Source organism: Streptomyces sp. NPDC033174 (assembly GCF_055577795.1).
Genome location: NZ_JBVIPQ010000005.1, coordinates 229,728 through 287,398 on the forward strand (window position 1 = coordinate 229,728; position 57,671 = coordinate 287,398).

Here is a 57,671-nt window from a genome sequence, read left to right on the forward strand (position 1 = left end):
CGTACGCCATTGATCCAAAGTGCTGTCGAGCTGGGCAAGCTCCCGCGCGATACGGTCCGAACCGGTCTCCTTCGCAATGCTCAGGGCTTGCAGCCCCACGGTGGCCGCCTGCTCCGGCTCCCCGGCTCGCGCCAGAGATAGCGTCTCCCGCCGTCCCGGTGGTAGCCCGCGGGAAGTCGCGTGATGGCGTCCCGGAATCCTTCCGCAGCCCCGCGGTGGTCTCCCAGCGCTGAGAGGCTGTGCGCGCGCTGTAAATCGATGTACGCAGCGTCCAGCCAGACGCCCCACGGGGAGTTGGGGTCCGGGTCCATGACGGCGTGCAGCTCCCGGGGGTACTCGTAGGCCCTCTGAGCCATCACGTGGTCCTGGCGCAGGGCGTGCCCATGTGCCCACATCGAGCGGCTGTTCACCGCCGCACAGGCGAAGGGCGAATACCTGCGGATGCGAGGACGCCTGGGCGCCCCGACGCCCGACCAGCCGGATCCGGGGGGGGGAGAGAGAGAGACACCGGCGACGGCCCACAGGCGGCCCAGGAGGGCGGGAAAGCGTCCTGACCTGCGGCGTACTTAAATGTCCCGGAAGATCTCGATCTGCGCGCCGACCGAGTTCAGCCGCTCCGCCAGATCCTCGTACCCCCGGTTGATGACGTACACGTTCCGCAGCACCGACGTGCCCTCCGCCGCCATCATCGCGAGGAGCACCACCACCGCCGGCCGCAGCGCGGGCGGGCACATCATCTCCGCCGCGCGCCAGCGGGTCGGGCCCTCCACCAGGACGCGGTGCGGGTCCAGGAGCTGCAGGCGGCCGCCCAGCCGGTTGAGATCGGTGAGGTAGATCGCACGGTTGTCGTAGACCCAGTCGTGGATCAGGGTCTTGCCCTGGGCCGCCGCCGCGATCGCGGCGAAGAAGGGCACGTTGTCGATGTTCAGGCCCGGGAACGGCATCGGGTGGATCTTGTCGATCGGCGCCTCCAGCTTGGAGGGCCGGACCGTCAGATCCACCAGCCGGGTGCGGCCGTTGTCCGCCGGGTACTCCGCGGTGCGGTCGTGGTCGAGCCCCATCTCCTCCAGGACGGCGAGCTCGATCTCGAGGAACTCGATCGGCACCCGCCGGATCGTCAGCCGGGACTCGGTCACCACGGCCGCCGCCAGCAGGCTCATCGCCTCGACCGGGTCCTCGGAGGGCGAGTAGTCGACGTCCACGTCGATGTTCGGGACGCCGTGCACGGTCAGCGTCGTCGAGCCGATGCCGTCGACCCGTACGCCCAGCGCCTCGAGGAAGAAGCACAGGTCCTGGACCATGTAGTTGGAGGACGCGTTGCGGATGACCGTCACCCCGTGGTGGCGGGCCGCGGCGAGGAGGGCGTTCTCGGTCACGGTGTCGCCGCGCTCGGTGAGGACGATCGGGCGGTCCGGCGCGACGGACGCCTCGACCTGGGCGTGGTAGAGCCCCTCGGTCGCGGTGATGTCCAGGCCGAACCGGCGCAGCGCGATCATGTGCGGCTCGATGGTCCGTGTGCCGAGGTCGCAGCCGCCGGCGTACGGCAGCTTGAAGTGGTCGAGCCGGTGCAGCAGCGGACCCAGGAACATGATGATCGAGCGGGTGCGGCGCGCCGCCTCGGCGTCGATCGCCTCCATGTCGAGCTGTGCGGGCGGGACGATTTCGAGGTCCACGCCGTCGTTGATCCAGCGGGTGCGTACGCCGATGGAGTTGAGGACCTCCAGGAGCCGGAAGACCTCCTCGATGCGGGCCACCCGGCGCAGGACCGTCCGGCCCTTGTTGAGCAGGGAGGCGCAGAGCAGCGCCACGCAGGCGTTCTTACTGGTCTTTACGTCGATGGAGCCGGAGAGCCGGCGTCCGCCGACCACGCGCAGATGCATGGGTCCTGCGTAACCCAGAGACACGATTTCACTGTCGAGCGCCTCGCCGATACGGGCGATCATCTCAAGGCTGATGTTCTGGTTGCCGCGCTCGATGCGGTTGACGGCGCTCTGGCTTGTGGCCAGCGCCTCGGCGAGCTGACTCTGCGTCCAGCCCCGGTGCTGCCGGGCGTCACGGATGAGCTTGCCGATGCGTACGAGGTAGTCGTCTGCCATGGCCGCAGGTTATCTCAGATATGAGATGGTGCTCGCGTTGGGCTGAGCCATTAGGGTGACGCGCTGTGGGCGGTGGGGTGACGCGGTTCGTAGAGCGGCAGTTTGCCCCGCTCGGCAGCCGTACGCCCGCGAGCAGCCCCCAGCCCTGGTCGCTGACGGGCCGTGAGATCTCGGCCCCGCGCCGAGCGAGCGTGTCCAGCACGCGCGCGATGTCGTCGCACATCAGATACAGCTCGTGCTTCGGCTCGCCCGCCGTGGGATGAACGGCGACCTCCGCCGGCGGCAGCGCGAAGATGAGCCAGCCGCGCCCGGCGTCGACGTGGTCGAAGCCCAGCACGTCCTTGAGGAAGGCCCGATCCGCGTCCGCGTCCCGCGTGTAGAGAATCACATGTGCGCCGCTGAACATGGTGTGATCCTCAGCCCGCCCGCCGGCCGCGGCAAACTCGCCGCGGCCGTCCGGGGGTCACATGTGACCGGTCAGTCCTGTCCGCAGCCGCAGGCCCGGTGCCTTCCGCCGTGGACCGCCGTGTACGAGGCCGGCCTGGGGCCCGCCTCGGCCCGGGCCAGTCCCGCGGCCGCGGCACTCCCGGTCACCGAGTGCGCGTCGTGCACGACCCGCCCGCCGACCAGCGTCAGCTCGGCCCGTGTGTCGCTGATGTCCTCCACCGGACAACGCGTCACATCGCGGTCGAGGACCACCAGATCCGCCGCGCGGCCCCGCTGGACGGTGCCGGTCAGCCGGTCCATGCGCAACTGCCACGCCGTGCCGTACGTATGCATCCGCAGCGCCGAGGCGCGCCCGAGGCCCTCCAGCTCGCGGTGGAGCTCGCCCTCGCCGTGCGCACCGCGCCGGTCGATCGCCGTGCGCACCTGGTTCCACACCTGGAGCGGGTCGACCGGCCAGTCCGAGCCGCCGGACAGCCGCGCGCCGTGCCGCTCCAGGCTCCGCGCCGGATACATCCAGCGGTGCCGCTCCGGCCCGATGTACGGCAACAGCGCCTCCATCGTCCAGGTGTCCTCGGCGGCCCACTGCAACTGCATGCACGCCACGACACCCAGCTCGGCGAAGCGCCGGAGGTCCGCGGGGTCGACCAGCTGCAGATGGGCGACGGTGTTGCGCGCGTCGCGCAGCCCGGTCGCGCGACGCGCGTGGGCGTAGCCGTCCAGCGCCGTGCGGACCGCGCGGTCACCGAGGCCATGGGCGTGCATCTGCCAGCCCGCCCGGTTGAAGGTGGCCGTCAGCCGACCGTAGTCGTGCCCTGAAACATACAGTTCACCCCGATTGTTCGTCGCTCCTCCCCGGCCGTCCAGATAGGGCTCCAGCAGCGCGGCCGTCTGCGCCGGGTACTCGATCACACCGTCCAGGAACACCTTGATCATGCCGAAGCGCAGACCGGGGACATCCTCGAACTCCCGCCGCAGCGCCCGGGCGTACGCCAGCGAGCCGGCCGGGTCCTTCGCCCGGTCCGCCTCGATCCGGATGGCCGGTACGACACGCTGCGGCAGCTTCCCCGCCGCCGCCAGCGCCCGGTACGTCACCAGCTCCCCGCGTGTGACCCAGGCATCCATCATCGTGGTGACCCCGGAGGCCGCGGCCTGGGCGAGGACCCGGGCGCACGCCGCGACCAGGTCCGCCTCACCGGGCTCCGGAATGTGACGCGTCACCAGCGGCTGGGCGTCGTCCTTGAGTACTCCGGTCGGCCTGCCGTCCGCTCCCTTGACGATCTTTCCGCCGACCGGGTCGGGCGTCGAGGAGGTGATCCCGGCGATCTCCATTGCGCGGGCGTTGACCCAGACGTTGTGTCCGTCACCGCCGACGAGGGCGACCGGGCGCCGGGTGGGCAGGGCGTCGAGCATGGTGTGGTGCGGGGCGGTGCCCTGGGGCAGCAGGCCGATCGGGTTCCAGTCCTCCACCACCAGCCAGCCGTCCGGCTCCTGGCCGGGGGAGTCCTTCAGGAAGCCGGTCAGGGTCTCCCGGAGCTCGGCCTCGGTCGTCTCCGCGCCCTCCAGCGAGGGCCGCAGTGAGCGCTTGCCCGCCGCCAGGGGGTGGACATGGCCGTCGTGGATGCCGCTCATCACGGTGCCGCCGCGCGCGTCGACCACCTCGGTGTCCCGGCCGATGAGCCGGCGCAGTTCGTTTCCGCGGCCGGTGGCGACGATCCGGCCGTCGCGGCCGACGGCGACGGCCTCGACGGGACGGGAGCCGGAGAGTCCGGTGAACACCCGGGCGTTGTGCACGATCAGCGAGGCGGACGAGCTCCGTACGGACCTCCGCGCGGCCGGGGCGGGCGCCGCGGAGCCGGGCGCCGACAGCGCGGCGGCGGGCGCCGCCGCGCTACCGACCAGGCCGGCCGCGCCCGCGGCCAGCACGGTGCGCCGGGAGAGAGAGGACGTCATGAGCACTCCTGGAGGCGAGGGTGGCTGTGGCCTGAACCCTCGGTGATTAACCCCTTAACCAGTAGCCGCCCCGGACGACGGATTCCCGCGGCCGACTCCCCGCCGGGCCATGGAATCCGTACGATGACGCGCGTGTCCGGACCCACCCTCGCCGACATCGCCCGCGCCGCCGAGGTGTCGACGGCGACCGTGTCCCATGCCCTCAACGGCACGGGCCGGCTGGGCGAGGCCACCAGGCGCCGGGTCCGGGACGTCGCCGTCGCCCTCGGCTACGGCCCGCCGCGGGCGACCCGCACCCGTACGCTCGGCGTCGCCGTCACCACCTTCGCCGGCGTCCCCTGGAACATCACCGCCGTTCCCTTCTTCTCCCGCGCCCTGACCGCCGCGACCGCCGCCGCCCATGCCCATGGCTTCGCGCTCACCACCCTGCCCACGCAGCGGGGTGCCGAGTCGCTCTGGCACACCCTCGCCGTCGACGGAATGCTGATCATGGACAGCCCGGTCGGCGACCCGGTGCTCCGTGCCCTGCGCGCCCGGGGCGTCCCCCTGGTCTTCGACGGGGTGCCGGGAGACCCGCTCCCGGGCGACCTCTGGGTCGACAACGACCACCGGGCCACCACCCGCGAGGTGCTCGACCATCTCGCGGCGGCCGGGTCCGAGCGCGTCGCGCTCCACGCGGGCTTCGGCCGCGACCACTGCACCACCACCGTGACCGAGACGTACGAAGCCTGGTGCGCGGAGCGCCGCAGGCGTCCGCTCCTCGTCACCTTCGATCCGCACGACGACGGGGGCCATGCCTTCGACGCGCTGCTGAGCCGCGACCCGACGGTCCGGCCCGACGCCGTCTACTCGATCTACGACCCCGGCGGCCGTCAGCTGCTCGCGGCCGCCGCGCGCCACCGAATCGCCGTGCCCGATGTGCTGCGCGTGGTGTGCGCCAGCGAGGATCCTGGATACGCGGAGACCGATCCACCGGTGAGCACGGTGACCCTGCGTCCCGAGGTCACAGCGGGTACCGCCGTGGCCTTGCTGACACGGCTCATCGAGCCCGGACAGGGCGAATCGCCACAACCGGTCGTCGTCCCCGCCGCTCTGCGGGTGCGCGCCTCGTCGCACGGCGCGGGGATGTACTAGTGTGTTATCTCGACATCGAGATATCTGCCCGAAGACGCACCACAGCCGCCCCGGTAAGGATTGCCTTACTAAGTCTTACCTTAGCGGACCGGCGAGGAGCCCGTGGCGGCAGGACCACGCGGCGTCAGCCGCATATCTGACGCAGCGCGGTAGATACGCGCACATTGAAGAAGGAGACTGTCGTGTCGGCGAACAGCTTCGACGCCCGCAGCACGCTGCGCGTGGGCGACGAGTCGTACGAGATCTTCAAGCTGGACAAGGTCGAGGGCTCCGCGCGCCTCCCTTACAGCCTGAAGGTGCTGCTGGAGAACCTGCTCCGCACCGAGGACGGCGCGAACATCACCGCCGACCACATCCGGGCCCTCGGCAACTGGGACTCCCAGGCACAGCCCAGCCAGGAGATCCAGTTCACGCCGGCCCGCGTGATCATGCAGGACTTCACCGGTGTGCCCTGTGTCGTCGACCTCGCCACCATGCGTGAGGCCGTCAAGGAGCTCGGCGGCGACCCGGCGAAGATCAACCCGCTCGCCCCCGCCGAGCTGGTCATCGACCACTCCGTCATCGCCGACAAGTTCGGTACGAAGGACGCCTTCGGCCAGAACGTCGAGCTGGAGTACGGCCGCAACAAGGAGCGCTACCAGTTCCTGCGCTGGGGCCAGACCGCCTTCGACGAGTTCAAGGTCGTCCCGCCCGGCACCGGCATCGTCCACCAGGTCAACATCGAGCACCTGGCCCGTACGGTCATGGTCCGGGGCGGCCAGGCGTACCCCGACACCCTCGTCGGCACCGACTCGCACACCACCATGGTCAACGGCCTCGGTGTGCTCGGCTGGGGCGTCGGCGGCATCGAGGCCGAGGCCGCGATGCTCGGCCAGCCGGTCTCCATGCTCATCCCGCGCGTCGTCGGCTTCAAGCTGACCGGCGAGCTGCCGGCCGGCACCACCGCCACCGACCTGGTCCTCACGATCACCGAGATGCTGCGCAAGCACGGCGTCGTCGGCAAGTTCGTCGAGTTCTACGGTGAGGGCGTCGCCGCCACCTCCCTCGCCAACCGCGCCACCATCGGCAACATGTCGCCGGAGTTCGGCTCCACCGCCGCGATCTTCCCGATCGACGGCGAGACGCTGAAGTACCTGAAGCTGACCGGCCGCAGCGAGCAGCAGGTCGCGCTCGTCGAGGCGTACGCCAAGGAGCAGGGCCTCTGGCTCGACCCGGCCGCCGAGCCCGACTTCTCCGAGAAGCTGGAGCTCGACCTCTCCACGGTCGTCCCCTCCATCGCCGGCCCGAAGCGCCCGCAGGACCGCATCGTCCTGGCGAACGCCGCCCAGCAGTTCGCCCAGGACGTGCGTAACTACGTCGACGACGTCGACGAGGCGGGCAAGGAGTCCTTCCCGGCCTCCGACGCCCCGGCCAACACGCCGAACGGCGCCCCGTCGAAGCCGGTCCTGGTCACCGCCGCCGACGGCTCGACCTACGAGATCGACCACGGCGCCGTCACCGTCGCCGCGATCACCTCGTGCACCAACACCTCGAACCCGTACGTCATGGTCGCCGCGGCGCTGGTGGCCAAGAAGGCGGTCGAGAAGGGCCTGACCCGCAAGCCGTGGGTCAAGACCACCCTCGCCCCGGGCTCAAAGGTCGTCACCGACTACTTCGACAAGGCGGGCCTGACCCCCTACCTCGACAAGGTCGGCTTCAACCTCGTCGGTTACGGCTGCACCACCTGCATCGGCAACTCCGGCCCGCTGCCGGAGGAGGTCTCCAAGGCCGTCAACGAGCACGACCTCGCGGTCACCTCGGTCCTCTCCGGCAACCGGAACTTCGAGGGCCGTATCAACCCCGACGTCAAGATGAACTACCTGGCCTCCCCGCCGCTGGTCGTCGCGTACGCCCTCGCGGGCTCCATGAAGGTGGACATCACCAAGGACGCGCTCGGTGTCGACACCGAGGGCAAGCCGGTCTACCTGGCCGACATCTGGCCCTCCGAGGCCGAGGTCAACGACGTCGTGGCCAACGCCATCGGCGAGGACATGTTCAACAAGTCCTACCAGGACGTCTTCGCGGGTGACGCCCAGTGGCAGGCGCTGCCGATCCCGACCGGCAACACCTTCGAGTGGGACACCGAGTCCACCTACGTCCGCAAGCCCCCGTACTTCGAGGGCATGACGATGGAGACCACCCCGGTCGAGGACATCACCGGCGCGCGCGTGCTGGCGAAGCTCGGCGACTCGGTCACCACCGACCACATCTCCCCTGCCGGTGCCATCAAGGCCGACACCCCGGCCGGCCAGTACCTCACCGAGCACGGTGTGGAGCGTCGTGACTTCAACTCCTACGGCTCGCGCCGAGGCAACCACGAGGTCATGATCCGCGGCACGTTCGCCAACATCCGCCTGCGCAACCAGATCGCGCCGGGCACCGAGGGCGGCTACACCCGCGACTTCACCCAGCCGGACGCGCCGGTGTCGTTCATCTACGACGCCTCGCGCAACTACATCGACCAGGGCATCCCGCTGGTCGTCCTGGCCGGCAAGGAGTACGGCTCCGGCTCGTCCCGCGACTGGGCCGCCAAGGGCACCGCGCTCCTCGGCGTCAAGGCCGTCATCGCCGAGTCGTACGAGCGCATCCACCGCTCGAACCTCATCGGCATGGGTGTCCTGCCGCTCCAGTTCCCGGAGGGCGCCTCGGCGGCCACCCTCGGCCTCACCGGCGAGGAGACCTTCTCCTTCACGGGCGTGACCGAGCTGAACAACGGCACCACCCCGCGCACGGTCAAGGTCACCACCGACACCGGTGTGGAGTTCGACGCGGTCGTCCGCATTGACACCCCCGGTGAGGCGGACTACTACCGCAACGGCGGCATCATGCAGTACGTGCTGCGCAACCTGATCCGCGGCTGACCCACCGGCCACAGGTCACCCATCGCACGGACCGGCCGTCACCCCGCACGGGGTGGCGGCCGGTCCGCGTCGTTTCCGAGCCCCTGTCCTGCGCGCCATGGACCTCGACAGCGACCCGGACGGGCTCGACCGCGACGCATTCGTCGCGGCGGCGCCGGCTAGGAGATCAGCTCCACCTCCGCGAGTGTCGCCGTGCCCACCGGGACCAGGCGGTACTTCGCGTACGTGCCGGGGGCGCCGACCGAGAAGACCCGGGTCTGCCGGTCCCAGGCGAACGTCTCGCCCGACCGCTTGTCCAGGTCCTTCCAGGTGGTCCCGTCCCGCGAGCCCTGGAGCACCCAGCCCCCCGGCGCCTTGGCCCGGTCGGACGAGGTCAGGGTGTACTGGACGGCTCGTACCGCGGCGGCCACCGGAAGCTCCACCGCCGCCGTCTCGCCCGCCGTGGCCGAGGTGTTGTCGAAGAGCGGGCCGGCGCCGGTGATCACGTCGTGGCGGGGCGAGGGCACCTTGTCGTCCTGGGTGAGGGAGACCGGGGCGGCCTTCGCGCCCGTGCCCCACGTGGACGGCCTGGGGCCCATGTCGAACTGCAAGGTGCCACCGCGCGCGAGCAGATCGTGCGGCAGGGCGGTGGAGTTCCACTCCTTGCCGTTGACCCTCAGCCCCTGGACGTAGAGGTTGCGGGAGCTGTTCTCCGGGGCCTTCACGACGAGCTTCTCGCCGTTGTCCATGCGCACGGTCGCCTTGGTGAACAGCGGAGAGCCGATCGCGTACTCGCCGCTGCCCATCACCAGCGGGTAGAAGCCGAGCGCCGAGAAGAGGTACCAGGCGGACTGCTCGCCGTTGTCCTCGTCGCCGTGGTAGCCCTGGCCGATCTCGCTGCCCGTGTAGAGCCGCGAGAGCACCTCACGGACCTTCTCCTGCGTCTTCCAGGGCTGGGAGGCCGCGTTGTACATGTAGGTGACGTGGTGGGCGACCTGGTTGGAGTGCCCGTACATGCCCATCCGCACGTCGCGTGCCTCTGTCATCTCATGGATGACACTGCCGTACGACCCCACGAACTCGGGGCTCGCCGTCTCCGGGGTGGAGAAGTAGGCGTCCAGTTTCTCGCCGAGAGCCGAGCGCCCGCCGTAGAGGTTGGCGAGGCCGCGCGAGTCCTGGGGCGCGGTGAAGGCGTAGCCCCAGCCGTTGGTCTCCGTGTAGTCGTAGCCCCAGATCCGGGGATCGTACTGGGCGGAGGGGACCCGCCAGTCGCCCTTGAGGTCGCGGCCCTGGAAGAAGCCGGCCTTGGAGTCGAACAGCGAGACGTAGTTGCGGGCCCGGTTGAGGAAGTACGCCGACTCGTCCCTGTAACGCGTCTTCCCGGTCTTCTTGTGGAGGGCCTCGGCCATCTTCCCCACGCCGTAGTCGTTGAGATAGCCCTCCAGGGACCACGACAGGCCCTCGTGGGTCTCGGTGGAGGCGTAGCCGAGGAAGGGGGAGGTCTCCATTCCCTTGCGTCCCACCCCCCGGCTCGGCGGCGTGACCGTCGCGTTCTTCAGCGCCGCCTCGTACGCGGCCTCCGCGTCGAAGTCCACGCCCTTGACGTACGCGTCGGCGAAGGCGACGTCCGACGAGGTTCCGGTCATCAGGTCGGCGTAGCCGGGTGAGGACCAGCGGGAGATCCAGCCGCCGTCCTTGTACTGCTGGACGAAGCCGTCCACCAGCTCGCCGGCCTTCTTCGGGGTGAGGAAGGAGTAGGCGGGCCAGGTCGTGCGGTAGGTGTCCCAGAAGCCGTTGTTGACGTAGACCTCCCCGTCGACGATCTTCGCGCCGGTGCGGGTCGGGGTGTCCGGACCGGTCATCGGGGAGAAGGGGCTGGCGTACTGGTGCTTCCCGCCGACCTTCTCGAAACCGGAGTTGGGGTAGAGGTAGAGCCGGTAGAGGCTGGAGTAGAGCGTCACCAGCTGGTCGCGGGTGGCACCCTCCACCTCGACCCGGCCGAGGACACCGTCCCAGGCGTCCCGCGCCTTGTCCCGGACCCGCTCGAAGCGCGACCCGGAGGGAATCTCGGCGGACAGGTTGGCCTTCGCCTGGTCCAGGCTGATCAGTGACGTGGCGATGCGCAACGTCACCGTACGGTCCGAGCCCGCTTCGAACCGCAGATGTCCCTTGACGCCCTGCGCGGCGGACGCGGTGACCGGAGCGTCGAAGACGCCATACACGAACATGCGTGTGGCGCCGGTGGACAGACCGCTCTTCACGTCGGAGAAGCCGCTGAAGGAACTCGTCGCCGGGTCGAGCGTGAGGCCGCCCTCGTCGGTGACGTTGTCGAAGAGAACGGACGCGTCCTCCCCGGGATAGGTGAACCGCATCATCGCCGCGTGGTCGGACGGGGTCAGCTCGGTCTTGAGGCCGTTCTCGAACGTCACACCGTAGTAGTGCGGTGTGGCGCTCTCCTTCTCATGCCGGAAGGGAAGGGCGCGCGCGGTGCGTGAGGTGTCGGGCGTGCCGGACGCCGCCGACGGCATCAGCTGGAAGGTCTGCCGGTCGCCCATCCACGGACTCGGCTCGTGGCTGGCCGCGAAAGCCTGGATGGTGGGCAGGTTGTCCGCGTTGTTCCCGCGCGCGTACTCGTACAGCCAGGTCTTGGAAGCCGCGTTGGTCACCGGCGTCCAGAAGTTGAAACCGTGCGGCACGGCCGTGGCGGGGAAGGTGTTGCCCCGGGAGAAGGAGCCACTGGAGTGGGTGCCCCGGGTCGTCGACGCGTAGTCCGACAGGTGTGCGAGGCGCTTCTCGGGGGCCTTCCCCCTGAGCGTGATGTCGTCGATCCAGCCCTGGAACTTCGCCGGACCCTTGGGAGAGTCGTACGCGACCAGGATCCGGTCGACGGTCTTGCCGGCCGCCACGGAACCGATCCCCGAGTCGACCTGGTTCCACTGGTTGACATAGAGGCGCTTGGCCGCGCCCTGGCCCTGCGGGGTCAGCGCTCCGCCGTGACGGTCGACGGCCCGCAGCTCGCTCAGATAGGTGCCGTCGGTGAAGGCCAGGTCCACCGCCACGTTCGTCGCGGGGTAGTTGAGGTCCGTCTCCGGCAGGGAGGGGAAGATCCGGTAGGACAGCTCGGTGTTCCGGCCGACGGCCGTGTTCACGTCGAAGACCTTGTTGTACGAGTAGGCCCGGCCGCCGGGCTTGTGCGTACCGGCGTAGCGCAGTGTCCGCTTGCCGGTGAAACCCGCGTTCGCCTTGGCGGTGGGGGAGCCGCCCGGGCCCCGGTCGGTCAGGGTGCGCATGTCCTCGGGGGCGGGCGAGGAGGTGTCGCCGTTCGAGAACTGGACGTCGGCGAGCTGTGTGATGCCGGAAGCGCCGTTGTTCCTGGTGATCTCCAGCCGGTAGTGGGCGTACGGCGCCGCGCCCGCCGCGCCGTCGGTGGAGAAGCTCCTGGTCTCGAAGCGCTTCCCGAAGGTCTGGTCCTGCCGGCTGTCCAGGACCTTCCAGTCCTTGCCGTCGGTGGAGCCCTTGAGCGTCCAGTCCTTCGGGTCGCGTTCGGCCGCGTCGTTCGCCGAAGTCAGCGCGTACGTGACCACCTTGGTGGGTTCGTCCAGGTCGAATTCGACCCATCCCGTCGGTTCGAACACCAGCCATTTGGTGCCCGGTTGGAGGTCGACGAGATTTTCCTTGGTCTCGCCGGAGCCCGCGTTCTCCCCGTTGGCCCGGACGTCCACCACCTTGTCGGTGACATTGCCCGGTATCCCGGTCGCGAAGCCGCCGTCGACGCCGGAGGAGCGCTTCGTTCCGTCCGGTCCCGTTTCAACGGTATTGCGCCAGGTCGGCTGAGGTTCTCCCGCTTCGAACGAGGAGCTGAACTCCCCCTCCGGCGCGTCGGGTCGGCCCGGCAGGGCCACGGCGGTCGAGGGTGCGCCGCCCACGATCAGGGCGGTGGCCACCAGCAGGGCGGCCGCGGGGAGGTGTCTGTGCATGGCGAGTGGTATCTCCTGCCCAAACGGCTGGACAACGTTGTCAATTCCATGGCGCAGGGTCCAGTAGGGAGGTAAGTACCTGGTGGTGTCAAGGGTGTTGGCGACGCCAAAAGGGTGGATTCAGTCATTCTGCAGAGCCTCCCCGGGGGCGAATGCGTGCAGAACCGTCACGGATATCCCGGAGGTCTCAACTCGGGAAAGACTGCCGCCCAAACTTGCTTTCGATCTTGCTCAGTTGGCGGGAAGTGGACTATACCTGTCGGCGTCCGGCCAGTCCTTCATGATGATGGCCCGGACAGGGGGAAACGGGGACGTGCGGGCCATCCCGTACGACCGGGCGACCCTTGCACGACCCACGCTGCACATGACATGACCAAGCTGCACACGTGCATGACCCAAGCTGCAATGGAACGCGGTGGCGGGGCCCTTCGCCTCAGGCGAGAAGGACGGGCGACCGGTACACCGCCTGAGTCCTGGAGAAGGCGAGGACTTGAGCATGGGATCCACCTCCGCCCGTAACAATGAGGGCCTTGGCCGTCGCGATCTGATCAAGCGTTCGGCCGCACTCGGCCTGATCACGGTTCCGACGATGAGCTTCCTGTCAGCCTGCGCGAGCGGCGACAGCGGCGCCGACAAGGGCAAGGCCGCGAAGGGCGAGAAGTCGGCGAAGAACCCCCTCGCCGTCAATGAGTCCGCGCCGCTCGACGTTGTCATTTTCGACGGTGGTTTCGGCACGCAGTACGCCGAGGACGCCAACAAGGTCTACGAGAAGAACTACCCCAAGGCCAAGGTCAAGTTCTCCAAGACCCAGAAGATCCAGTCGGTGCTCCAGCCGCGCTTCAACGGCGGGACCCCGCCGGACCTGATCGACAACTCCGGCGCCCAGCAGATGGACATGGGCGTCCTGGTCGGCAAGAAGCAGCTGACCGACCTCACTCCGCTGCTCGACGCCCCCTCCATCGACGACCCGAACAAGAAGGTCCGCGACACCCTGCGGCCCGGAATCGTCGAGATGGGCCAGTTCGACGGCGCACCCGTCTGGATCATGTACTACGCCTACACCGTGTACGGCGTCTGGTACTCGCAGACCGCGCTGGACAAGCTGGACGCGAAGTACCCGGAGACCTGGGACGAGATGCTCGCCCTGTGCGCGAAGGCGAAGAAGCAGGGCATCGCCGGCTGGACGTACCCGGGCAAGCACCCGTACTACCTGCCGTTCTCGCTCTACCCCTTCATCGCCAAGATCGGCGGTGTCGAGGTCCTCGACGCCATCGACAACCTGGAGCCGAAGGCCTGGGAACACCCCGCCGTCAAGGCCGCCTTCGAGGCGTACTACGAGCTCTTCGCCAAGGGCTACATCCTCCAGGGCACGCCCGGCCTCGACCACCGCGGGTCGCAGGGCGCCTGGGCCCGCGGCAAGGCGCTGTTCATCCCGAACGGCTCCTGGGTGGAGAACGAGGAGGCGAAGTTCATCCCGAAGGACTTCAAGCTCGCCGTCGGCGCGCCCTCCGGCCTGGACGCCTCCGACAAGATGCCCTTCGGCACCATCTGGGCGTCCGGCGGTGAGCCCTTCATCGTCCCGGCGAAGGCGAAGAACCCCGAGGGCGGCATGGAGCAGCTGCGCATCATGCTCAGCGAGGCCTCCTCGAAGAGCTTCACCGCCAACACCAAGTCGCTGTCCGCGTTCAACGGCGGCACGACCGGTATCGAGCTGTCCGACGGTCTCAAGTCCGGTGTCGCCGCGCTGGAGAAGGCCGGCGCGAACGTGGTGAACCCGCGCCTGCAGGACTGGTACGTCAAGCTCCAGAAGGAGCAGATCGGTGTCGCCGGTCTGGGCGAGATGATGGCGGGACGGGCGACCCCCGCGGAGACCATCAAGAAGATCCAGGGCTTCGCGGACGCCGCGGCCAAGGACTCGTCCATCAAGCACTTCAAGCACCAGAAGTGACAGCGCGTCACCAGCGGCAGCAGCACAGGAAGGTCGGAGTCGGTCGCAATGCAACACGGTAAATACCGGTTCATCGTCGGGTTCTTGGCGATTCCCCTGGCGTTGTACGCCGTTTTCGTCATCTGGCCGTTCATCCAGTCCATTTATTACTCGTTCACCGACTGGACCGGTCTGAGCCCCGACTTCACCATGGTCGGCTTCGACAACTACACGAAGATGTTCCACGACGACATCTTCTGGAAATCCCTCCGGCACAGCGTTCTGCTCGCGCTGGTGCTTCCGCTGGTGACGCTCGGCCTCGCGCTCTTCTTCGCTTTCATGATCAATGTCGGTGGGCGGCGCCGTAAGGGCGCCGCCGTCGGCGGCGTACGGGGCTCGGGCTTCTACAAGATCGCGTATTTCTTCCCGCAAGTGCTGTCGATCGCGATCGTGGCGATCCTCTTCCAGTTCGCGTACGACCCCGCCCAGGGCATGATCAACGGATTCTTCAAGGCCGTCGGCCTGGAGGATTTCCAGCCGAACTGGCTCGGCGACCCCGAACTGGCCCTGTGGTGCATCATGGCGGTGCTCGTCTGGTGCACGGTCGGCTTCTTCGTGGTGCTCTTCTCCGCCGGCATGGCGTCGATCCCCAAGGACTTCTACGAAGCGGCGCTGCTCGACGGCGCGAGCCGCGTCACCACCTTCTTCAGGATCACCCTGCCGCTGCTCAGGGACACCGTGCAGTCGGGCTGGGTCTACATGGGCATCCTGGCGCTGGGCGCCGAAGCCTTCGCCGTCGTCCACATCATGTCGGTCGGCCCCGGCGGCCCCGACTACGCGACGACGGTCCTGCCGCTCTACGTCTACCAGGCGGCATTCCGGGACGGCCAGGCGGCCTACGCGACCACGATCGGCGTCGCCCTGCTCCTTGTGACACTGGCCTTCGCGGCCATCGTGCTGCGAGTGGGCCGGCGTGAGCGGCTGGAGTTCTGATTCCGATGAAGACCACTGACACCCCTCCCGCCGGGCTCGGCGGCACCGCCGTACCCGAGCAGCGCGCGCCCCTCGCCAAGCAGGCCCCCCGGCCGGCGAAGCGGGGCAGCGACGGCGCCGTCCTCAATGTCTTCTCGCACGGCATGCTGATCCTCTGGGCGATCATGGTCGTGCTGCCCCTGCTGTGGGCGGTCATGACGTCGTTCAAGACGGACACGGCCATCTTCGAGGAGCCCTGGGGCCTGCCCGACTCGCTGCTCTTCGAGAACTGGTCGCGGGCGTGGACCGAAGCGCACATGAGCGACTACTTCGTGAACACGCTCATCGTGGTGGCCGGCTCCCTCGTCGGCACGCTCCTCTTCGGTTCGATGGCCGCCTACGTCCTGGCGCGCTTCGAGTTCCCCGGGAACCGGTTCATCTACTACCTCTTCGTCGGAGGCATGAGCTTCCCGGTGATGCTGGCGCTGGTGCCGCTCTTCTTCGTCATGGACAACACCGGACTGCTGAACACGATGCACGGCCTGATCCTGGTCTACATCGCGTACTCGCTGCCGTTCACCGTCTTCTTCCTGACCTCGTTCTTCCGGACGCTGCCGACGTCCATCGCCGAGGCGGCCATGATCGACGGGGCCTCGCACACCCGGACCTTCTTCCAGGTGATGCTGCCGCTGGCCCGGCCGGGCCTGATCAGCGTCGGGATCTTCAACTTCCTCGGCCAGTGGAACCAGTACATGCTGCCCACGGTGCTGAACACCGACCCGGACAAGCGCGTCCTCGCGCAGGGCCTGGTCGAGCTCTCCACCAGCCAGGGATACAAAGGGGACTACTCCGGTCTCTTCGCCGGTCTGGTGATCGCGATGCTGCCCGTTCTGGCGGCGTACATCGTCTTCCAGCGGCAGGTGGTGGCCGGCCTCACCGCCGGAGCCCTGAAGTAGGGGCCACGGTCGCACGAGCCGTACACGCGGTACCGGTGCAAGGCCCCGGCGGGCATCCCCGCCGGGGCCTTCGTCGTGCGCCGTCGCCCCGGTTCGGCCACGGTGGAAGGAACAGACAGGAATAAATCGGGCGTTTCCATAGCGGAACTGCTCATCGGAGTCCCGGCCCGCTCAAGGTCTTGACGGAGACCAACCCAAAAGGCTCCCCTTAGAGTTCACATGTTGGAGAAAACGGCAGGAGTGAGTGAGTCGATGGAGACTCCGGGTTCGCAGACATCTCTGCATCGGGCCAATCTCGAGCGGGTCGTACGAGCGGTGCGTATGGCCGGTTCACTCACCCAGGCGGAGATCGCGAGAGCTACCGGCCTCTCGGCGGCCACCGTCTCCAACATCGTCCGGGAGCTGAAGGACGGCGGCACCGTCGAGGTCACCCCCACCTCGGCGGGCGGGCGCAGGGCCCGCAGCGTCTCGCTCAGCGGCGACGCGGGCATCGTCATCGGGGTCGACTTCGGCCACACCCACCTGCGCGTGGCGGTGGGCAACCTGGCCCACCAGGTGCTTGCGGAGGAGTCCGAGCCCCTCGATGTCGACGCCTCGTCCGCTGAGGGCTTCGACCGGGCGGAACAGCTGGTCAAGCGGCTGATCGCGGCCACCGGTATCGGCCAGGAGAAGGTCGTCGGCGTCGGCCTCGGCGTCCCGGGCCCCATCGACGTCTCGTCCGGAACCCTCGGCTCCACCTCCATCCTCCCGGGCTGGACCGGCATCAACCCGTCCGAGGAGCTCTCCGGCCGCCTCGGTGTGCCCGTGTATGTGGACAACGACGCCAACCTCGGCGCGCTCGGCGAGCTGGTCTGGGGCAGCGGCCGGGGCGTCAAGGACCTCGCTTACATCAAGGTCGCCAGCGGTGTGGGCGCGGGACTGGTGATCGACGGGCAGATCTACCGGGGCCCCGGCGGCACCGCCGGCGAGATCGGGCACATCACCCTCGACGAGTCGGGGCCGGTCTGCCGCTGCGGCAACCGGGGCTGCCTGGAGACGTTCACGGCCGCCCGGTACGTGCTGCCGCTGCTCCAGCCCAGTCACGGACCCGACCTGACCATGGAGCGGGTCGTGCAGCTGGCGCGCGAGGGAGACCCCGGCTGCCGCCGGGTCGTCGCCGACGTCGGGCGGCACATCGGCAGCGGGGTGGCGAACCTCTGCAACCTTCTCAACCCCAGCCGGGTGGTCCTCGGCGGAGATCTCGCCGAGGCCGGTGAGCTGGTCCTCGGGCCCATCCGCGACTCCGTCTCGCGCTATGCCATCCCCAGCGCCGCCCGGCAGCTGTCGGTGGCCCCCGGGGCGCTCGGAGGCCGCGCCGAAGTTCTGGGGGCACTTGCCCTAGTACTGAGTGAAATGGGAGATTCATCCCTACTGGAAAGTGCGCTTCCGGCCTCCGCGCCAGCCTCTACGCCTGTCTTCACTTAGATAACGAATGGCACCGTTGTCATCTCGTTAAAGATTTACTCCTTGACGCTGGGGTGGTGGCCGAGTTGACTTTCAGCCACCTCGGCCGCAACGTCGCGGCCTCGTCAGGGAGGCAACCCACATGAACTCAATGACGCGCCGCGTCGTCGTAGGCACGGCCGCCGTTTCCATGGCCCTCTCCATCGCCGCCTGCGGCAAGGCGGGCGACAGCGACTCGGGCGGCAGCGGCGGCGACAACAAGACCATCGGTCTGCTGCTGCCGGAGAACAAGACCACGCGTTACGAGACCTTCGACCGCCCCATCATGGAGGCGAAGATCAAGGCTCTGTGTTCCGACTGCGAGGTCAAGTACAACAACGCCGCACAGGACACCGAGACGCAGAAGAAGCAGTTCGACGCGCTCGTCACCCAGGGCGTCAAGGTCATCATTCTCGACTCGGTCGACTACAAGGCCACGAAGTCCTGGGTCCAGCAGGCGGAGAAGAAGGGCGTCAAGGTCGTCGCGTACGACCGGCTGGCCGAGGGACCCATCTCCGCCTACGTCAGTTACGACAACGAGAAGATCGGCCGCCTGCAGGGCGAGGGCCTGGTCAAGGCGCTCGGCGACAAGTCCAAGGACGCCAACGTCGTCATGATCAACGGCTCGCCGACCGACCCGAACGCCCCGCTGTTCAAGAAGGGCGCCCACAGCGTCCTCGACAAGCAGGTCAAGAAGGTCGTCTACGAGCAGGACATCCCGGACTGGTCCCCGGACGAGGCCAACAAGAAGATGGGCGCCGCCATCGACTCCCTGGGCAAGGACGGCTTCCAGGGCGTCTACTCCGCCAACGACGGCATGGCCGGCGGCATCATCACCGCCCTCAACAAGCAGGGCATCAAGGTCCCGGTCGGCGGCCAGGACGCCGAACTGGCGGGTCTGCAGCGGATCCTGAAGGGCGACCAGGCCTTCACGATCTACAAGCAGATCAAGCCGGAGGCCGAGACCACCGCCGAGATCGCCGTGAAGCTGCTCAAGGGCGAGAAGATCGACGACCTGACCCCGGTCAAGGTCGACAGCCTCACCGGTGAGTTCAAGGGCACGCCCGCCAAGCTGTACGACGCGCAGATCGTGACCAAGGACAACATCGCCGACACGATCATCAAGGACGGCGTCTACAAGGCCGCGGACATCTGCACCGCCGAGTACAAGGCCGCCTGCGACGCGGCCGGCATCAAGTAGCCGGTCCTCCGCCGCCGACACCGGGCAACACCCCCGTCGGCAAGGCCCCGGGGCGGGACCGCATACCCGCCCCGACGCCTTCTCGAACCGGTCCGGCACCCCGCCCCGACCAACGCCCCGCAGCGGGGGCGGGGCGCCGGACTCCCCTCGACCCCTGTGCTCCAACGCACCACCATCCCCGCCGGTCAGGCGGCAAGGAGATGATTCACGTGTCCGCTACGCCCGTGCTGGCGTTGCGCGGAGTCTCCAAGCGGTTCGGCGCCGTCCAGGCGCTCACGGACGTAGAGCTGGAGATCCACGCCGGTGAGGTGGTCGCCCTTGTCGGCGACAACGGCGCCGGCAAGTCGACCCTCGTCAAGACCATCTCGGGTGTCCACCCGATCGACGAGGGCACCATCGAATGGGACGGCAGGCCGGTCCAGATCAACCGGCCGCACGACTCCCAGAACCTCGGCGTCGCCACCGTCTACCAGGACCTCGCGCTCTGCGACAACCTTGACGTCGTCGCCAACCTCTTCCTCGGCAACGAGCTGCGCAGCGCCTCCGTCCTGAACGAGATCCAGATGGAGAAGCGCGCCAAGGAGCTGCTGGACACGCTGTCCATCCGCATCCCGAGCGTCCGCATCCCGGTGGCCTCGCTCTCCGGCGGTCAGCGGCAGGTCGTCGCCATCGCCCGCGCGCTGATCGGCGACCCCAAGGTCGTCATCCTGGACGAGCCGACCGCCGCACTCGGCGTCGAGCAGACCGCCCAGGTCCTCGACCTGGTCGAGCGACTGCGCGAGCGCGGCCACGGCGTCATCCTCATCAGCCACAACATGGCGGATGTGCGAGCCGTCGCCGACCGGGTCGCCGTACTGCGCCTCGGCCGCAACAACGGTGTCTTCGACGTGAAGGACACCTCGCACGAAACGATCATCGCCGCGATCACCGGCGCCACGGACAACGCCGTGACCCGTCGGCAGGCGCGTACGGCCACGAAGGAGGACGCGAAGTGAGCGACCTCGCCAAGACCCCCAAGAGCCCCAAGAAGTCCGGGTCCTCCGAGCCCACGGCCCCCGGGTCGCCGGCGCCGGAGACCGTGGACGAGTCGGCGGCGCCCATCCCGGCCGTCGACCCCCGCCTGCTGGTCCGCGAGGAGGGACTGAAGGGCTACTGGACCGAGTTCACCCGCAAGGTCCGCGGCGGTGAACTCGGCTCGCTGCCCGTCGTCCTGGGCCTGATCGTCATCGCGATCGTCTTCCAGACGCAGAACAGCAACTTCCTCTCCGCCAGCTCCATCGCCAACATCGCGGTCTACACCTCGGGCCTCGGCATCATGGCCGTGGGCATCGTCTTCGTCCTGCTGCTGGGCGAGATCGACCTGTCGGTCGGCTCGGTCGCGGGCGTCGGCGCCGCCGTCTGGGCGGTGCTCAGCGTCACCAATGGCCTGAACGACGGGCTCTCCGTCGTCATCGCCGTCGTCTGCGGCCTGGTCATCGGCGTGCTCCAGGGCTTCTTCTTCGCGAAGATCGGCGTGCCGGCCTTCGTGGTCACCCTGGCGGGCTTCCTCGGCTGGAGCGGTCTGCAGATCTGGATGATGGGCAAGGAAGGCTCGATCAACGCGCCGACCGGCAGCATCGTCGAGAACCTGACCGGCTACTACTTCGAGGACAAGGCCGCGGCATACGGCCTGGCCGCCGCCGCCGTCCTCGCGTACGCCGCCTCCCTGCTGCTGGACAGCAAGCGCCGCAAGGCCGCGGCCCTGCCCGCCCGCCCGACCAGCGAGATCGTGCTGCGCACGGTGGTCGTCGCGGTGCTGTGCTTCGTCGTGGCGTTCGTCCTGAACGAGCCCGAGGGTGCCCGCGGCCTGCCGCTCGCCCTGGTGCTCTTCCTCGCGGTCCTGGTCGTCGCGGACTTCGCCGCCCGCCGCACCACCTTCGGCCGCCAGGTCTTCGCGGTCGGCGGCAACGCCGAGGCGGCCCGCCGTGCCGGTATCAACGTCGACCGGGTCCGCATGACCGTCTTCGGCCTGTCCGGCATGCTCGCGGCCTTCGGCGGTCTCTTCGTGGCCAGCCTCTCCGGCGGCGCCACCAAGAGCCTCGGCGGCGGCAACACCCTGATGCTCGTCATCGCGGCGGCCGTCATCGGCGGCACCAGCCTCTTCGGCGGCCGCGGCAAGGTGTGGTCGGCGCTCCTCGGAATGATCGTCATCCAGGCGATCCAGCAGGGCCTCAACATGCTCGGCATGGCGAGCGAGATCCAGTACATGATCACCGGAGCGGTCCTGCTGGCCGCCGTGGTGATCGACTCGGTCTCCCGCCGTACGCAGAAGACCGCAGGTCGCGCGTAGTACCCGCACCCAGTGCCCGGCGCCGAGAACCGGCGCCGGGCACTGTCGCGTCTCGGCCATTGGCATGACTCCGACCCGGCGCCCGATGAACGCGGACGGGAGCGGAACATTAGACTCGACAAAATCGGCAAGCTCGACCAGCTCAAAGGCAAGGAGGCACGGGTGGCTCTGCTGACCCGTATCAGGGGACCGCGCGATCTGGACCGGCTCTCCCCGGAGCAGCTGGACCAGCTGGCCGCAGAGATCCGGACCTTCCTCGTGGACGCCGTCTCCAAGACCGGCGGACACCTGGGCCCCAACCTCGGCGTGGTCGAACTGACCATCGCCCTGCACAGGGTCTTCGACTCCCCGAAGGACAAGGTCCTCTGGGACACCGGGCACCAGTCGTACGTCCACAAGCTGCTCACCGGCCGCCAGGACTTCTCCCGGCTGAAGATGAAGGGCGGCCTCTCCGGCTACCCCGCCCGTGCCGAGTCCGAGCACGACGTCATCGAGAACTCCCACGCCTCGACGGTCCTCGGCTGGGCCGACGGCCTCGCCAAGGCCAACGAGGTCCTCGGCAAGGACGACCGGGTCGTCGCGGTGATCGGCGACGGCGCGCTCACGGGCGGTATGGCCTGGGAGGCGCTGAACAACATCGCGGACGCCAAGGACCGCCCGCTCGTGATCGTGGTGAACGACAACGAGCGCTCCTACGCCCCGACCATCGGCGGCCTGGCCAACCACCTCGCCACGCTCCGTACGACCGACGGTTACGAGCGCTTCCTCGCCCGCGGCAAGGACATCCTCGAGCGCACCCCGGTCGTCGGCAAGCCGCTCTACGAGACCCTGCACGGCGCCAAGAAGGGCCTGAAGGACTTCATCGCCCCGCAGGGCATGTTCGAGGACCTCGGCCTCAAATACGTCGGGCCCATCGACGGCCATGACATCGAGGCCCTGGAGTCCGCCCTGACGCGCGCCAAGCGCTTCGGTGGCCCGGTGATCGTGCACTGCCTCACCGAGAAGGGGCGCGGCTACCAGCCCGCCCTCCAGGACGAGGCGGACCGCTTCCACGCCGTCGGGAAGATCCACCCCGACACCGGTCTGCCCATCGCCTCCTCCGGCGCCGACTGGACCTCCGTGTTCGGCGAGGAGATGGTCGAGCTCGGCAAGGAGCGCGAGGACATCGTCGCGATCACCGCGGCCATGCTCCAGCCGGTCGGCCTCGACAGGTTCGCCAAGGCCTTCCCGGACCGTGTGTACGACGTCGGCATCGCCGAGCAGCACGCAGCGGTATCCGCGGCCGGCCTCGCCACCGGCGGAGTGCACCCCGTCTTCGCCGTGTACGCCACCTTCCTCAACCGGGCCTTCGACCAGGTCCTGATGGACGTGGCCCTGCACAAGTGCGGTGTCACCTTCGTCCTGGACCGTGCCGGCGTCACCGGCACCGACGGTGCCTCGCACAACGGCATGTGGGACATGTCGATCCTCCAGGTCGTGCCCGGTCTGCGGCTCGCCGCGCCGCGCGACGCCGACCAGGTCCGCGCGCAGCTGCGCGAGGCCGTCGAGGTCGACGACGCGCCGACCGTCGTCCGCTTCTCCAAGGGCGCGGTCGGCCCGGCCGTCCCCGCCCTCGGCCGTATCGGCGGGATGGACCTGCTGCGCGAGCCCGGCACGGACCGCCCGGACGTGCTGCTGGTCTCCGTGGGCGCCCTCGCCCCGATGTGCCTGGAGATCGCCGACCTGCTCGACAAGCAGGGAATTTCCACGACCGTCGTCGACCCCCGCTGGGTCAAGCCGGTCGACGAGGCGCTGGCACCGCTCGCGGACCGCCACCGGGTCGTCGTCTCCGTCGAGGACAACATCCGCGTCGGCGGCGTCGGCACCGCGATCTCCCAGGCGCTGCGCGACGCGGGCGTCGACGTCCCGCTGCGTGACTTCGGCATCCCGCCGCGCTTCCTCGACCACGCCTCCCGCAAGGAGGTCATGGCCGAGATCGGACTGACCGCACCGGACATCGCCCGCCAGGTCACCGGCCTGGTCTCCCGGCTCGACGGCCGGATGGAGAGCAGGCTCGACGAGGAACGCTCCGGCATCGCCCAGCCCGCGCGCGACTGACGTCCGTTCGGGACCCGGCTCTCCTCCGGACACCGCGCGAGCGGTGCGTCAACGCCGTGCCCCGCGCATTGGGCCGGTCGGACCACCCCCTGGGGTTCCGACCGGCCCTTTCGTGTGAAACGGACTCCGTGCGCAGGCGCGGCCCCCCACCCCTCTCGATCATTAGCCCCTAGGCAGACGGTCACGGAGGTACGCCGGTGAGTATGGATCAGCAGTCACGCCAGAGCTCCGGGATGTTCCGGACCAAAACGGTCGAGCAATCGATCCAGGACACCGAAGAGCCGGAGCACATGCTCCGCAGATCCCTCTCCGCCTGGGATCTGACGGTCTTCGGCGTCGGCGTCATCATCGGCACCGGCATCTTCGTGCTCACCGGCAAGGTGGCCAAGGAGACCGCGGGACCGGCCACGGCCCTCGCCTTCGTCGCCGCAGGCGTCGTCTGCGCGCTGGCCGCCCTCTGCTACGCGGAGTTCGCCTCGACCGTGCCGGTGGCCGGCTCGGCGTACACCTTCTCGTACGCCTCGCTCGGGGAACTGCCGGCCTGGATCATCGGCTGGGACCTGGTCCTGGAGTTCGCGCTCGGCACCGCCGTCGTCGCCGTCGGCTGGTCGGGGTACGTGCGCTCGCTGATGGACAACGTGGACTGGTCCATGCCGGACGCGCTGTCCGGCCCGGACGTGGCCGAGGGGTTCGGTTTCGACCTCCTGGCCTTCCTCCTGGTCCTGCTGCTGACCGTGATCCTGGTCATCGGCATGAAGCTGTCCGCGCGGGTCACCGCGGTCGTCGTGGCGATCAAGGTCACGGTCGTCCTGATCGTCATCATCGCCGGCCTGTTCTTCGTCAAGGCCGCCAACTACGACCCGTTCATCCCGCCGGCCCAGAAGCAGGAGGGCGGCTCCGGCCTCGACGCCCCGCTGATCCAGCTGATCTTCGGCTACGAGCCCACCAACTTCGGCGTCCTCGGCATCTTCACCGCCGCCTCCGTCGTCTTCTTCGCCTTCATCGGCTTCGACGTGGTGGCCACCGCCGCCGAGGAGACCAAGCTTCCGCAGCGTGACATGCCACGGGGCATCCTCGGCTCCCTGCTCATCTGCACCGTGCTGTACGTCGCCGTCTCGCTCGTCGTCACCGGCATGCAGCACTACACCGAGATGTCGGTCAGCGCGCCGCTCGCCGACGCCTTCAAGGCCGCCGGCCATCCGTTCTACGCCGGCATCATCAGCTTCGGCGCGGCCGTCGGTCTGACCACGGTGTGCATGATCCTGCTGCTCGGCCAGACCCGGGTGTTCTTCGCGATGAGCCGCGACGGGCTGCTGCCCCGGTTCTTCTCCGTGACCCACCCCCGGTTCCGCACGCCGTACCGCCCGACCATCCTCCTCGGCGTGATCATCGCGATCATCGCGGGCTTCACCAGCATCGAGGAGCTGGCCACCCTGGTGAACATCGGCACGCTCTTCGCCTTCGTCGTCGTGGCCCTCGGCGTGATCATCCTGCGCCGCACCCGCCCCGACCTCCACCGCTCCTTCCGTACCCCGCTGGTCCCGCTGGTGCCGATCCTGTCGGTGGCCGCCTCCGTGTGGCTGATGCTCAACCTGCCCGCCGAGACCTGGCTGCGGTTCGGCATCTGGATGGCGATCGGCTTCGTCGTGTACTTCGCGTACGGACGCTCCCACAGCCGACTGGGGCGTGGCGCCACCAACGAGTGACCCGCGAGGACTGTGGAACGGCGGCGGGGCGGCGGAGGTACGGCCGCCCCGCCGCCGTGTGTCCGGGTCCCGTCGCGATCATCGAAGGGTCCTCCCGACCGAGGGGGAGAAGGCGCCGAATGTTATTGTCGCCAGGATTCAAGGGTGTCAGGGAAGGTGGTCAACAGACCATGGCCGTGTGGTCCGCGCGCAAATCACAGGGTCGGAAGTCCGAACCGCAACCGTCCCCGTCCCGCTCCGCGCGGCCGGAGGCCGGCGTACCGATGGAGACCCCGCTGCCGGCGACCGCCAACTGGCTGCTGCGCGGCAAGGACGGCAGGCTCACCGCGTACGCGCCCGCCGAAGGGGCGATCATCCGCTGGACGGAGACCACCCCCGGCGGCCCCGAGTGGACCCGTGAGCTGCTCCCGGCACCCGGACTGGTGCCGTACCTCTCCCTCGTGCAGAGCCCCGAGGGCTACGTTTACCTGACCGGCCTGCGCCGCCGCCCCGGGGCCGACGGCCAGCTCGACGTGAGCGTCGTCTACGGAGTCCAGTACCAGTCGGGCCGCCCCATGCGGGACTGGCACCCGCTCGGCACCCCCTACGTCCTGCCCAAGCACCGGCACTTCGCCGCCCAGATCGGTGTGCCGGCGACGGCCCTGGACCGGGGCGGCTCCCTGCACGTCCTCATCCGCAACGCGGGTGGCGGAGTGTGCGGCCGCAGCCAGGGCACCAACGGCCGCTGGCAGCCCAAGTGGGCCGACCTCAAGGGCAAGGACATCACCACCACCGTCGCCGCGGTCACCAACGAGACCGGCCTGGTGGACATTTACGGTCCCGGCGACGACACCGTCCTGCGCTGGAGCCAGGAGGCACTCGGGACGGACTTCCCGCGCGTCGACGACTTCCCGGCCGCGATCGCCGACGGCACCTTCGCCGCCACCCGCACGGGCAGCGACACCGTCACCCGGTTCTGGCGCGACGCGAAGTCCGGAGCCGTCCAGGCCTGGCGCCCCGGCGGCAGCACGCAGTCCCTCGGCGGCGAGAGGGGCACCGGTCCGGTCGCCGTGCTGCGCACCCCGGTCGACGGCACCGACTGCACGCTGCTGGCCCAGCGCGACGCTTCCGGCCGCCCCGCTCTGACCGCGTACCCGACCGAGCACGAGGAGGCGGGCGCGGACTGGTCCACGACCGGCGACCCGTGCACCGGCGTTCCGGCCCTCGCCGTCGACGCGCGCGGCCGCGTGGTCCTCGCGGCCATCGGCACGGACGGCACGCTGCGGGTCACACGCCAGAAGGAGGAGTCCGGGCTGGCCCTGGACACCTGGACCCGCGTCTGACGCACCGCACCACGCGAACGCCCCGGAACTCGACCAGAGTTCCGGGGCGTTCGCAGAAGCCGTGCCGGGTGCGATCAGCCGCCCGTCGCGGGCGACTTCTTCGCGGAGGCCGGGATCCGCTCGTCGTTGCGGATCGCCTTCCACAGCTCCGTGGCCTGCGGCTCGGCGGCCACCACGCGGTTGGGGTCCTTCTTGTCGTACGCCACCGGCAGCATGATCGTCTCCATGTTGGCCGGGTCGACCCCGTTCATGCTGCGCGCGAACTCGCTCAGCGAGGAGAGGGACGCGAGGGCGGAGTCGGTGGTCAGCGCCTTGGTCGCGGAGCTCGCGATCTTGTACGACTTGGTGGGGCTGCTGAGCAGGTCCTGCTTCTTGACCTCGCTCAACAGGGCCATCAGGAACTTCTGCTGGAGACCGATACGGCCGAGATCGCTGCCGTCACCGACGCCGTGCCGGGTGCGGACGTACGCCAGGGACTGCGTGCCGTCGAGCTTCTGCGGGCCGGCGGCCAGGTCGAGGCCGCTGGCGCCGTCCTTGATCGGCTCGTCCACGTCCACGGTGACGCCTCCTATGGCGTCGACCAGGTCCTTGAAGCCGGCGAAGTCGATCTCGAGGTAGTGGTCGATCCGTACGCCGGAGATCTTCTCGACGGTCTTGACCACACAGGCCTGACCGAACTGCGCGTAGACGGAGTTGAACATCACGCGCTGCTTGGAGGGGGCGCTCTCGCCGTTCGACTTCGTGCACTCGGGCCGGGTGACCAGGGTGTCGCGGGGGATGCTCACCGCCGTGGCCCGGGTCCGGCCCTCGGGTATGTGCACCACCAGCGCGGTGTCGGAGCGGGCACCGCTGACATTGCCTCCGGTCAGCTTGCCGTTCTCGCCGGCGCGCGAGTCGGAGCCGAGCACCAGGAGGTTCTGTCCGGCCGTGGGCAGCTTCTGGGGACGGTCGTCGCCGAGCGCCTTGTCGAGGTCAACACCCTTGATGTTGCTGTCCAGGCTGCTGTACATCCACCACGCGGTGCCGCCCGCGGCGAGCACCAGCACCAGCAGGGTCAGCAGGATGATCCGCAGCGGACGGCGCTTCCTGCCGCGTCTGCGTCCCGCGGCGCGGGAGCGCGTGCCCCCTCCGTCGCCCTGCGTTCCGGTCGGTCTCAACGCGGTGTTCTGGTCGGTCATTACTCGTCGAGCCTCTTCCGTCGGGACGCCGTGGATTCGCGTGCGAGAGGAACGGGCGGCGCGTGATACCGGCCCACCTGTCAGCTTCAGGACGCTGTGAATAATATGCAGATCTCGTACTGCCGCAGTCCGTGGGGGTGGCCGCTTCCCTGTGAACGCGCGGTGAAGCGTGTGACAAACTTCGGCGTACCGAAGGACCGAAAGGCGGAGTGTGGTCGTGATCCGTGGCAGGCGCAAAGGCCGGGGCGCGGACTTCGGCACGACCCCGTCGGGGGCCGCCACCGGGCACCGTCCGGGGATGCCCCAGCCCCCAGCGGGACGCTGGCTGTTCAGCGGTCACGACGGCCGTCTGACGGCGTACGCGGCCACCCGCGAGGGCCTGGTCCGCTGGACCGAGACCGCCCGGGGAACCTTCGCGGGACCCGAACCGATCGAGGCGCCGGACGGCTGGAGCGGTCATCTCGCCATGGCGCAGAGCCGTGAACGCTATGTGCACTTCGCGGGGGTCCGGTGGCCTTCGGACGGCGGCGCACCGCAGGTGGTCGTCAGCACCCAGTTCCAGACCGGCCGCGCGCTCATCGACTGGCACAACCTGGGCACTCCGGCCGTGCCCGGCGTGGAGGCGGCGGATCCCGTCGTCGCGGGTCCGCTCGTCGTGGTCAACCAGGTGTCCGGTTCCGTGCATGTCCTGGTGTCGCTGCGGGCCGGCGGCATCGTGCGGCGCAGCCGCAACGGCGAGGGACGCTGGGGCCGTTGGAAGAGCGTGACGAACGGTCCGTACGCCGGCGAGTTCGCGGCAGCGATGCCCGAGGGCGGGCCCCTCGAGGTGCTCGCCGTGGGGCGCGCCGGAGTGGACCGGTGGGTGGGCGCCGGCGGCGGCCGCTTCGAGCTGAGGGATCGTTTCGGCACACCGGTGGCCGACGGCACTCAGGTCGCCTGCCAGACCGGCCCGAGGCGCGCCACGTACTTCTGGCGCTACCCCGGGGACGACTCCCTCGTCGCCTGGCGCGCGCAGGGCCGGACGACCCCCGGCGGGCTGATGTCCCTGGGCGGCGCGGGCGGCGGCGGCAGGCCCGGTGTGGCCCGCGCCACCGTCGGCGGGTACGACTGCACGGTGCTCGCCCAGAAGGCCGCCGGCGGTGGCGTCGAGGTCGCCGCGTACGTCACGGAGAACGAGGGGTACGGCGCCTGGTGGGCGACCCTCGGTAACAGCCGCTCGGGCGCGGAGGCCCCGCAGGTCGCCGTGGACGTGGCGGGGCGCATCGTGGTCGCCGCGCTCGACAAGGACGGCGCCCTGCTCGTGGCCCGCCAGGACGTCACGCAGGACGGCCTCGCCTTCGGCCCGTGGAGTCGCCACGAGGCCCACGACGACTCACTGGGCGCCCGGCAGCGGTAGCCGCTCGGAGATCTCGATGGCGAGGTCCCCCTCCTCGGTGTAGAACGGCGTCGCCGCCAGTTCGTGCTGGGCGCTCGTCGCGGACGGGGCGAACACCATGGGCGCCCGGGCCACCGAGTCGACCTCGGGGGAGCGCTTGCGCCCGAGCCGCACCTCCTGGGTGACGCCCTCGAAGCTCACCGCCAGGAACACGTCCCACACTCCGGGACCGAGCGGCCAGCCGTTGGACATCTGCCTCAGGTTGATCCGGGTGGAGAACCGCCCCATCGCACGGGGCTTGCCCTTGGAGTTGACCAGCTTCTCGTCCCGGCGGGCCGTCACGGAGAAGCGCTCCTCGGCGCCGGTCAGCCGGTGGCGGAGCACCACCTTCGTGGCTCGCTCGCGCGTGGTGAGCTGCTCGAAGAAGGCGTGCCCGTCCAGCAGCAGCAGCGGGCCGTTCCACTTCAGGCTCGTCAGCTGCTGATTCACCGTCATCTTGTCGGTGATGTCGAAGAGTTCGTCCGGCAGCCCCACGTTCGGGTCGCGGAAGAACGGCAGCGTCGTGTAGACCCGGCCGTCCTCGACGGTCTTGCGCGGCGCGGCGCTGCCCTTCTCGGCCTCGTACGCGGCCATCTGCTGGGCCTCGGCGTAACGGCCCGCCGAGATCAGCGCCAGCCGTACGGCCAGCGGCCTCGGCAGCAGCGCGAGCGCGCCGGGCGTCATGTGCGTGCGCAGGACTTCGGAAGCGGCCCACAGGGTCCGCTCCCGCTCGGCGTGGTTGTCCGAGGCGAGCAGCAACGCGCCGGTGGCCTTGCCCAGTTCGGTCTCGAGGTGACGGGACAGCAGCAGATCCTGCCGGGGCCCTGCCGGGACCAGCGAGGTCACCAGCGCCATCATCCGGGCCGCCAGCGCGACCCGCTGCGTCAGCTGGACGGCGCCCGCCGACGACGGGCCCTTGATGACGCACGTCTCGTCCGCCACGACGGAGATGTTGTCGGCGTGGACGTAGGCGGCCGCGGTGAACGCCTGGTCCTCGCCGATCGGCATGTCGGAGGGGAACTCCAGGGCGCGGCGCTGCAGCATGCTGGTCCGGAACAGCTTGTCCGGCGTCAGCGACCAGTACACGCGCGAGCCGTAGAGGTCGGCCGACGCCTGCGTCCTGCGGAACATCGACGTGGCGACCGCGTGGCGGCCGGAGCTCTCCAGCTTGCCGAGCACCACGTCGGCCTCGTGCGTGTCTGCGGCGGCGACCATCAGCTCCAGGGCCTTCGGCGTGAGCCGGTCGGCGCCCGACAGGAAGATGACATACCGGCCGGACACCTGGCTCAGGCCCCAGTTGCGGGCCTCCGACGTGCTCAGACCGCGCGGCAGCTGTCCCGCGCGCAGCCAGCCGGGGTACTGCCGCACGGCGGTGGCCAGCACGGAACCGCTCTCGTCGGTGGAGCCGTCGTCGACGGCGATGACGTCGAAACGGTCCGTGCCCAGCGACTGCTGCAGCAGCGAGCCGAGGCACGCCTCCAGGCTGCGGCCGTGGTCGCTGACATGGACGACGACGGTGACGTCCCGGATCTCGCTGGGGTGCACGGGTGCTGAATTCATCATGGGCCGACGCCTATCCGTTCCGCGTGTTCGTCTCGCCCGGCCGGGGCCACGGCATCTCCCCGGTCAGGGTGGACCACTGCCAGTGCTGGAAGTCGGTGGTCCGCAGCTGCTCCGGGAACGCGCCCGGCGTCGCGTCCATCCCGCCGACGTGCACGTTCACCGGGGCGGTGATCTTCCGGCCGTCCGGTGTGCCGACCGTGTACTCGAACCGGTCGTAGCCCGCGAAGCCCTGGTGGGGGAGGTAGGTGAGCCAGCCGTCGTGCGAGACCTGCGCGGTGCCGAACCGCGGCTGGGTCAGGGAGATCGGCGTACTGCCCTCCGGCACCGCCGTGAGCATGTTCACCGAGCCCTGGGCGCCCGGGGCGGTGACGATGCGCAGCCCCGGCGCGAAGGACGAACGGATCATCAGCGCGTGGTCGCGGAGCGACCCGGTGCGGATCAGCTTGCGCCCGGCGCGCTCCGGCACGGCGACGGTGATCTGCGGCCGCAGCCGGGGCTCCTTCTTCGGCTGCTTGACGCGCAGGGACAGCAGGCCGGTGCCGGTCTGTCCCGGTTCGGCGCGGACCCGGAACCAGCGCTGCCGGGGGAAGTACTCGAGCTGCTGGATGGAGATGATCTCGGCCGTGTCGGCGAGGTACTTCTCCTGGAGGTAGGCGTAACCGAAGGGCGCCCCCTCCACCGCCACGGACAGTCCCAGCTGCACGACGTCACCGGGGACGACTCCCTGGAAGGGATCGGCGGAGCTGTACAGGGCCGCGTGGACCACACCGGGAGAGGTTTCTTCGGTACCGACGGCCCTGCCGCGGCACAGCAGGTAGTTCATGAGCCGGCCTTCTGGTCACGGACGGGGGAGACGCGCGAGCGCGTCCGGTGCAGGAACGTGGCGTCGTCCAGCCAGCCCATCTCGTCGTACGAGAAGCTGCGCCGGTCCAGGTCCTTCACCCAGTGCGCGGGGATCACCTGCTGGGTCGCCAGGGCGCGCGCCACGAACCGGGCGCACTCGATGGCCCCCTCGGCGCGCAGATGCACGTTGTCCGCGTCCTGCACGACCGGCATCAGGGGCTCACCGGGCCGCAGGTAGGTGAACACGTGCTTGGTGTCCTCGGGGCCGAGCTCCTCCCACCACTGCAGGCTCTGCCCGTACATGTCGATGAGCGGGACGTGCTCCTCGGCCGCGAGCTGCCGCATGGCCAGCGGGTAGTCGCCGAGGAACCGGCTGACATTGCCGTGCCGGTCGATGCGGCGCCGCTCGAAGGGCATCATCAGGACCGGGTGCCCCTGGGCCTCACGGGCACCCGTGACGTACGCCCGCAGGTGCTCCATGAAGTCCTCGAACGGCTCCGTGTGGATACCGGGGTCGGGCTTCCAGTCGATCTGGCCGAAGGCCATGATCAGGTAGTCGCCCGGGGCCATGTTGTCGAGGATCCACTGGAGCCGTCCGCGCTCGCGGAAGCTCTTCGTACTGGCCCGCCCACGGGAGCAGTTGACCACTTCCACGTCATCGGTGAGGAACAGGCCTAGAGCCTGCCCCCAGCCCATCATCGGAAGATGGCTCGCCGGCCGGGTCACCGTGCCCGAGCCGCCGGACAGGAAGATCCTGGCCCGGTGGCCCGAGTGCTCTGCGCTTGCGTACGTCATGTTTCTCTCTCGGCACCATGCCCCGGGACGGACCCTAGAGCTCCTGGTTTTCCTGTCGGCTGAGCACGGATGCGATCGCCTGCTCGAAGCCCGACAGCGGCGCGTTGCCCGCCGTCGGGTCCTGCTGACGCACGTCGATGACATGTCCCGTCATCCGGGAGAGCAGCACGTCGAGCGAGCTGCGGGCCACCGACTCCGAGGACAGCAGGGAGCCCTCGGGCTCCTGCCCGAACGCCTGGGTGCGCATCGGGGTCGCCGTGCGCTCGGGGTTCACGCAGTTGACGCGGATGCCGTCCTCGGCCCACTCCTCGGCGAGCGCCTGCGTCAGGTTCACCACGGCGGCCTTGGTGGAGGAGTACAGGCTGTACTCGGCGCGGCCGCGCGTGTAGCTGCTGGAGGTGAAGAGCAGCAGCTGGCCGCCGCTCTCGGCGAGGTACTTGTAGGAGGCGCGGGCGATGTTCACCGGCGCGACGTAGTTGACCTCGGTCGCCTCCCGGATGACGTCGGCGCTGGTCTCGGCCAGTCGACCGGTGCGCAGTACGCCCGCGGTGTTCACGACGTAGTCGACCCGGCCGGTCTCGGTGTACGCCCGGCTGAGCGCCTCCTCGACGTCCGACGGGTTCTCGACGTGGGTTCCGGTCGTGGAGCGGCCCAGCGCGTACACCGTGGCGCCGTGGCTCTCCGCCAGCCGGGCGATGTCCGCGCCGATGCCGTACGAGCCGCCGAAGACCAGCATGGTGCGGCCCTCGAGACGCTCGCGGTAGGACTCCTCGCCGGCCTGCTGCGGCGCGGTGGAGGAGGCGAGCTGGAAGAGCTTGTCGGCGATGAAGACGTCGACCGGCTGGGTGACCTTCATGTTGTACTCGTCGCCCATGACCACGTTGACCGGCACGTCGGGCAGGTACTTGATGACGACGGAGCAGTCGTCGGTGGCCTCGAAGGAGGGGTCGGCCAGGGCCAGCTCGTACGCCCGGCGGATCGTGGAGAGCCGGAAACCCTGCGGGGTCTGGCCGCGCCGCAGCCGCGAACGGTCGGGCACCTCGGTGATGAACTCGCCGTCGTCCCCGTGCGTCCGGGTCACGATGATGGTGTCCGAGGACGGGATGGCCACGTCCACGGCCTGGTAGCGCTCCAGCGCCTCCACGCACTCCTTGACCACCCGCTGCGACAGCAGCGGCCGCACGGCGTCGTGGAAGAGGAGGTTGCAGTCCTCACCAGCCGGCAGGTCCTCGGACACGGCCCGGATGGCGATGCTGGTCGTCTCGCTGCGGGTCGCACCACCGGGCAGCACCTTCGTGACCTTGCTCAGACCGGCCTTCGCGACGATCTTCTCGGCCTCCGCCGTGTAGTCGGCGGCCATGAGGACGATGATCTCGTCCACGTCCGGGGCGTTCTCGAAGATGCACAGGGTGTGCTCGAGTATCGACTTGCCTGCGATCTTCAGCAGCTGCTTCGGAATCGCGAGCCCGACGCGCTGTCCGGTGCCACCGGCGAGGACGACGGCACACGTACGGCGTCGGGTTGCACGGCTGGTCAAGATTTCCGGCCTCCTGGATGAGGGTGAAGCTGGACGAGGGGGTGACGACGGGAATTACGGAAAGCGAAAACAGTTACGCGATGACGTGCGGCGCTTCCGGGTACTCGACCGGGAAGTCCTGCAGACCCCGTCGGTACAGGTCGTTCGCCGCGGCGTTGAAGCGGACGACCGACGGCGGATAGTCCGGACCGAGCAGGTATTCCTTCAGCTGCTCGCGGTACTGCGCCATGACGTCCCGGTCCGGGTTGAGCATCGCGTCGAGGGCTTCGCTCAGTCCGTTGCACTCGGAATCCAGCAGGTACGACGCGTAGGCGGTGCGCTGCTCGTTCCTGAACTCGTTGTCCGGCAGACCCTCGAGGTTGAAGATCGCGTACGGCTTCCGGGTCGCGACGAAGTCCGACACCACGCTGGACATGTCGCCGATGAGCAGGTCGGAGTGGTTGAAGCAGTCGTTCAGCGAGGGGATCCGGTCCAGCACCACATGGTGGGCCTCGTCCGGGATCGCGCTCCAGTAGAGCGCGCCGGCCTGGTTGCGGCTGCGGCGGATGCGGGCCGTGCGCTCGCCCTCGGTGAGGTCCGGGTACGGCGAGCGGACGCCGCGCTCGGAGAGGTCGGCGATGCGCTTGTCGATCCGGGCCAGTTTGCGGGCGGCGCTCTTGGAGTCGGTGACCTTGCGGCCGAACCGTCGGGCGTTGTCCTCCTGCAGGAGGGTGATGATGCGCCGGTGCGCGGCCGCCGCCGCGGGGGAGCGCGTGCCGGTCAGCGGGTGCGGCTTGTAGATGATCCGCAGCTGCCGCTCGTGCGAGAGCAGGATCTCCATGAGCTTCTCACCGGCGGGGATGACCGAGGTGTAGCAGGCGTCGTCGGTCCAGCCCTCCCACGTCGGTGCGTAGATCACCGTGGGGATGGGGTTGGCCACCGCGCCGGTCCACCGGTGCAGGGACATCAGCTGCGGGCGGCCGACCTCGACGATCTGGTTGTGACTGACGGCGTGCTTGATGCGCTCGTACCGGTCGCGGCCGGCCCGGCCGGCCACCCATATCTCGTCGAACACCTTGCTGACGCGGTTGCTGGAGGCCAGCTTGTCGCTGTCGCCGTGGCCGATGAAGACGTGCTTCACCTCGGCGCGTTGCAGCATGTGGACGTTCTTGCCCGCATTGCCCGGATAGAGCGAGACGCGCAGTTCGGGCATCTCCACGCGGGCCAGGTACTCGGCCTTGGGGACGCAGATCACCGGGACGGACGTGGCGTCCAGGTAGCGCAGGGTCGCCCGCTCGCGCAGCACGATGATGGGACGCAGATCGAGCGACTCCAGCGACTCCAGCCACATGTTGACCTGGTACATGAAGTCCCGGGACACCGCGGCGAAGGTGAAGTACAGCGCGACCTGCGGGCGGTACTGGGCGAGCTGCTCGTTCAGTTCGTCGATCGCCTCGTCGGCGGTGGGAAGAATCAGGGCGTTCCGGGCGCCGGGCAGCAGGACGAGCAGCGCCAGATAGGCGACCGAAACCGCAATGATTCCGCCGAAAGTGACATAACGCCAGTTGTCGGTCGCCATCGTGCCGAGCGCGCCGGCCACCAGCGGGATGTCCAGGTGCAACGTCTTTCGGACGTGCTTGTTCATCAGGAACGGGTGCGGCATGCGCCGGATGCCCAGGGACTCCAGGTCCAGGGCGCGTGTGGTGTACGGAAGTTCCTGGCGCTTGGTGCGCACATGCTTCAGTACGGCGCCGTAGGCGAGCTGGAGGACGAAGAGGAGGAGCAGTCCCACCGAGGTGATCTGGACGACGAAGGAGTCGATGTCCGCGATGGATCCGCAGAGGGCGAGCAGCAGGAACTGGCGGATGAGGAAGCGGATCGTCAGGCCGAAGCGCGAGTCCCGCAGCCGGTCCAGGGTCGAGGAGGCGGTGCTGTGCAGCATCAGGTCGGCCCCGTAGCTGACCGCGGCGGCGACGGCGAACACGGTGAGGGAGGCCATGACCACGGCCGCCACCATGCCGACGAAGCTGCCGACCAGGGCGCTCGATATGAGTATCCCCAGCAAGGCCTGACGATGTTGCTTGCCCATGGCCTGTGAGGCCCTCCTTCGGCGGAAGCTGCGCCACGGTGGGGGGCGTGACAGCGGGACTGTGTGGAACTTGTGAAGTGCCCGCCGCAGTATATGCAACGAGTACGCCCCCGGTGAACTGTGAAAGGTTATACCGGTAAACGTCCCGCCACTGGTTGCGGAACAGTTATCAAACGATGTCGGCGGCGTCATATGTGACGCGAGTAACATGGTTGCACTACGTCACCGTAGCATTACGGTACGTATGGGTCCGTCATGGCTTGAATCCATAGAGTGCGATATTCCGGCGGCCCGTGGATTTCACCGAGAAGCCAATGCACAGCAGGGGATCAGGGGCCAGACGGACCGCGATCCCCTCCGGCTCCCGGTACCGCAGGGACGGGTCGACGGAAACATGACCGCGGCCCGCCGCGTTTCCCGTCCGAAGATCGATGGCGGATACGAAGGTATTTCCCCCGGACGATCGCGGATTTCTTCCGCCGGGCTTGCTGTAGGGATTTCCGGTGAGCTGGTAGATGTAATCACCGTGAAGTGCGCACCCCTGGAACGTCTCGCCTTCCAGAATTGCCGAGTTCTCCACCGTGTGCAGGGGTTCGTAATTCCCCTCCAGGAAATCCTTCATCCGGTGGACCGAATACCGGTGCTCCTCGCCGGCCCAGTAGCTGACCAGGACCCGTCCGGTCGGCACGTCCAGGGCCGGGCTGACCTTCGTACTGCCCTCGGGGGCCGGAGTGTGGTGCTCCACCGCCGAGGACGAGCTGTCCAGGACGGCGCCGTCGCGAAAGCGCACCCGGCTAACGGAGCGCCCGAAGCCCGTCCGCGGATTCGCCTCGGACTCCACCCACAGCCGCGCCTTCGAACCGTCCGGCTCCACCCCCATGGAGAGACCGTGCCCGAAGCCCCGGAGATACATTTGCCCGAGCTCCTCCCCGGAGGGGGAGAATTTGGTGATGCACATGTCCCCCGCACGGCGCCGTTCATCGGAGTCGAGAACCTCGGACTCGTCGAGCAACTCCCGTCCTCCCTGGACGAGTTGCAGAACGTAGACATGGCGGTTGACATCATCGAAGGCGAGGGACTGCGGCCCGGTGACGTCATGGAGCGGGGTCGGCGCCCACAGCTGCTCCGCGGTGGAGATGTCGAACACTCCGGCCTTCGCAGGGAGATGCCCGGGGCCCTTCCCGTCGTCACCCCCGCCGTCCGGCGTGGACGGCCCCTCCGGCCCCTCCGGCCACAGCGCCACGCCCACCGCACCGCCCACGGCCAGCGAGGCCGCCGCGGCGCCCCCGGTGAGGAACAGGGTTCTGCGGCTGAAGCGGTGTCCTGGGTTCGCCATGGTGCGGGTTCGCCGTTCTGTGCCGTTTCGCGCTGATGGGCCGGGCCGGACGGGGAACCGACCCGGAGGAGAAGATCCACCATTCTGCCATCAGGTGTTCACCCGTCGAACACACACCTGACGACGGATGCCCGCCCCCACCATGTGGGAACGGGCACCCGCGCGCGGTAAACCGGTCCGGCTAGGCCGGGACGCTCGCCACGCCCTGCTCCAGGAACGGCTTGCCGTTCACCCGCTGGGAGACACCCTCGCGGTCCAGGTACGGCGTGATGCCGCCCAGGTGGAAGGGCCAGCCGGCGCCCGTGATCAGGCAGAGGTCGATGTCCTGCGCCTCGGCGACGACACCCTCCTCCAGCATCAGGCCGATCTCCTGCGCCACCGCGTCCAGGACACGGTCACGGACCTGCTGCTCCGTCAGGACGGTGTCGCCCTGCTTGAGCAGCGCGGCGACCTCGGGATCCAGCTCCGGCTTCCCGGAGTCGTAGACGTAGAAGCCGCGCTTGCCCGCCTCGACGACGGCCTTGAGGTTCGGCGACACCGTGAAGCGGTCCGGGAAGGCCCCGTTGAGGGTCTCCGAGACGTGCAGACCGATCGCCGGGCCGACGAGCTCCAGGAGCACCAGCGGGGACATCGGCAGACCGAGCGGCTCGATGGCCTTCTCCGCGGTCTCGACCGGCGTGCCCTCGTCGATGACGTTCTGGATCTCGCCCATGAAGCGGGTCAGGATGCGGTTCACGACGAACGCCGGGGCGTCCTTCACCAGGACCGCGGTCTTCTTGAGCTTCTTGGCGACACCGAACGCGGTCGCCAGCGACGCGTCGTCCGTCTTCTCGCCGCGCACGATCTCCAGGAGCGGGAGGATCGCGACCGGGTTGAAGAAGTGGAAGCCGACGACCCGCTCCGGGTGCTGGAGCTTCGAGGCCATCTCCGACACCGACAGCGACGAGGTGTTGGTGGCGAGGATCGCGTGCGCCGGGGCGACCGCCTCGACCTCCGCGAACACCTTCTGCTTGACCGACATCTCCTCGAACACGGCCTCGATGATGAAGTCCGCGTCCGCGAAGCCCTCGGCCTTGTCCAGGACGCCGGTCACCAGCGCCTTGAGGCGGTTGGCCTTGTCCTGGTTGATGCGGCCCTTGCCGAGCAGCTTCTCGATCTCGGCGTGGACATAGCCCACACCCTTGTCGACGCGCTCCTGGTCGATGTCGGTCAGGACGACCGGCACCTCGAGGCGGCGCAGGAAGAGCAGGGCCAGCTGCGAGGCCATCAGACCGGCGCCGACGACACCGACCTTGGAGACCGGACGCGCCAGCGACTTGTCCGGGGCGCCGGCGGGGCGCTTGCCGCGCTTCTGCACCAGGTTGAAGGCGTAGATGCCGGACCGCAGTTCGCCACCCATGATCAGGTCGGCGAGCGCGGTGTCCTCGGCGTCGAAGCCCTTCTGGAGGTCGCCGTCCTTGGAGGCGGCGATGACGTCCAGCGCGCGGTACGCGGCCGGAGCGGCGCCGTGCACCTTGGAGTCCGCGATGAAGCGGCCGCGCGCGACGGCCTGGTCCCAGGCCTCGCCGCGGTCGACCTCGGCGCGCTCGACCACGATCTCGCCCTTGAGGACGGACGCGGTCCAGATCAGCGACTGCTCGAGGAAGTCGGCGCCCTCGAAGAGCGCGTCGGCGATACCGAGGTCGTAGACCTGCGCGCCCTTGAGCTGCTTGTTCTGGTTGAGCGAGTTCTCGATGATCACCGAGACCGCGCGGTCCGCGCCGATCAGGTTCGGCAGGATCGTGCAGCCGCCCCAGCCCGGGACGAGACCGAGGAAGACCTCGGGCAGCGAGAACGCCGGCAGCGCCTTGGAGACGGTGCGGTAGGTGCAGTGCAGACCGACCTCGACACCGCCGCCCATCGCCGCGCCGTTGTAGTACGCGAACGTCGGCACCGCGAGCGCGGACAGCCGCTTGAAGACGTCGTGGCCGCCCTTGCCGATGGCCAGCGCGTCCTCGTGCCGCTTCAGCAGCTCGACGCCCTTGAGGTCGGCGCCGACCGCGAAGATGAACGGCTTGCCGGTGATGCCGACACCGACGATGTCGCCGTTCGCCGCCTCGGCCTCCACCTGGTCGATGGCGACATTCAGGTTCGCCAGCGACTGGGGGCCGAAGGTGGTCGGCTTGGTGTGGTCGAAGCCGTTGTCCAGCGTGATCAGCGCGAACCGGCCCGCACCCGCGGGCAGTTCGAAGTGACGTACGTGGGCGCTGGTGACGACCTCGTCCGGGAACAGCTCGGCCGCGCCCTTCAAAAGCTCAGCGGTGGTGCTCACTTGCTGCCTCCGGCGTCCTTGTGGTGCGGGTTCTCCCAGATGACCGTGGCGCCCATGCCGAAGCCGACGCACATGGTGGTGAGGCCGTAGCGGACCTCCGGCTGCTCCTCGAACTGGCGGGCCAGCTGCGTCATCAGACGGACGCCGGAGGAGGCCAGCGGGTGACCGTACGCGATCGCGCCACCGTACTGGTTGACGCGCGCGTCGTCGTCGGCGATGCCGTAGTGGTCCAGGAAGGCCAGGACCTGGATGGCGAACGCCTCGTTGATCTCGAAGAGGTTGATGTCCTCGATCGACAGACCCGCCTTGGCGAGGGCCTTCTCGGTCGCGGGGATCGGGCCGTAGCCCATGACCTCGGGCTCGACGCCGGCGAAGGCGTACGAGACGAGACGCATCTTGACGGGCAGGCCGTTCTCGCGGGCGAAGTCCTCGGACGCGATGATCGACGCGGTGGCACCGTCGTTGAGACCGGCGGCGTTGCCGGCCGTGACGCGGCCGTGCGTACGGAACGGCGTCTTCAGCCCGGCGAGGCTCTCCAGGGTCGTACCCGGGCGCATCGGCTCGTCGGCGGTGACCAGGCCCCAGCCGGTTTCCCCGGCCTCCGGGCTGGTGCGGCGCACCGAGATCGGCACCAGGTCCTGCTGGATCTTGCCGTTGGCGTACGCCTTGGCGGCCTTCTCCTGCGAGCGCACGGCGTACTCGTCGGCGCGCAGCTTGGTGATGTGCGGGTAGCGGTCGTGCAGGTTCTCCGCCGTCATGCCCATGAACAGGGCGGACTCGTCGACCAGCTTCTCGCTGACGAACCGCGGGTTCGGGTCGACGCCCTCGCCCATCGGGTGGCGGCCCATGTGCTCGACACCACCGGCGATGACGGCGTCGTACGCGCCGAAGGCGATGGAACCGGCGACCGACGTCACGGCGGTCAGCGCGCCCGCGCACATACGGTCGATGGAGTAACCGGGCACGGACTGCGGCAGACCGGCGAGGATGCCCGCGGTGCGGCCGAGGGTCAGGCCCTGGTCACCGATCTGCGTGGTGGCCGCGATGGCGACCTCGTCGATCTTCGCGGGGTCGAGCTCCGGGTTGCGCCGCAGCAGCTCCCGGATCGCCTTCACGACAAGATCGTCGGCCCGGGTCTCGTGGTAGATGCCCTTCGGGCCCGCCTTGCCGAACGGGGTGCGGACGCCGTCGACGAAGACGACGTCCCTGACGGTACGAGGCACGATGGCTCTCCTCCAGGGTGCGGGGTGGCACTGCTGCGGGCACGCGACTAAGCGCGCGCTTGCTGCCCCCATGCTACTTGTGGGTAACCAAGCTGCCCAGCCCCTGCGCCGGGAGCGGCGAACGTCACACCGCCCACTCGTACGACGTGGCCCCCGGCCGGGGGACCGAGGGCCACGTGTTCCCGGGCCGGGAAGGGGTCAGGGGGCCGCCGCCAGCGCGCCGGCCAGCAGCGGGGCCGCGAGGTCGACCTGCCACTGGCGGGCGCCGTACGCGGTCAGCGCGTCCGCGACGGCGGTCACCGAGGCGTCCGCCGGCGGTTCCCAGCAGACCCGGCGGACCGTGTCCGGCGCGATCAGGTTCTCCTGCGGCAGGCTCAGCTCCTCGGCGAGCGTCGAGACCGCGGCGCGCGCCGCCGAGAGCCGGGCCGCGGCCGCGGGGTCCTTGTCCGCCCAGGAGCGCGGCGGCGGCGGGCCGGCCACCTGCTGGCCCGGCTGCGGCAGCTCGGATTCCGGCAGCGCCTTGGCTCGGTCCACGGCCGCCTGCCACTGCTCCAGCTGCCTGCGGCCCATCCGGTGCCCGAACCCGGGCAGGGCCGTCAGCGCCTGAACGTTGGGCGGGACGGCCAGAGCCGCCTCGACGATCGCCGCGTCACTGAGCACCTTGCCCGGCGACACGTCACGGCGTTGTGCCACCGCGTCCCGGGTCGTCCACAGCTCCCGTACGACCGCCATCTGGCGGCGGCGGCGGACCTTGTGCATCCCGGACGTCCGGCGCCAGGGGTCCTTGCGCGGTGGAGCGGGCGGCGCCGAGGCGATCGCCTCGAACTCCTGCAGGGCCCACTCCAGCTTCCCCTGCCGGTCGAGCTCCTTCTCCAGTGCGTCACGCAGGTCGACGAGCAGCTCGACGTCCAGCGCGGCGTACCGGAGCCAGGGCTCGGGCAGCGGGCGGGTGGACCAGTCCACCGCGGAGTGGCCCTTCTCCAGCGCGAACCCGAGGACGCTCTCCACCATCGCGCCGAGGCCGACCCGCGGGAAGCCCGCGAGGCGCCCGGCCAGCTCGGTGTCGAACAGCCGGGTCGGGACCATGCCTATTTCGCGCAGGCAGGGCAGGTCCTGGGTCGCGGCGTGCAGGATCCACTCGCTGCCGGCGAGCGCCTCGCCGAGCCCGGAGAGGTCCGGGCAGCCCACCGGGTCGATCAGCGCGCTGCCCGCGCCCTCGCGGCGCAGCTGTACGAGATAGGCGCGCTGGCCGTAGCGGTAGCCGGAGGCACGCTCGGCGTCGACGGCCACCGGACCGCTTCCTGCGGCGAAGGCGGCGATGACTTCCCGCAGGGCGTCGTCCGTCGCGACCACCGGCGGGATGCCCTCGCGGGGCTCCAGCAGCGGGATCGGCAGCCCATTCGCAGGGACGTCGTCGTCCGGGGGAGCGCCCCCGGTGGTTCGCAGTGCTGTCTCTGCTGCGGTGTCTTGGGCGTCGGTCACATGTCAAGGGTATCTGTGAACGGACGGCGCCCGTCGACGGAACGTTCCGTCGACGGGCGCCGATGTTTCGTCAACCTGTCAGTGAATGATCCCGGTGCGCAGGGCCACGGCGACCATTCCGGCCCGGTCGCCGGTGCCGAGCTTGCGGGCGATGCGGGCCAGGTGGCTCTTGACGGTCAGTGCGGACAGGCCCATCGAGACGCCGATGGCCTTGTTGGACTGGCCTTCGGCGACGAGGCGGAGGACCTCGACCTCACGGCCGGAGAGTTCGCGGTAGCCGCCCGGGTGGCTCGGGGCGCCGGGGGGCCGGCGGTGCATACGGGCGGCGGCGGCGCCGATGGGGGCGGCGCCGGGGCGGGTGGGGTGGCCGATGTTGGTTCTCGTACCGGTGACGACGTAGCCCTTGACTCCGCCCGCGAGGGCGTTGCGTACGGCGCCGATGTCGTCCGCCGCCGACAGGGCCAGGCCGTTGGGCCAGCCGGCCGCGCGGGTCTCGGACAGCAGGGTCAGCCCGGAACCGTCGGGCAGGTGGACGTCGGCCACGCAGATGTCGCGCGGGTTGCCGACGCGGGGACGGGCCTCCGCGATGGACGACGCCTCGATGACGTCACGCACTCCGAGGGCCCACAGGTGGCGGGTGACGGTGGAACGGACGCGCGGGTCGGCCACGACGACCATGGCCGTCGGCTTGTTCGGGCGGTAGGCGACCAGGCTTGCGGGCTGCTCGAGGAGAACGGACACCAGGCCTCCTGGAAAGGGGGTGCGGGACGGAGCCGGCTCGGGGAAGAGAAGCCGGGGGCGAACCCGTGCTTGAAGGGTCATTGACCTCTTCGGCAGGTACCTTCTCCTCCTTTAGAGAAAGATCACGATTTGGTGAGTAACAATTGGTGCAATTCGGACGCGTGATCGATCATCCTACGAGTGAGCCGCACGGATGGACCCCAGCGAAGAGCCCCCGGCGCATCGCACCGGGGGCGGCATCCTAGGGCCTGTCTTCGCACTTGCCGGGCCCGCGCGGGCCTCGCTCCCGGCTACGTCTGCTGCGGCCCTCGGCGCTGTGGCAGCGACACCACACCCGCGGCCGTGCCCGTCTCCGCCGGCCCCGCGCCGACCGGCGGCAGGCCCGCGATCTGGCAGAGCAGATCGCACCAGGCCGCCAGGTGCGCCGCCGTGTCCGGGACCCCGCCGTGGCCCTCGCGCGGCGTCCAGGACGCCCTGATCTCGATCTGGGTCGCCGGCAGCCGTTCCGCCAGTCCACCGAAATAGTGAGACCCCGCACGGGTGACGGTGCCGCTCGCCTCCCCGTAGGCCAGGCCGCGCGCCTCCAGCGCGCCGGTCAGCCACGACCAGCAGACCTCCGGCAGCAGCGGGTCGGCCGCCATCTCCGGCTCCAGCTCCGCCCGTACCAGAGTCACCAGCCGGAACGTGCCCTGCCAGGCCTCATGGCCGTCCGGATCGTGCAGCAGGACCAGCCGGCCGTCTGCGAGATCCTCCTCGCCCTCGACGACCGCCGCCTCCAGTGCGTACGCGTACGGGGCGAGGCGCTGCGGCGGCCGGGTCGGGTCGACCTCGATCTCCGGGCGCAGCCTCGCGGCCCGCAGCGCCTCCACCGCCAGTCGGAAGGTGGGTGGGACGGAGTTCCCTTCTGTGCTCTCCGTGCCTTCGGTGCCGTCGGAATGATCGGAAAACTGTCCCTGAGCCGCAGCCATGCGGGGAAGAGTAGGCGGAACGGGGGCCTCGCGCAGGGAGGGACACCCGGCCCGGCCCGGCCGCTTGCCCGCACATGCGAAGATTCTGGGCGTGAGTGCCAACCGCCCCTCGGGCCAGCAGACGCAGACGTACGACTCCCCGTTCATGAAGGCGTGCCGCCGGGAGCCCGTGCCGCACACGCCGGTGTGGTTCATGCGGCAGGCCGGACGCTCGCTGCCCGAGTACCTGAAGGTGCGCGAGGGCATCCCGATGCTCGACTCGTGCATGATGCCCGAGCTCGTCACCGAGATCACCCTGCAGCCGGTGCGGCGCCACAAGGTCGACGCGGCGATCTACTTCAGCGACATCGTGGTGCCCCTCAAGGCCATCGGTATCGACCTGGACATCAAGCCCGGCGTCGGACCCGTCGTCGCCGACCCCATCCGCACCCGCGCCGACCTGGCCCGGCTGCGCGACCTGACCCCGGAGGACGTCCACTACGTCACCGAGGCCATCGGGATGCTCACCGGCGAGCTGGGCCCGACCCCGCTGATCGGCTTCGCGGGCGCGCCCTTCACCCTGGCCAGCTACCTCGTCGAGGGCGGCCCGTCGCGCAACCACGAGCACACCAAGGCGCTCATGTACGGCGACCCCGAACTCTGGGCGGACCTGCTCGACCGTCTCGCCGAGATCACCGCCGCCTTCCTCAAGGTCCAGATCGAGGCGGGCGCCTCGGCCGTGCAGCTCTTCGACTCCTGGGTCGGCGCGCTGGCCCCCGCCGACTACCGCCGCTCGGTGATGCCCGCCTCCACGAAGGTCTTCGACGCGGTCGCCTCCTACGGCGTCCCGCGCATCCACTTCGGTGTGGGGACGGGCGAGCTGCTCGGCCTCATGGGCGAGGCCGGAGCCGACGTCGTCGGCGTGGACTGGCGCATCCCGCTGGACGAGGCCGCCCGGCGCGTCGGCCCCGGCAAGGCGCTCCAGGGCAACCTCGACCCGGCCGTCCTGTTCTCCACCACCGACGCCGTCGAGACCAAGACCCGCGAGGTCCTGGACGCCGCGTCCGGTCTGGAGGGGCACATCTTCAACCTGGGCCACGGCGTCCTGCCGACGACGGACCCGGACGCGCTGACGCGTCTGGTGGAGTACGTCCACACGCAGACCGCGCGCTGACGCCACCGCGCTCGCCGCCGGGGGACCGGCGGTGAGCGCCGAGGAACACCGGTACGCAGGACCCGCTCAGCCCTCCGCCCGAACCGCCGCCAGCGCCTTGCGGGCCGCCACCAGCACCGGGTCCCACACCGGTGAGAACGGCGGCGCGTAGCCCAGGTCCAGGGCCGTCATCTGCTCCACCGTCATCCCCGCCGTCAGCGCCACCGCGGCGATGTCCACCCGCTTCGCGGCGCCCTCCCGGCCGACGATCTGCACGCCGAGGAGACGGCCCGTGCGGCGCTCGGCCAGCATCTTCACCGTCATCGGGGCGGCTCCGGGGTAGTACCCGGCGCGGCTGGTCGACTCGATGGTCACCGCCACGTACCGCAGGCCGACCTCGCGGGCCTCCTTCTCCCGCAGGCCCGTGCGGGCGATCTCCAGCGCGCACACCTTGCTCACGGCCGTGCCGACCACCCCGGGGAACGTCGCGTACCCGCCGCCCACGTTCGCGCCGATGACCTGACCGTGCTTGTTGGCGTGGGTGCCCAGCGCGATGTGGCGCTCACGGCCCGACACCAGGTCGAGGACCTCGACACAGTCGCCGCCCGCCCAGATGTTCTCGTGCCCCCGCACCCGCATCGACAGGTCGGTGAGCAGCCCCCCGTGCACACCGAGCGGCAGCCCCGCCGCCCGCGCCAGCGTCGTCTCCGGTTCCACGCCCATGCCCAGGACCACCACGTCCGCCGGATACTCGGCGTCGTCGGTGCAGACCGCGCGGACCCGGCCGTCCTCACTCGTGAGGATCTTGGTGACGGCCGACCCGCCGACGGTGGTGATCCCCAGACCGTCCATCGCCTCGTGGACCAGCCGGCCCATGTCGGGGTCGAGGGTGGCCATCGGCTGCTCGCCGCGGTTGAGGACGGTCACCTCGTAGCCCCGGTTCAGCAGCGCCTCCGCCATCTCCACACCGATGTACCCGGCGCCCACAACGACCGCCCGCCGTCCCCGCGCGGCCGACAGCGAGTCCAGCAGCGCCTGGCCGTCGTCGAGGGTCTGCACGCCGTGCACGCCTGCCGCGTCCATGCCCGGCAGATCCGGCCGCACCGGCCTGGCGCCGGTGCCGATGACCAGCTTGTCGAAGCCGGTCCAGCTCTCCTCGCCGGACTCCAGGTCCCGCACCCGCACCCGCTGCCCCGGCACGTCCAGCTCGGTCACCTCGGCCCGCATCCGCAGATCGATCGACCGCTCGCGGTGTTCCTCGGGCGTACGGGCGATCAACTCGTCGCGGTCCCCGACGTCACCGCCCACCCAGTACGGGATCCCGCACGCCGAGTACGAGGTGAAGTGACCGCGCTCGAAGGCGACGATCTCCAGCTCCTCGGGGCTCTTGTGCCTGCGGGCCTGTGAGGCGGCGGACATGCCCGCCGCGTCGCCTCCGACGACCACCAGTCGCTCTGTCATGCGAACACGCTACGTCCGGGCGCCGGTTGAGTCCCGTCCGTGTGTCACCTCGGGGCGCTGCCACCGGCCGGCGGGCGTTTGAGACAGTGGGGTCATGCACACACGCACGGGCCATGTCGTCGTCATCGGAGGCGGCATCGCCGGCCTCGCCGCCGCCCACCGGCTGCTCTCCGCCGGGGTACGCGTCACCCTGCTGGAGGCCTCCGACCGGCTCGGCGGCAAGCTGCACACCGGCGAGATCGAGGGCGTCCCCGTCGACCTGGGCGCCGAGTCGATGCTCGCCCGCCGCCCCGAGGCGATCGACCTGGCGCGTGCCGTCGGCCTGGGAGAGCGGCTCCAGCCGCCCGCCACCACCACCGCGTCCGTCTGGACCCGCGACGCCCTGCGGCCCATGCCCAAGGGCCATGTCATGGGCGTGCCGGGCGACGCCAGGGCTCTCGGGGACCTGCTCTCCGCCGACGGTCTGCGCCGCGTCGGCCAGGACCAGGAGCTGGCGCCCACCGAGATCGGCGACGACGTCGCCATCGGCGCGTACGTCGCCGCCCGCATGGGCCACGAGGTCGTCGACCGGCTCGTCGAGCCCCTGCTCGGCGGGGTCTATGCCGGAGACTCCTACCGGCTCTCCATGCGGGCCGCCGTCCCGAGGCTCTTCGACGAGGCCCGCACCCACCGCACGCTCACCGAGGCGGTGCGCGCCGTCCAGCGGGCCGGTGCCCAGCCGGCCGACGTGGCCGGGTCCGGCGCCGCGCAGCCCGCCGCGGCGTTCATGGGCATCGACGGGGGCATCGGCACGCTGCCCCTGGCCGTCGCCGACGCCGTCCGCGCCCAGGGCGGCGACATCCACACCGAGACGCCCGTCCTCGGCCTCACCCGGGCCGCCGACGGCTGGCACATCCGGACCGACACCGGAGTCGTCACCGCCGACGCGGTGATCCTCGCGACCCCCGCGTGGTCCGCCTCCGCGCTTCTCTCGGCCGTGTCGCCGACCGCCTCCGCCGAACTCGGCGAGGTCGAGTACGCGTCCATGGCCCTGGTGACCCTGGCCTTCCGGCGCGCCGACATCGACGCCCTGCCCGGCTCGGGCTTTCTCGTACCGCCCGTCGACGGCCACACCATCAAGGCGTCCACCTTCTCCACCCAGAAATGGGAGTGGGTCTCCAGCCGCGCGCCCGACCTCTTCGTGCTCCGCACCTCGGTCGGCCGCTACGGCGAGGAGGAGCAGCTGAACCGCGAGGACGCCGACCTCGTGTCCGTCTCCCTCAAGGACCTCGGCGCCGCCACCGGCCTCGCGGCGAAGCCCGTGGCCACCGAGGTCACCCGATGGATCGGCGGCCTGCCGCAGTACCCGGTCGGCCACCTCGCGCGCGTCGCGCGCATCCGGGAGGCCGTCGCCGGCCTGCCCGGCCTGCGTCTGTGCGGCGCGGTGTACGAGGGCGTCGGCATCCCGGCGTGCGTCGCGAGCGCCCACCGCGCCGCGGACGAGATCATCGCCACGCCCACCCTGGCGCGGGGCACGCTGAGCGACAGGCGAGAATAGCCGTATGAGTGCGCCCGAAAAGATCCCGAACGCCGGTAAGAAGGCGAAGGACCTCAACGAGGTCATCCGCTACACCCTGTGGTCCGTCTTCAAGCTGCGCGACGTCCTGCCCGAGGACCGGACCGGCTACGCCGACGAGGTCCAGGAGCTGTTCGACCAGCTCGCCGCCAAGGACATCACCGTCCGTGGCACGTACGACGTGTCCGGCCTGCGCGCCGACGCCGACGTCATGATCTGGTGGCACGCCGAGACCTCGGACGAGCTCCAGGAGGCGTACAACCTCTTCCGCCGCACCAGGCTGGGCCGTTCCCTCGAGCCGGTCTGGTCGAACATGGCGCTGCACCGCCCCGCCGAGTTCAACAAGTCGCACATCCCGGCGTTCCTGGCCGACGAGACGCCGCGCGACTACGTCAGCGTCTACCCCTTCGTGCGCTCCTACGACTGGTACCTGCTGCCGGACGAGGACCGCCGCCGGATGCTCGCGGACCACGGCAAGATGGCCCGTGGCTTCCCCGACGTCCGCGCCAACACGGTCGCCTCCTTCTCGCTCGGCGACTACGAGTGGCTGCTGGCCTTCGAGGCCGACGAGCTGTACCGCATCGTCGACCTGATGCGTCATCTGCGGGCCTCCGAGGCGCGGATGTACGTCCGCGAGGAGATCCCGTTCTACACCGGCCGCCGCAAGTCGGTCGCCGACCTGGTGGCGGGCCTGGCCTGACGGCCGACGACCTGGTGGTGGGCCCCCGACCAGAGCCCACCACCCCTTGACCCGGAAGATCAGACGGCGGGCGGATGCCCGGGCAGCATGCCCGGTTCACGCGCCACCCGCCGCTCCAGCGACACCGGGTCCGGCTCCTGGTGCGGCGCGCACGCAGCGCGCCGCACCGGCGTCTGCCCATGGAGGAGATAGTTCTCCAGGTGGCGGTTGACGCAGGCGTTGGGGCCGGCCGCCACCCCGTGCGTTCCGGCGCCCTGCTCGGTGACGAGCACCGACCCCGCCAGCCGCCGCTGAAGCTCCAGCGCCCCCTCGTACGGTGTGGCCGCGTCGCGCTCGGCGGCCAGAATCAGAACCGGCGGCAGCGCGCCCGGCGCGGTCCGGACGTCCAGCGGCTTCTGCCGGGGCGCCGACCAGTACGCGCACGGCAGATTCATCCAGGCGTTGTCCCACGTCTCGAACGGCGCGGCCTTCGCGAGCGCGGTGTTGTCACGGTCCCAGACCGCCCAGTCCGTCGGCCAGGACGCGTCATTGCACTCGACGGCCGTGTAGACCGCGTTCCCGTTCTCCTCCTCCACCGCGTCCGCCTCGCGCGGCGACGCCTGGTCGATCAGCTGCTTCGCATCGCCGCTCAGATACTTCGACAGGGCGGTGGCCCGCATCGGCCAGTAGTCGTCGTAGTACGCGGCCTTCAGGAACGCGGCGTGCAGCTGGCCCGGACCGACCTTTCCGCCGGCCGGGCGCTCGGCGAGCCGGGCGCGGGCCTTCTCGTAGTTCCGCCCGACCTCCTCGGCCGTGGTGCCGAGCTCGTACGTCTTGTGATGCCTGGCCACCCACCCCCGGAAGTCCGCCCAGCGCCGCTCGAACGCCGGTGACTGGTCGAGGTTGTTGCGGTACCAGATCTGCCCGGGGGCAGGGTGCACCGCCGAGTCGAAGACCATGCGGCGTACGTGCCCGGGGAAGAGCGTCGCGTACAGCGCGCCGAAGTACGTCCCGTACGAGGCGCCCATGAACGTCAGCTTCCGCTCACCCAGCGCCGCCCGCAGCACCTCCAGATCGCGGGCGTTGTTGAGGGAGGTGTAGTGGCGCAGCGCCTCACCGCCCCCGCGCGCGCAGCCCTGCGCATAGGCCTTCGCCTGCGCGATCCGCTCCAGCTTGTACGAGGGGGACGGCTCGGTCGGCGCCTGTGTGGGCGCCTTGAGGAAGTCGGCCGGGTCCTGGCAGGAGAGCGGCGCGGAACGGGCGACGCCGCGCGGCGCGTACCCCACCAGGTCGTACGCTCCGGCGATCCGCTTCCACTCGGGCAGCCGGGCCGCCATCGGGAAGTACATCGAGGAGGCGCCGGGGCCCCCGGGGTTGTAGATCAGCGCTCCCTGCCGCTGGGCCTTCCTGCCCGTGGCCCGCCCCCGGCTCACGGTCAGCGAGATGCGGCGGCCGTCCGGCTCGGCGTAGTCGAGCGGGACCTGGACCGTGCCGCACAGCACCGACGACGGCAGCTTCTCCACGGCGGGGCAGGGACCGAAGGAGACACCTGCCCTGGCGGCCCGCTCGGCGGCCAGTGCGGTGCCGCGTGCTTCGGCGGTGGTCACGTCGAGCCCTCCGGCGGGGGCGACGGCGAGGGCGGACAGCACCAGTGATCCGAGTGCTCCGTACAGGGCGACGGCTCTCATCGAGCTCCCTTCGTACGACACGGCGCCGTGGGCGGCGCCGGGGGACAGAAGGGATCGTTGGCGGGGCGGCCGGTGAAAGTAAAGGATCTCCGTGCGGTGTCGGGACCAATGACTCCGATGCGCCCCCGGCCGCCCGCGAGCGGCCGGGTCAGTGGTCGGGCCGCGCCCCTCCGCGGCCGTCGATCGCCGCCCGCAACCGCGGATCGTCCAGGGCCTGCACACCGCCCATGGCGACGGCCGTGAGCGGATCGTCGGGGGAGAGCGTGGAGAGCAGCGCCTGTCCGGTGGGGGAGGCCCAGCGGGTGTACGGATACACCTCCATCCGCGCTATCAGCAGACAGCCGGAGGTCAGTACCAGCGGCAGGGTGAACCAGGCGAGTTCGGTCACGGTGACCGTGCCGGGCAGCGCGGGCACCGCCCCCAACGCGAGGGTCAGGGTCAGCAACAGCGCCCCCCGCACCGCCCGCACGCAGGCGGCGACGCTGCGGCGGCCGCCCTCCGGCGCGGCCAGACCCGCGCTGACGAGCCGGTCGGCGAGGGCGCGCACGGCGTCGGCGGCGGCCACCACGGGCCGTATCGCGGCTGTTCTGTTCTGGCCGTCGGGGCCGATCGCCCCGATCACCGAACGCTCCAGGGCGTCCCTGCCCCGGGGGTCGACGACAGTGGCCCAGCCGGTGTGCGCGAGCAGGAGCCGGCGGTGGCGGTGCATCGACACCAGGGTCAGATCGGTGACCCGCAGGGGACCCCCGGAGAGGTACGCCGCCTCGGCCAGAGTCAGCTCACGGGCGTCCGCCTCGTCCGGCGGTCCGGGGGTCGCGGCTTCGAGGGCGGCCAGACAGAGGCGAGCACAACTGAGACCGGCCGCGACACACGCCACCAGCAGAAAGGGGACCCAGAGCATGGCGGAGTTCTACGGGAAGGGGCGGCGGCGCGCCACGGGTTTCTCAGTATACGGACGGGTGGTGACACTGCGTCACCGGCGGCGGGCCTCAGCCGGAACTGCTGGAACCCCCGCAGCTGGACCCCCCACCGCTCGAACTTCCGCAGCTCGACCCCCCGCCACTGGAACCCCCGCAACCGGACCCGCCGCTCGAACTTCCGCAGCCCGATCCGCCGCCCGAACCGCCGCCGGAACCGCAGCTGGACCCGCCGCAGCTCGATCCACCACCACCCCCACCGGAGCAGGAACCGCCCCCCTGCGGCCCGCCGGTGGCGCCGCAGCTCGACCCGCCGCCGCCGCTCGACGCACACCACACCGCGACCGGGAAGAGGTCCCCGGGCGACGAAGAGCCCGAGGAAGCCGGGAACGGCCGGCCGGAGCCACCGCCACGGCGCTGCCCGGACATCGCCGCGGCGGTCATCAACTGCGCCCGCAGCACGGGGTCGGGCACGGCCCGCAGGCCGCGCAGCGCCACCATGTGGCCGGCGTCGGGGTGGTAGACGTGGTCCCGGTGGTACTCGGCGGCGGCGCGCCGGCCGGCCGCGGTGATCCGTCCGGCGGCGTAACCACCGCAGAACAGCGCGAAGAGCGCCCCCGCGACCAGGGCCGGCAGCACCTTGAGGACGAAGAAGACATCGCCGTCGCGCTCGGCGTCGGTCATCACCCAGAAGGTGATCACCATCGAGACGGGGAACAGCGCGAGGCAGACGAGGCCCTGGGCGGTGGCCCACCGGACACCGGTCCGCCGGGCCGCCGGCGCCACCATGAGCCCGCGCGCGGCCAGCCCGTCGCCGATCTCCTGGACCGCGGGGTTGCGCATCACGGCCAGACGCAGGGTGTGCAGGGCGCCGTTGGGAGCCGAGGCGAGTTCGTGGAGCACCGCGCGCTCGACATGGTCGCGGGCGACCGGGCGGACCACGGCGACGATGCCGGGGCCGCCCACCTGGATCCGGCCGTCCTCCCGCATCGCCGCGAGAGCGGTGTCGACGACCCGCGCCGGTCCGCCGTTGAGGAAGGCGACCTCCGACAGATCGTGGACGGAACCGCCGGGCCCGCGCCGGACCGAGCGCGCGTGGACCAGCAGGAGGAGGGAGCTCACGGCGACGGCGACCCAGATCAGTACGGCGAGCGTGTTCATGCCGTTCACCCCCCGACCAGGGCGGCGCGGGCGGCGCGGACGAGTCGGATGGCCCTGCCGGGCGGCCGTGAACCGGCTCGGTCCCGCCACCAGCGTGTCAGCCGGCGCCGGGCGGCTGCGTCCGCGGGCAGGTCCGTAAGGAGGAGGTGCTCGGCGAAGTCCAGCGCGTCACGGCGGTAGCCGCCGCGCATCGGGCGGGTCCTGGCGTACGTGAGGAAGGCCGACCGGTAGCCGGCTCCGAGGATCTGCGGGAGTTCGGGCGCGACCTTGGCGACCACGTCGGCCCGCTTGGCGGCCAGCGCACGGCTCTGCACCCGCAGCCGCCGCGAGTCGAACCCCTCGGGTACGGGAGTTCCCGCGACGAGCGCGGACAGCAGAGCGGCCTGCGCGAGCCCCACGCGCTCCCGCGCCGCGTCGTCCTTCCGATCGGGCCCGGCCGGCGCCGTACGAGCGGCTGAGCCCGGCTCGGGCGGCCCGGCGAGCGCCGCCCCGGCACCCACAAGGGCGGGCTGGAGGGTCTCGCGCGCGACACCGGGCCGCGCGGCGGTGGCTGCCGCACGCGTACTCGCGCCCACGCCGACAGTCAGCGCGCCCGCGTCCGCACCGGCGGCGATCGGGCCGGCGCCCGCCGCGACAGCCCTCGCGCCCGCGCCCATGCCGACAGTCAGCGCGCCCGCGTCCGCACCGGCGGCGATCGGGCCCGCGCCCGCCGCGACAGCCCTCGCGCCCGCGCCCCCCGCGGCCTCCGCCGCGCTCAGCGTCGCGCCGATCGCCGTCAGTTCGGATGCCAGTTCTTCCGCCGGGGGGAAGTCGTCGTCCCGTTCCAGCAGGACGCCCGGCGGGGTCACGCGCGTGGCCAGGTCGTGGAGGATGTCCAGGACCGGGCGGGGGACCGGATGGGCGTGGGTGTCGTGCCAGACGCCGTCTCGTTCGACGCCGCCGGCGACATGGACGTACGCGATCGCCTCGACCGGCAGCTCGGACAGCGCCTTCGCCGGGTCCTCGCCCCGGTTGACGTGGTTCGTGTGGAGGTTCGCCACGTCGATCAGAAGCCGCACTCCGGTCCGCTCGACCAGCTCCGCCAGGAACTGCCCCTCGGTCAGCTCCTCTCCCGGCCAGGCGATCAGCGCCGCGATGTTCTCCAGCGCCAGGGGCACCGGCAGGGAGTCCTGGGCGATGCGGACGTTCTCACAGAGGACGTCCAGCGCGTCCCAGGTGCGGGGGACCGGCAGCAGATGACCGGCCTCCAGCGGCGCGGTGGCGGTGAGCGGCCCCCCGGCCCGCACGAACGCGATGTGCTCGGTGACCAGCGGCGCGCCCAGCGCCGTGGCCTTCGCTGCCAGCTCCGCGAGCCGCCCCGCGTCCGGGCGGTCCGCGCCGCCCAGGCCCAGCGAGACGCCGTGCGGGACGACCTTCGTGCCGCGGGCGAGCAGACGGGTCAGGGAATCGGGGAGATGCCCGGCGCAGATGTTCTCCGCGACGACCTCCACCCAGTCGATACCGGGCAGCGCCTCCACCGCGTCCGCCATCTCCGGACGCCACCCGATACCGATTCCGAGTTCACCTGCGAGCTTCGTCATGTCCCCTCCTCTGCGCCCCGTTGTGCGGCGGTGCAGGGGTGATGGCCCCGCCGGACGGCGGTGAACCCGAAGGAGGGGACGTTCAGAGCTTCATTTGAGGTTCCGCCGGGAGGAGCCCCGGGCCGGGCGCCTCAGGGGCGGTTGGTATTGATCGCCGTCGGCGGTCCCGGCTGGGTGGAGGGGCGTGAGGTGAAGGACTGGTCCGTGCCCGTCGGCACGGCCGGTGACGGGACGGGCGGCAGGTTCCCGTTCGGCGCGGGCGGTCCCGAGGGGCTCGCGGTCGCGCCGGACGCCGCCTCGTTGGCCAGTGCGTCGAAGTCGACCAGACCGGTCGCCTCCAGCATGGTGATGTGGTCGAGCACCGTCTGGTTGGCGTCGGTGGCCAGCTGCCGTATCAGGGTGTTACGGGTGGTGTGCCTGACCTGGGCGACCAGGGCGAAGACCTTGCCGTGCGCGTTGCGCAGCAGGTTGGCGAACTTCCGCTCGTACTCCTGGCCGCTCGCCGCCGACATCTCCCGCAGCCAGCCCTGCTGTTGCTCGTTCGGCTGGTTGGGCAGCTCGACGCCGAGCTTCGCCGCCACGTCACGGGCGCGCCGGTCGAGGTCGGTGTGGCCGACGACCAGATGGTCACCGGCCTCCTTGATCGCCTGGCTGGGGGCGCGCTCGATCGCCTGCTGGCCGGCGGGCAGCTCCCACAGCCCGGCCAGCCGGACCTTCACCAGGAAATCGCGGTCGGTCGCGGACAACGGTCCCCACTGGGTGGCCACACTCGACGCGTTGAGGTTGGCCTGCCCCGTGCCGGAGCGGTCGGCGTACGACCAGACGGGGAAGGCGAGCGCGCCGACTGTGGCGACGAGTGCCGCGATGATGAGTGCCGTCCCGTTGATGCGTCGCAACAATGTGCCTCCCGAGCCGAAATGTGACACAGCAGAATGAACAGCCAACCGTGCGGGTGTTCAACCTACTTGGCAGTATTGGGAGGTACGGATTCCAGTACGGTCCCGTTCAGAGGTTCAGTCGACTTCCGCCGTACGCTCCGTGACGCCGTGCGCGGTACGGTCACGGGCGACGAGCGGTACGACCGGAAAGTCCGAGACCACGGTGCACGAACCCGGGGCGATCTCCGTGAATCCCGCGTCCCGGACGACCGGCAGCCCGCTCGTCGTGAGCTCCGCCCACCGGTCCGGGCGCGCCGTACGCACCGCCAGCGGAAAGCCCGCCGCCCGCCACGCCGTGCGGTCCGCGTCGTCCATCTCCCACCACAGCAACTGGGCCCCGTGCCCCGCCTGAGCCATCGCCTTGCCGGCCGACATGTCGAGAGCGGGGTTGAGCCAGAGCAGCGCGTCCCCCGGGGCGGGCGTGCCCGGCGCGGCCGGGTCGTCCAGTTCGGTGCCGGACACCTGGAGCTTGGCGAGTTCCTTGGGCCAGCCGTCGAGCGGGACGGGCGGGAAGACCCGTACCTCCGCGGTGTCACCGGTGACGGTGATGCCGGGCAGCGCCGAGGCGCGGCGCCACTCCGCGCCGCGCGCCCGCCGAACCACCTTGCGGATCCGGGCGTCCTGCCAGTCGCGCATGACCTGCGCCCACTCTCCCTCCCCGGCCGACCGCTCGTCGGCGAGGATCGCCAGCACCGCGCGGGCGGCGGTCTCCAGCGCGTCGGTGCGGGCCGGGGGCGCGTCCTTCTCGATGCGTACCACCAGCGGAAGGACGAACTGGGGGGCCTCGTCGCGCGAGACGTTCACGGGTTCCTGGGCGTCATGGCTGCTCACCCGGCCAGTCTGCCATCGGCGTCGAAGCCCGTTCCTGGCGGAATGGGGACCGTTCCTGGTGGAATGAGGCCCGTTCTTGGCGGAATGGGGAGTTCCGGGACACCATGCCCGCATGAAGAGCGATCTTTTCTCCTCCGAGAACATGGCGCAGCAGGCGACCGTCCCCGGGATGACCCTGCAGAACGCCAAGTCCGTGAAGTACGCCGTCAACGGCGAGATGCACGCACGGCAGGGGGCGATGATCGCTTTCCGCGGCAATCTCCAGTTCGAGCGCAAGGGCCAGGGCATAGGCGGGATGCTCAAGCGCGCCGTCACCGGCGAGGGTCTGCCGCTCATGGCCGTCCGCGGCCAGGGCGAGGCCTGGTTCGCGCACGAGGCGCAGAACTGCTTCATCGTCGACGTCGACCAGGGCGACGCCCTGACCATCAACGGCCGCAACGTGCTGTGTTTCGACGCCACCCTGTCCTACGAGATCAAGACGGTGAAGGGCGCCGGAATGACCGGCGGCGGCCTCTTCAACAGCGTCTTCACCGGCTACGGCAAGCTCGCCGTCGTCTGTGAGGGCAACCCGATCGTCATACCCGTCTCGCCGCAGGCACCGGTCTTCGTCGACACCGACGCCGTGGTCGGCTGGAGCGCGCAGCTGCACACCTCGCTGCACCGCTCGCAGTCCATCGGCTCGATGATCCGCGGTGGTTCGGGCGAGGCGGTCCAGCTGAAGCTGGAGGGCGACGGCTTCGTGATCGTCCGGCCCAGCGAGCTCACGCCGCAGAAGGCATCGGCCAACTGAACGTCACACTGAGCCTCCAAGGGGTGGGCCGGCGTTACGGCCTGCGCGGACCATGGGTGCTGCGGGGGGCCGATCTCGGTCTCACCCCCGGCACCCTGGTCCGTGTCGAGGGCACCAACGGCGCCGGCAAGTCGACCCTGCTGCGGCTGATCGCCGGTATCGACGCCCCCAGCGAAGGCACGATCACCGGCAGGCCCCGGCGCACCGCGTACGTCCCCGAACGCTTCCCGGCCGCTCTGCCCTTCACCGCGGCCGGATACCTGGTCCACCTCGGCCGGATCCACGGGCTGCGGCGGGCCGACGCGGCCGCCCGGGCCGCGCGGTGGCTGGAGCGGTTCGGCGCGGAGGGCCACGCCGGCACCCCGATGGCCGAGCTCTCCAAGGGCACCAGCCAGAAGGTCGCCGTGGCCCAGGCGCTGCTGACCGAGCCGGAGTTGCTGGTCCTCGACGAGGCCTGGACCGGTCTGGACACGGCGGCCCGCGACGAGCTGGACCGCGCGGTCGGCCGGCGGGTCGCGGCCGGGGGCACGGTCGTCTTCGTCGACCACGACCCGCGCCGGCTCGCGGGCCGTGCCGACGCGGTGTACACCCTCGAACGCGGCCGACCGCTGCGGCGGAACCCGTCCGCAGGGCCCCCGGCCGCGCGGGTCCGGATCGTGGCCTCGGGCGCGGTACTCCCCGAGGGGCTGCCCGGAGCGCCTTCGTATGCTCCCGGCCCGGGCGGCACGGCGGTCCTCACGGTGGAGGACACCCACTCCGACGCGGTGCTGCGCGCCCTGCTGACGGCCGACCCACCGTGGCGCATCCACGCGCTCGGAGCGGCGCAGGACCGCACCGAAGAAGAGACAGCCGACCGCGCGCCGGACGAGGGGGCCGTCCGATGACACCGCTGGTCCGCTATCAGACGGCCCTGCTCCTGCGCTCCCAGCGATGGCCGGCACCCTTCCTGTTCTTCGTCGCCCTCCTCGGGATCGGTGTGCGCGGGGGCGAGCCGGTCCTCGGGTC

Annotated in this window: 42 protein-coding genes (1 of these 42 only partly in view); 19 read left to right on the forward strand and 23 right to left on the reverse strand. The window is 70.2% G+C overall.

From position 1 onward, the window contains the following. Positions 1–566: 566 nt before the first annotated feature. From ACZ5VC_RS17895 to ACZ5VC_RS17905, 3 genes are all read right to left on the reverse strand, one after another. Positions 567–2,096, reverse strand: a complete 1,530-nt coding sequence (locus ACZ5VC_RS17895; protein ID WP_469120980.1) for a helix-turn-helix domain-containing protein — start codon at positions 2,094–2,096, stop codon at positions 567–569. Next, positions 2,053–2,502, reverse strand: coding sequence for a VOC family protein (locus ACZ5VC_RS17900; RefSeq protein WP_469120981.1), 450 nt, complete (start codon positions 2,500–2,502; stop codon positions 2,053–2,055). Before ACZ5VC_RS17900 ends, ACZ5VC_RS17895 begins: the two co-directional genes overlap by 44 nt. A 71-nt stretch (positions 2,503–2,573) precedes the next feature. Then, complete coding sequence (locus ACZ5VC_RS17905) at positions 2,574–4,493, reverse strand: amidohydrolase (RefSeq protein ID WP_469120982.1); 1,920 nt, start codon at positions 4,491–4,493, stop codon at positions 2,574–2,576. A 123-nt stretch (positions 4,494–4,616) separates the two neighbouring features. Here ACZ5VC_RS17905 and ACZ5VC_RS17910 point away from each other — a divergent pair, with 123 nt between their 5' ends. Together ACZ5VC_RS17910 and acnA are read left to right on the forward strand one after the other, a co-directional pair. Beyond that, positions 4,617–5,627 carry a LacI family DNA-binding transcriptional regulator gene (locus tag ACZ5VC_RS17910; RefSeq protein WP_469120983.1) on the forward strand — a complete coding sequence of 337 codons (1,011 nt, stop codon included), beginning with the start codon at positions 4,617–4,619 and terminating at the stop codon, positions 5,625–5,627. Between the two features lie 182 nt (positions 5,628–5,809). Beyond that, positions 5,810–8,527, forward strand: a complete 2,718-nt coding sequence (gene acnA, locus ACZ5VC_RS17915) for an aconitate hydratase AcnA (RefSeq protein ID WP_469120984.1) — start codon at positions 5,810–5,812, stop codon at positions 8,525–8,527. A gap of 158 nt (positions 8,528–8,685) precedes the next feature. On the opposite strand, the gene ACZ5VC_RS17920 is transcribed toward acnA, so the two are convergent. Continuing rightward, positions 8,686–12,483 (reverse strand): GH92 family glycosyl hydrolase, encoded by a 3,798-nt coding sequence (locus ACZ5VC_RS17920; protein ID WP_469120985.1) that lies wholly within the window; start codon positions 12,481–12,483, stop codon positions 8,686–8,688. 496 nt (positions 12,484–12,979) lie between these two features. Between ACZ5VC_RS17920 and ngcE the strand changes: the two genes are divergently transcribed. From ngcE to ACZ5VC_RS17970, 10 genes are all read left to right on the forward strand, one after another. After that, positions 12,980–14,431, forward strand: coding sequence for an N-acetylglucosamine/diacetylchitobiose ABC transporter substrate-binding protein (gene ngcE / locus ACZ5VC_RS17925; RefSeq protein WP_469120986.1), 1,452 nt, complete (start codon positions 12,980–12,982; stop codon positions 14,429–14,431). 48 nt (positions 14,432–14,479) lie between these two features. Beyond that, entirely contained in the window at positions 14,480–15,403 is a 924-nt protein-coding gene (locus ACZ5VC_RS17930) for a carbohydrate ABC transporter permease (protein ID WP_469120987.1), read from the forward strand. A 5-nt stretch (positions 15,404–15,408) separates the two neighbouring features. After that, positions 15,409–16,338: a carbohydrate ABC transporter permease gene (locus tag ACZ5VC_RS17935; RefSeq protein WP_469120988.1), complete on the forward strand. Its 930-nt coding sequence runs from the start codon at positions 15,409–15,411 to the stop codon at positions 16,336–16,338. A gap of 252 nt (positions 16,339–16,590) precedes the next feature. Beyond that, positions 16,591–17,802 (forward strand): ROK family transcriptional regulator, encoded by a 1,212-nt coding sequence (locus tag ACZ5VC_RS17940; protein ID WP_469120989.1) that lies wholly within the window; start codon positions 16,591–16,593, stop codon positions 17,800–17,802. 121 nt (positions 17,803–17,923) lie between these two features. Beyond that, on the forward strand, positions 17,924–19,021 hold the full coding sequence (locus ACZ5VC_RS17945) for a substrate-binding domain-containing protein (protein ID WP_469120990.1): 1,098 nt from the start codon (positions 17,924–17,926) through the stop codon (positions 19,019–19,021). Between the two features lie 200 nt (positions 19,022–19,221). Then, a complete protein-coding gene (locus tag ACZ5VC_RS17950; protein ID WP_469120991.1) occupies positions 19,222–20,016 on the forward strand; it encodes an ATP-binding cassette domain-containing protein in 795 nt (264 codons plus the stop codon). Next, positions 20,013–21,350: a sugar ABC transporter permease gene (locus ACZ5VC_RS17955; RefSeq protein ID WP_469120992.1), complete on the forward strand. Its 1,338-nt coding sequence runs from the start codon at positions 20,013–20,015 to the stop codon at positions 21,348–21,350. The genes ACZ5VC_RS17950 and ACZ5VC_RS17955 overlap by 4 nt, the downstream gene beginning before the upstream one ends. A gap of 162 nt (positions 21,351–21,512) precedes the next feature. After that, positions 21,513–23,447: a 1-deoxy-D-xylulose-5-phosphate synthase gene (gene dxs, locus ACZ5VC_RS17960; protein ID WP_469120993.1), complete on the forward strand. Its 1,935-nt coding sequence runs from the start codon at positions 21,513–21,515 to the stop codon at positions 23,445–23,447. A gap of 233 nt (positions 23,448–23,680) precedes the next feature. Next, entirely contained in the window at positions 23,681–25,153 is a 1,473-nt protein-coding gene (locus ACZ5VC_RS17965) for an amino acid permease (protein ID WP_469121317.1), read from the forward strand. A gap of 263 nt (positions 25,154–25,416) precedes the next feature. Beyond that, a complete protein-coding gene (locus ACZ5VC_RS17970; protein ID WP_469120994.1) occupies positions 25,417–26,475 on the forward strand; it encodes a PLL family lectin in 1,059 nt (352 codons plus the stop codon). 74 nt (positions 26,476–26,549) lie between these two features. On the opposite strand, the gene ACZ5VC_RS17975 is transcribed toward ACZ5VC_RS17970, so the two are convergent. Continuing rightward, the gene (locus ACZ5VC_RS17975) at positions 26,550–27,653 is read right to left on the reverse strand and encodes an LCP family protein (protein WP_469120995.1); all 1,104 of its coding nucleotides are present in this window, start codon (positions 27,651–27,653) and stop codon (positions 26,550–26,552) included. A 298-nt stretch (positions 27,654–27,951) separates the two neighbouring features. Between ACZ5VC_RS17975 and ACZ5VC_RS17980 the strand changes: the two genes are divergently transcribed. After that, positions 27,952–29,049, forward strand: coding sequence for a hypothetical protein (locus ACZ5VC_RS17980; RefSeq protein ID WP_469120996.1), 1,098 nt, complete (start codon positions 27,952–27,954; stop codon positions 29,047–29,049). On the opposite strand, the gene ACZ5VC_RS17985 is transcribed toward ACZ5VC_RS17980, so the two are convergent. The 11 genes from ACZ5VC_RS17985 to ACZ5VC_RS18035 all read right to left on the reverse strand — a co-directional run bounded on the left by ACZ5VC_RS17985 (position 29,026) and on the right by ACZ5VC_RS18035 (position 43,934). Further along, entirely contained in the window at positions 29,026–30,630 is a 1,605-nt protein-coding gene (locus tag ACZ5VC_RS17985) for a glycosyltransferase (protein ID WP_469120997.1), read from the reverse strand. The genes ACZ5VC_RS17980 and ACZ5VC_RS17985 overlap by 24 nt on opposite strands. Positions 30,631–30,640: 10 nt before the next feature. Continuing rightward, positions 30,641–31,453 (reverse strand): Ig-like domain-containing protein, encoded by an 813-nt coding sequence (locus ACZ5VC_RS17990; protein WP_469120998.1) that lies wholly within the window; start codon positions 31,451–31,453, stop codon positions 30,641–30,643. Then, positions 31,450–32,268, reverse strand: a complete 819-nt coding sequence (locus ACZ5VC_RS17995; RefSeq protein WP_469120999.1) for a rhamnogalacturonan acetylesterase — start codon at positions 32,266–32,268, stop codon at positions 31,450–31,452. The genes ACZ5VC_RS17990 and ACZ5VC_RS17995 overlap by 4 nt, the downstream gene beginning before the upstream one ends. 34 nt (positions 32,269–32,302) lie before the next feature. Beyond that, the gene (locus tag ACZ5VC_RS18000) at positions 32,303–33,805 is read right to left on the reverse strand and encodes an SDR family NAD(P)-dependent oxidoreductase (protein WP_469121000.1); all 1,503 of its coding nucleotides are present in this window, start codon (positions 33,803–33,805) and stop codon (positions 32,303–32,305) included. 73 nt (positions 33,806–33,878) lie between these two features. Beyond that, entirely contained in the window at positions 33,879–35,873 is a 1,995-nt protein-coding gene (locus tag ACZ5VC_RS18005) for a hypothetical protein (protein ID WP_469121001.1), read from the reverse strand. 253 nt (positions 35,874–36,126) lie between these two features. After that, positions 36,127–37,209, reverse strand: a complete 1,083-nt coding sequence (locus ACZ5VC_RS18010) for a phage baseplate protein (RefSeq protein ID WP_469121002.1) — start codon at positions 37,207–37,209, stop codon at positions 36,127–36,129. A 181-nt stretch (positions 37,210–37,390) separates the two neighbouring features. Further along, positions 37,391–39,520: a 3-hydroxyacyl-CoA dehydrogenase NAD-binding domain-containing protein gene (locus ACZ5VC_RS18015; RefSeq protein WP_469121003.1), complete on the reverse strand. Its 2,130-nt coding sequence runs from the start codon at positions 39,518–39,520 to the stop codon at positions 37,391–37,393. Continuing rightward, entirely contained in the window at positions 39,517–40,743 is a 1,227-nt protein-coding gene (locus ACZ5VC_RS18020; protein ID WP_468704291.1) for a thiolase family protein, read from the reverse strand. Before ACZ5VC_RS18020 ends, ACZ5VC_RS18015 begins: the two co-directional genes overlap by 4 nt. A gap of 198 nt (positions 40,744–40,941) precedes the next feature. After that, complete coding sequence (locus ACZ5VC_RS18025) at positions 40,942–42,225, reverse strand: HRDC domain-containing protein (RefSeq protein WP_469121004.1); 1,284 nt, start codon at positions 42,223–42,225, stop codon at positions 40,942–40,944. A gap of 78 nt (positions 42,226–42,303) precedes the next feature. Beyond that, positions 42,304–42,966: a helix-turn-helix transcriptional regulator gene (locus ACZ5VC_RS18030; RefSeq protein ID WP_101390672.1), complete on the reverse strand. Its 663-nt coding sequence runs from the start codon at positions 42,964–42,966 to the stop codon at positions 42,304–42,306. Between the two features lie 290 nt (positions 42,967–43,256). Next, on the reverse strand, positions 43,257–43,934 hold the full coding sequence (locus ACZ5VC_RS18035) for a DUF3000 domain-containing protein (RefSeq protein ID WP_469121005.1): 678 nt from the start codon (positions 43,932–43,934) through the stop codon (positions 43,257–43,259). Positions 43,935–44,025: 91 nt separating this feature from the next. On the opposite strand from ACZ5VC_RS18035, the gene hemE reads away from it, so the two are divergent. Next, positions 44,026–45,087 (forward strand): uroporphyrinogen decarboxylase, encoded by a 1,062-nt coding sequence (hemE, locus tag ACZ5VC_RS18040; RefSeq protein WP_469121006.1) that lies wholly within the window; start codon positions 44,026–44,028, stop codon positions 45,085–45,087. 66 nt (positions 45,088–45,153) lie between these two features. On the opposite strand, the gene ACZ5VC_RS18045 is transcribed toward hemE, so the two are convergent. Continuing rightward, the gene (locus ACZ5VC_RS18045) at positions 45,154–46,527 is read right to left on the reverse strand and encodes an FAD-dependent oxidoreductase (RefSeq protein WP_469121007.1); all 1,374 of its coding nucleotides are present in this window, start codon (positions 46,525–46,527) and stop codon (positions 45,154–45,156) included. Positions 46,528–46,621: 94 nt separating this feature from the next. Between ACZ5VC_RS18045 and hemG the strand changes: the two genes are divergently transcribed. Continuing rightward, on the forward strand, positions 46,622–48,064 hold the full coding sequence (hemG, locus tag ACZ5VC_RS18050) for a protoporphyrinogen oxidase (protein WP_469121008.1): 1,443 nt from the start codon (positions 46,622–46,624) through the stop codon (positions 48,062–48,064). 4 nt (positions 48,065–48,068) lie between these two features. Continuing rightward, positions 48,069–48,782, forward strand: a complete 714-nt coding sequence (hemQ, locus tag ACZ5VC_RS18055; RefSeq protein ID WP_468704279.1) for a hydrogen peroxide-dependent heme synthase — start codon at positions 48,069–48,071, stop codon at positions 48,780–48,782. Between the two features lie 59 nt (positions 48,783–48,841). On the opposite strand, the gene ACZ5VC_RS18060 is transcribed toward hemQ, so the two are convergent. The 6 genes from ACZ5VC_RS18060 to ACZ5VC_RS18085 all read right to left on the reverse strand — a co-directional run bounded on the left by ACZ5VC_RS18060 (position 48,842) and on the right by ACZ5VC_RS18085 (position 55,876). Beyond that, positions 48,842–50,449 carry an alpha/beta hydrolase gene (locus tag ACZ5VC_RS18060; RefSeq protein ID WP_469121009.1) on the reverse strand — a complete coding sequence of 536 codons (1,608 nt, stop codon included), beginning with the start codon at positions 50,447–50,449 and terminating at the stop codon, positions 48,842–48,844. A gap of 148 nt (positions 50,450–50,597) precedes the next feature. Continuing rightward, positions 50,598–51,350 (reverse strand): TIGR04222 domain-containing membrane protein, encoded by a 753-nt coding sequence (locus ACZ5VC_RS18065; RefSeq protein WP_469121010.1) that lies wholly within the window; start codon positions 51,348–51,350, stop codon positions 50,598–50,600. Positions 51,351–51,438: 88 nt separating this feature from the next. Continuing rightward, positions 51,439–52,527 (reverse strand): TIGR04222 domain-containing membrane protein, encoded by a 1,089-nt coding sequence (locus ACZ5VC_RS18070; protein WP_469121011.1) that lies wholly within the window; start codon positions 52,525–52,527, stop codon positions 51,439–51,441. 5 nt (positions 52,528–52,532) lie between these two features. Next, entirely contained in the window at positions 52,533–54,107 is a 1,575-nt protein-coding gene (locus ACZ5VC_RS18075; RefSeq protein ID WP_469121012.1) for an MbnB/TglH/ChrH family RiPP precursor modification enzyme, read from the reverse strand. Positions 54,108–54,238: 131 nt separating this feature from the next. Next, positions 54,239–55,003, reverse strand: coding sequence for a DUF4142 domain-containing protein (locus ACZ5VC_RS18080; protein ID WP_469121013.1), 765 nt, complete (start codon positions 55,001–55,003; stop codon positions 54,239–54,241). A 117-nt stretch (positions 55,004–55,120) separates the two neighbouring features. Further along, positions 55,121–55,876, reverse strand: a complete 756-nt coding sequence (locus ACZ5VC_RS18085; protein ID WP_469121014.1) for a peptidyl-tRNA hydrolase — start codon at positions 55,874–55,876, stop codon at positions 55,121–55,123. Positions 55,877–55,988: 112 nt separating this feature from the next. Between ACZ5VC_RS18085 and ACZ5VC_RS18090 the strand changes: the two genes are divergently transcribed. The 3 genes in view from ACZ5VC_RS18090 to ACZ5VC_RS18100 are tightly spaced (at most 23 nt apart) and all read left to right on the forward strand, a layout consistent with a single transcriptional unit that may run on beyond the window. Next, the gene (locus ACZ5VC_RS18090) at positions 55,989–56,666 is read left to right on the forward strand and encodes an AIM24 family protein (protein WP_469121015.1); all 678 of its coding nucleotides are present in this window, start codon (positions 55,989–55,991) and stop codon (positions 56,664–56,666) included. A gap of 23 nt (positions 56,667–56,689) precedes the next feature. Then, positions 56,690–57,550, forward strand: a complete 861-nt coding sequence (locus ACZ5VC_RS18095; protein WP_469121016.1) for an ABC transporter ATP-binding protein — start codon at positions 56,690–56,692, stop codon at positions 57,548–57,550. Further along, a protein-coding gene (locus ACZ5VC_RS18100) for an ABC transporter (RefSeq protein WP_469121017.1) crosses the window boundary here: on the forward strand, positions 57,547–57,671 show its beginning. Its footprint extends 544 nt past the window's final position; the window shows 125 of its 669 coding nt (coding positions 1–125); it begins with the start codon at positions 57,547–57,549; its stop codon lies off the right edge, out of view. Before ACZ5VC_RS18095 ends, ACZ5VC_RS18100 begins: the two co-directional genes overlap by 4 nt.

Excerpts from the sequence above, each read along its gene's own strand:
- ACZ5VC_RS17980 (WP_469120996.1), top strand. The coding sequence starts at position 27,952 with ATGCCCCAGCCCCCAGCGGGACGCTGGCTGTTCAGCGGTCACGACGGC.
- ACZ5VC_RS17950 (WP_469120991.1), top strand. The coding sequence starts at position 19,222 with ATGATTCACGTGTCCGCTACGCCCGTGCTGGCGTTGCGCGGAGTCTCC.
- ACZ5VC_RS17920 (WP_469120985.1), bottom strand. The coding sequence starts at position 12,483 with ATGCACAGACACCTCCCCGCGGCCGCCCTGCTGGTGGCCACCGCCCTG.
- ACZ5VC_RS17965 (WP_469121317.1), top strand. The coding sequence starts at position 23,681 with ATGTTCCGGACCAAAACGGTCGAGCAATCGATCCAGGACACCGAAGAG.
- ACZ5VC_RS18035 (WP_469121005.1), bottom strand. The coding sequence starts at position 43,934 with ATGGCTGCGGCTCAGGGACAGTTTTCCGATCATTCCGACGGCACCGAA.
- ACZ5VC_RS18010 (WP_469121002.1), bottom strand. The coding sequence starts at position 37,209 with ATGGCGAACCCAGGACACCGCTTCAGCCGCAGAACCCTGTTCCTCACC.
- ACZ5VC_RS17910 (WP_469120983.1), top strand. The coding sequence starts at position 4,617 with ATGACGCGCGTGTCCGGACCCACCCTCGCCGACATCGCCCGCGCCGCC.
- ACZ5VC_RS17945 (WP_469120990.1), top strand. The coding sequence starts at position 17,924 with ATGAACTCAATGACGCGCCGCGTCGTCGTAGGCACGGCCGCCGTTTCC.
- ACZ5VC_RS18005 (WP_469121001.1), bottom strand. The coding sequence starts at position 35,873 with ATGGGCAAGCAACATCGTCAGGCCTTGCTGGGGATACTCATATCGAGC.
- ACZ5VC_RS18075 (WP_469121012.1), bottom strand. The coding sequence starts at position 54,107 with ATGACGAAGCTCGCAGGTGAACTCGGAATCGGTATCGGGTGGCGTCCG.
- ngcE (WP_469120986.1), top strand. The coding sequence starts at position 12,980 with ATGGGATCCACCTCCGCCCGTAACAATGAGGGCCTTGGCCGTCGCGAT.
- ACZ5VC_RS18045 (WP_469121007.1), bottom strand. The coding sequence starts at position 46,527 with ATGACAGAGCGACTGGTGGTCGTCGGAGGCGACGCGGCGGGCATGTCC.
- ACZ5VC_RS17935 (WP_469120988.1), top strand. The coding sequence starts at position 15,409 with ATGAAGACCACTGACACCCCTCCCGCCGGGCTCGGCGGCACCGCCGTA.
- ACZ5VC_RS18070 (WP_469121011.1), bottom strand. The coding sequence starts at position 52,527 with ATGAACACGCTCGCCGTACTGATCTGGGTCGCCGTCGCCGTGAGCTCC.
- ACZ5VC_RS17985 (WP_469120997.1), bottom strand. The coding sequence starts at position 30,630 with ATGATGAATTCAGCACCCGTGCACCCCAGCGAGATCCGGGACGTCACC.
- ACZ5VC_RS17900 (WP_469120981.1), bottom strand. The coding sequence starts at position 2,502 with ATGTTCAGCGGCGCACATGTGATTCTCTACACGCGGGACGCGGACGCG.
- ACZ5VC_RS17970 (WP_469120994.1), top strand. The coding sequence starts at position 25,417 with ATGGAGACCCCGCTGCCGGCGACCGCCAACTGGCTGCTGCGCGGCAAG.
- ACZ5VC_RS17990 (WP_469120998.1), bottom strand. The coding sequence starts at position 31,453 with ATGAACTACCTGCTGTGCCGCGGCAGGGCCGTCGGTACCGAAGAAACC.
- ACZ5VC_RS17975 (WP_469120995.1), bottom strand. The coding sequence starts at position 27,653 with ATGACCGACCAGAACACCGCGTTGAGACCGACCGGAACGCAGGGCGAC.
- ACZ5VC_RS18060 (WP_469121009.1), bottom strand. The coding sequence starts at position 50,449 with ATGAGAGCCGTCGCCCTGTACGGAGCACTCGGATCACTGGTGCTGTCC.
- ACZ5VC_RS17940 (WP_469120989.1), top strand. The coding sequence starts at position 16,591 with ATGGAGACTCCGGGTTCGCAGACATCTCTGCATCGGGCCAATCTCGAG.
- ACZ5VC_RS18065 (WP_469121010.1), bottom strand. The coding sequence starts at position 51,350 with ATGCTCTGGGTCCCCTTTCTGCTGGTGGCGTGTGTCGCGGCCGGTCTC.
- ACZ5VC_RS18090 (WP_469121015.1), top strand. The coding sequence starts at position 55,989 with ATGAAGAGCGATCTTTTCTCCTCCGAGAACATGGCGCAGCAGGCGACC.
- ACZ5VC_RS17930 (WP_469120987.1), top strand. The coding sequence starts at position 14,480 with ATGCAACACGGTAAATACCGGTTCATCGTCGGGTTCTTGGCGATTCCC.
- ACZ5VC_RS17905 (WP_469120982.1), bottom strand. The coding sequence starts at position 4,493 with ATGACGTCCTCTCTCTCCCGGCGCACCGTGCTGGCCGCGGGCGCGGCC.
- ACZ5VC_RS17995 (WP_469120999.1), bottom strand. The coding sequence starts at position 32,268 with ATGACGTACGCAAGCGCAGAGCACTCGGGCCACCGGGCCAGGATCTTC.
- hemG (WP_469121008.1), top strand. The coding sequence starts at position 46,622 with ATGCACACACGCACGGGCCATGTCGTCGTCATCGGAGGCGGCATCGCC.
- hemQ (WP_468704279.1), top strand. The coding sequence starts at position 48,069 with ATGAGTGCGCCCGAAAAGATCCCGAACGCCGGTAAGAAGGCGAAGGAC.
- ACZ5VC_RS17895 (WP_469120980.1), bottom strand. The coding sequence starts at position 2,096 with ATGGCAGACGACTACCTCGTACGCATCGGCAAGCTCATCCGTGACGCC.